Here is a 57,671-nt window from a genome sequence, read left to right on the forward strand (position 1 = left end):
GCCCCGCTGGCGCCGGCAACGCAGCCCACGGGGATTCTTGGACAGGCTCCTAGCCACTGGTTGGCTAACATGAAAGCACCGGGCGCCAACTCGAAGTTGCGCGCCCGGTGCGGGGTTCTGGTCGCGACGGCTCACTCGGGGGGCTGCGTCACCACTGCTCGCGCTCGTAGATGCCCATGGTCACAAGGTCGCAGCTCCGCGGCAGCGACAGGCCGTGTGCCGGGCGATCAGGGGTGGCGTCGTTCCGGCGCCGGCACTTCTTGCAGATGCGATGGCAGCGGTCGGTCCACATCCTCTTGCCGCAGCCCAGACAGGTCAGCCACTTCTTCACGGAATCCTGAGTCAGCATCACGCTCATTCGCGTTGCCCCCACTTTGCTGCGCTTGCGAAGGATTCTTACCAAAGGTCATCTCCCGCAAGAGCAATTTCCATGCCAGATCGCATCGCAGACTGTCCTGCACAGGGCGAATCTGGTGTAACTCGTTTGTTAGTAATGACTTCCAATCGAGAGGCCATGCGGCGTGGCCAGCGCGGCGGGGCGTGGCTCGTCGCGGCTTATGTTCCAGATGGTACACAACTGCCCCCATACTCCCACCGAATGGTCGGGAGGCCCCGCGAGGGCGCATTTGCGCTTGCAGCCGGAACACCCGCCGGTATAATCTAAGGGACAGCGACGAGTTAGGTGCCTTGCATCCCGCGGGGTCCATGCCTCGCGCCTTCCGCCGTCCCCGCGTAGCTTGGCTCCAGGAAGTTAGATGGCCGGCAAGGTCTGGGCAATCGCAAGCAATGCGTTCCGGGAGACCGTGCGTCAGCCGGTCTTCTGCGTGCTTCTGGGGATCGCGCTGGCCACGATCGCGCTCAGCCCCAGCTTCGCCATGTTCACGATCTTCGACGACGTGAAGCTCGTGAAGGACATGGGGCTCTCCACCATCCTCCTGGCCGGGCTGCTGCTGGCCGTGCTGTCGGCCTCCAATGTCGTCACCGAAGAGGTCCGCGGGAGGACGGCGCTGATGGTGGTGGCGCGCCCGGTGGGCCGCGGCGCCTTCGTGCTGGGCAAGTTCCTGGGCATCCTGGGCGCGCAGGCGGCGGCCGCCTACCTGCTGAGCCTGGTGCTCGTGCTCACGGTGCGGATCGGGGTGCCGGAGGCCGTATACACGAAGCTCGATACGCCGCTCATCTGGGGCGAGATGGCCGCGGTCCTTCTCACGCTCGGGGCCGCGACGGCGGCGAACTACTTCTTCGACCGCCCCTTTCCCTCGGCCGTGATCTTCGCGGCATTGGGCATCTTCAGCCTGCTGTTCTTCGGCTCGGCCTTCTTCGACAGGGAATTGAACCTGGTGCCTTACCTCGAGGCGATGGACATCGAGACCCTCAAGGCGTGCGTCACGCTCTTCCCGATGCTCGCGGTGCTCACGGCGGCCGCGGTGGCCTGCGCCACGCGTCTGACGCTGGTCGTCAGCATGTTCGTCTGTGTGGTGTTCTTCGCCGTGGGCACGCTGTCGGAGTACCTCTTCGAGCAGTTGGCAGCAGCCAGCCGCCTCGTGGCGGCTCTGCCCGCGGTCGTGCTCCCGAGCTTCCAGGTCTTCTGGATGGGCGATGCGCTGACGGCCGGGAGCCCCATCCCATGGGACTATATCGGCACGGCCATGGCCTACGGCGCGCTCTACTGCACGGCCCTGGTGTTTCTGGGAATGTCGCTCTTCGAAGCCCGAGAGATCCAGTGACAGGAACGACGTGAATGGTTGAGCAGACCGAGAGACAACTGCCCTTGCGGCGAGCCGAGACGGCGGCACTCGTGACCGTGGTCGTGCACGCCGCGGCCGGCGCTCTCGCGCTGGCGCTGGGCCGCCTGAGCGGGTCGTTTGCGGCCGAGGTCGAGGGCTGGCACCTGCTGGTCGGCGTGCTGGTGTGGCTGGGCGTGTTCACCCACCAGCGCCTGCGGCGCGGCGCCGCCGAGGAGGCCCTGGCCGCCGCCTCGATGGCCAAGGGCCGCCCGGGCGAGGCGGGCCCCTCGCTCTTCGAGGCCGAGGGGGCCGACCTCCTCACCGCACGGAACCGCCTGGCGCAGTTCGAGAAGTACTTCCTCCCGATCTTCTCGCTCATCGTGATCCTGGTGCTCGGAGCGGTGTCGTACGGCGCGCTCCGCCACCTCGCCGCCGCCGAGGGCGCCGCTGCGCCCACCGAGCCCCTGCGCAACTTCTGGGCGTTCGCCGGCATCGCCTTCATCACCTTCCTGCTCGCGCGCTATGCGGCGGGCCTCGCTACCCAGGTGCCTTGGCGGCCCCTGCGCGCCGGGGCCAACTTCACCATGTCGTCGGCCCTGGGCAGCTTCCTGGTGGCCGTGGCCTTCGTGTTCTGCTTCTTCGAGCTGCCGGTCGTCGAGCGCGGCGTGGCCTGGGCCATCCCGATCGCCCTGGCCGTGCTCGCCTTCGAGATGCTGATCCTTCTCGTCATGGGCTTGTACCGCCCCCGCGAGGCCCGCGAGGATGTGCGGCCCGCCCACGACAGCCGGCTCCTGGGCATGCTCACCACCTCCAGGGGCATCTTCCGCACCACCGCCGAGACGCTCGACTACCAGTTCGGCTTCAAGGTCTCGGAGACCTGGTTCTACCGGTTCATGGAGGGCGCGATCGGCCCGCTCATCCTGTTCCAGGCGGTCACGCTCGAGCTCCTGACCTGCTTCGTCATCGTGGACACGGGCGAGCAGGCGATTGTCGAGCGCTTCGGGGTCCCGCGCGCCGACCGGGTGGCCCTGGGTCCCGGCCTCCACGTCAAGTGGCCGTGGCCCATCGAGATCGCCTATCGCTACCCGACGGCCCGCGTCGAGACCCTGACCATCGGCGAGCAACTCCAGGAGGACGTGCCGGGCTTCGAGTGGACGAAGACGCACGCGAAGCAGCCGTTCAACCTGCTGGTAGCCACGCACCCCGAGACCGCCCTCAAGGGCGGGCCGACGGCCCCCGCCCCCGCGCCCGCGGCTCCGCCGAGGCCGGCCGAGCCGCGCGCCCGCGGCGCTCGCCCTGTGCCCGCCGTCAACCTGATCACGGGCACCGTCTACGTCTTCTACTATGTGGATGACTACTACGACTTCCTGTACAACCACGACCAACCCAAACGTACGCTGGAGGCCCTCTGCTATCGCGAGCTGGCCGCCTACTCGGCTAGCGCCGATTTCCTGGACTTCCTGGGCTACAAGCGCGGCGAGGCGGTGCGCCACCTCAAGGCCGCCATCCAGGCCGCGGCGGCCGAACGCAAGCTCGGAGTGAAGATCGTGGACGTGGCGCTCCAGGGCCTTCACCCCCCCATCGAGGTCGCAGGCGCCTTCGAGGAGGTCGTGGGCGCGCTCGAGGAGCGCGAGGCCAAGATCTGGAACGCCCGGGGCCATGCAAACAGCGTGGTGCCGCGCGCGGCTCGCGATGCCGCACGGCTGCTGGCCGACGCGCGCATCTACGCGGCAGACCGCCAGTACGTGGCACCCGCCGCCGAGAAGGAGTTCCTGATGCAACTCGAGGCCTCCCGGGTGGCGCCCAGCGTGTTCCGCCACAGGAAGCTGCTCAGCGCCCTCGAGGCCACGCTCGTCGAGGCCCGCAAGATCGTCAAGCCCGCATGGGTCAGCGTCAAAGAGGTCATCAACCTGAACCTCGAAGAGAAGACCGTGCCCGGAGCCGGCATGTCGCTGGACGTGGGCGCAACTGAAGGGGCAAGGCCGTGAAGACACGGGGCAAGATCACGATCCTGGTGGCCCTCCTGCTGGTGGCCACGCTGCTCATCTTCCTCATCTCGTTCCAGGTGCGCGTCAACGAGACCGCCATCGTCTACACCTTCCGCAGAGCCACGCGCACCCTCACCGAGCCCGGCCTCTACTGGAAACTCCCCTACCCCATCCAGACCGTCACCACCTACGACAAGCGCACCAGCATCTACGAGGGCAAGTTCCAGGAGTACCTCACCAAGGACCAGCACAACCTGATCGTCAACATCGCGGTCGGCTGGGCCATCGCCGACCCGCGCATGTTCGAGGACAAGGTGGGCAGCCGCGCCAAGGCCGAGGAGAAGCTCGGCGCGCTCGTGGGCGGCGCCGCCAACTCGATCATCAACAGCCACGACCTGGCCGACTTCGTTTCCACCGACCCCGACCACCAGTACGGCGCCGTCGAGGCCGCCATTCACCACGCCGTGCAGGACGAGGCCCTGGCCCAGTACGGCCTGAGCGTGCCGTTCCTCTGGATCACCCAGCTCGGCCTGCCGGAGGACGTCACGCGCCAGGTCTTCGAGCGGAACAAGGAGGAGCGCGGCAGCAAGGCCAAGGCCCTGCGTGCCGAGGGCGACAGCAAGGCCGAAACCATCCGCGCCGACGCCGACCGTCAGGCCAAGGAGATCCTCAGCAAAGCCGAGGCCGAGGCGCGCATCATCCGCGGCGAGGGCGACCGGATCGCGGCAAAGCACTACGAGGTCTTCAAGCAGGACCCCGAGCTGGCCAACTTCCTCAGCAGCCTCGAGGCCATCCGCAACCTCCGCAAGCGCACGACCTACATCCTCACCACCGACACACCGCCGTACAACCTCCTGAGCCCCGAGGTCAAGATCCCCGGCGCCACGCCGCCCGCCAAAGGCCTTGACGCGCCGCCCAAGGGCACTGAGAAGTAGGAGCCTGCCGTGGCCCATCACAACCACGACCACCCCCACGACCGGCAGACGGCGACCGAACGCGCGGCCCTCAGCGGCGACGTGGCCAGCCAGGCCCTCAACGAGGCCCTGCGCGTCAGCTTCCGGCTCCTCACGCTGGCCATGCTCCTCGTCGCCCTGCTGTTCCTCGGCTCCGGCATCTTCACCGTCAAGCAGCACGAGCGCGCCTTCATCCTGCGCTTCGGCAAGCCGGTGCTCCACCGCGACGCGGCCACGGGCATCGAAACGCCGGTGCTCGGCCCCGGCCTCCACTTCGCCTGGCCCTTCCTCGTGGATGAGGTCGTGCGGTTCCCCGTCCAGCGCGAGCTCGACCTCGCGGTCGGCAGCTTCTGGTATCTCGAAGCGCCGCAGCCCGGCAAGCCCGTGCCCGAGAGCATCGCCCCCGGCCAGGGCGGCTACAACCTCACCGGCGACGTGAACATCCTCCACTCCCGCTGGATCGTCACCTACACGGTGTCGGACCCCGTGAAATTCTGCGCCAACCTCGCCGACCCCGCCGAGCTGGCGTCGAACAGCCCCGGCAGCCGCGTGCGCAGCCTCCTCACCCATCTCACCGAGAGCGCCGTCATCCACACCATGGCCCGGTACCAGGTGGACGACGCCTACCGCGGCCGCCGCTCGCAGCTCCAGGCCGACGTGCGAAAGGCCCTGATGGCCCAGCTCAAGCCGCCCCACCCCGACTACGGCATCGAGATCAACAACGTCATCCTCGAGGTCGTCACCCCGCCCGTGCAGACCAAGAGGGCCTTCGACGACGTCACCATGGCGGGCGAGGAGAGCCGCAAGGCCGTCGAGGCGGCCAAGGGCTACTTCGACAAGACCATCACCGAAGCCGTGGGCAACGCGGACCGCCGCAGGAGCGAGGCCCTGGCCTACAAGACCCAGGTCGTGGCCGAAGCCGAGGCCGATGCCAGCTACATGAGCGACCTGCTGAAGCAGTACCCCAACGACCGCGGCATGCTCAGCCACTTCCTCTCCCAGCGCCTCATCGAGGTCACCCGCGAGGTGCTGGAGCGGGCCGAGGAGGTCTACGTCGTCCACACCAACGGCGAGGTGCGCCTCTGGCTCAGCCGCGAGCCCGAGGCGGTCCGCCAGATCATCAAGTGGCGTTCCGAAGAAGCGAAAGACCAGGACGAGAAACCACACTGATGGCCACACACGCGCACGCGCACGAGCACGGCGATTCGGTCTTCGACCACCGCCATGACTACTTCGACATCGGCCACCCCGACTCCGAAGGGGCCGAGCAACGGCAGTCCAAGGTCGCCTTCCGCCTCTTCGGCACCCTGCTCGGCGGCGCCCTGGTCGCCAACGCCTACCTGTGCGACTGGCTCCTGCCCGAGTCCCAGGGCGTCGGCGACCTCAGCGCCGTGATTGGCGCCCTTCTGCTCGCCGCCCCGCTCCTGTGGCATGCGGTGCATGACCTCACGCGCGGCGAGTTGCGCATGGACGAGTTGGCCGCCCTCGGCATCCTGGCCGCCATCAGCCTGGGCCAGTACCGCACAGCCGGGGTCGTGGCGTTCCTCCTCCTGATGTCCATGCTGATCCAGCAGCGCAGCGCCCTCGGCGCGCGCGCCGCCATCGAACACCTGCTGCGCCTCACCCCCGCCACGGCCCAGCTCCTCGACGAGTCCGGCAGCGAACGCACCGTGGAGGCCAGCGCGTTGCGCGCGGGCCAGCGCATCCGCGTGCGGCCCGGCGACAACATCGCGGCCGACGGCATCATTCGCTCGGGCCTCACCACCATCAACGAGGCCACCATCACCGGCGAGGCCCTTCCCGCTGACAAGCAGCCCGGCGACCAGGTCTTCGCCGGCACCAGCAACCTCACCGGCGTCATCGAGGTCGAAGTCACGCGCACAGGGGCCGACACCACCCTCGGCCACGTGCGCAAGCTCATCGCCGACGCCGAGCGCACCCGCATCCCGCTCATGCGCATCATTGACCAGCACAGCCAGTGGTACACGCCCACGATGCTCATGATCGTGGCCCTCATCTACTTCTTCACGCGCGACCCGAACCGCGCCATCTCGGCCCTGGTGCTCGTGTGCCCCTGCGCCTTCATCCTGGCCACGCCCACCGCCATGGTCGCCGGCCTTTCCGCCGCCGCGCGCCTCGGCATCCTCATCAAGAACGTGCAGGACCTCGAGACGGCCGGCCGCGTGAATGCGGTGGTCTTCGACAAGACGGGCACGCTGACCACAGGCGACCTCGTCGTCACCCGCCTCCAGCCGGCGCCCGGCGTCGAGCCGGAGGAACTCCTCCTCCTCGCCGCCAGCGTCGAGCACAACTCCAATCACCCCGTCGCCAGGGCCGTGGTGGCCGTGGCGCGCGAGGCGAAGCTCGCGCTGGCCGAGGCCACCGCCTTCGAGGAAGTGCCCGGTCGCGGCGTCCGCGGCAACGTTCGCGGCGCCTCGATCCTCGTCGGGCGCCAGACCTGGCTCGCAGAGCAGGGCGTGGACATGTCGCCCCTTGCCTCGCCGGACCTGCGCCCCCCCGATAACCTCAGCGTGCTCTTCGTCGCTCGCGCGGGACGCGCGATCGGCTGGGTCGGCCTCGAGGACACGCCGCGGCCCGAAGCCGTCCAGGCCTTCCACGACCTCCGACGCCAGGGCATCGCGCGTCTCCTGATCCTCACCGGCGACAAGCCGGCGGTCGCCAGCAAGGTCGCCGCCGAGCTCGGATGCACCGACTTCCAGGCCGAGTGCCTGCCCCAGGCCAAGCTCCAGACCGTGCGCCAGCTCCGCGAGAGCGGCTACTTCGTGGCCGTGGTGGGCGACGGCGTGAACGATGCCCCGGCCCTCGCCGCCGGCGACGTGAGCGTGGCCATGGGCGCCGCCGGCAGCGATGTGGCGATCAGTTCGGCCAACATCGCCCTCATGAGCAACGACCTGCGCCGCCTGCCCTTCCTCATCCGCCTGTCGGCCAAGACCCGCACCCTCGTGCTCCAGAACCTGGTCTTCGGCCTCGTCTTCATGATCGGCGGCCTGGCCTTCGCAGGCTACGGCTGGATGACCCCCATCCTCGCCGCCCTGCTGCACAACGTCAGCTCGTTCATCGTCATCTTCAACAGCGCCCGCCTCGTACGGATGGGCGAGGAGTTCACGCCACACACCGCCAACTCGTGAGCCCCAAGGTGCCCGCGGCGGCCAGGGGACGGAGCGCCCTCCGGCGTCTCCCGGCATCCTCTGGCGGTGAGGCGTGGATCACGCAGACACAGGGTTTCTGGAACAACCCCCTATGCCCTCCAGCGCGAGTGACAACGTCGTCCAGACCGCCAAGCTGACCAAAGTCTTCCGCGACTTCTGGCGCCGGCCCAAGGTGCGCGCCGTGGACCAGCTCGACTTCGAGGTCCGCCGCGGCGAGGTCTTCGGCCTCCTGGGCCCCAACGGCTCGGGCAAGAGCACCACGATCAAAATCCTGCTCGGGCTGCTCTTCCCCACCAGCGGCAGCGTGCGCATCCTGGGCCGGCCGCCCCGCGACGTGCGCGTGAAGGCCCGCCTCGGCTTCCTGCCCGAGGAATCGTACCTCTACCCGTACCTCAACGCGCCGGAGACGCTCGATTTCTTCGGGCGCCTGAGCGGTCTGTCGCGCCACGAACGGCGGCGGCGCGTGGGGGCACTCATCGAGATGGTCGGCCTCTCGACCGCCCGCAACCGCCCCCTGCGCGAGTACTCGAAGGGCATGGCCCGCCGCATCGGCCTCGCCCAGGCCCTGATCAACGACCCCGAGCTTCTGCTGCTCGACGAGCCTACCACCGGCCTCGACCCGATCGGCGCCCGCGAAGTCAAGGACCTCATCCTCGAGCTCAAGAGCCGCGGCAAGACCATTCTGCTGTGCAGCCATCTGCTCGCGCACGCCGAAGACGTGTGCGACCGCGTCGGCATCCTCTATGGCGGCCGGCTCTGCGTGGTGGGCCCCGTCGGCGACCTGCTTGCCCAGCAGCAGCTCACCCAGATCACCCTGCCGTCGCTGCCGCCGGCGGCATTCGACCGCGTGCGCGCGGTGCTCGACGAGGTGGCCGAGCCCGGCACCGTGACCGTGGGCCACCCGGTGGACCGCCTCGAGACCTACTTCCTGCGCGTCATCGAGGAGGCCCGCCAGGTGCGGCCCGAGACGGGCGGCGCCGGGGCCGGCCGCTTCGAGCCCAGCCTGTTCCGCAAGCTCGAGCCCGCATCCCCCGCCGAGGTCATCGAGCGGCTCACGCAGCCGGCGCCCGAGCCATCCCCCGCGCCCCCCGAGCCCGAGCCGGTACCCGCTGAGCCTGCGACCGCTGCCCCCAGCCGGGTCCTCGAGCGCCTCGTCGAGCCGCACGAGGCCCCCGCCCCCAGGCGGCCGGAGGCGCCGGAAGCCGTGGAGCCGCCAGCCGAGGCTGGTGCGCCGGAGCGGCGGTCGGTCATTGACCGCCTTGTGAAGAAACCCTCCCCAGGCCAGGAAGACCAGAAGCCGCCATCGCAATGAAGGCCGGAGCCCGCCACACAGTCGCCGCGCTGACATTCGTGGGGAGCCTGCTCGCCTACGTCGTCGCCACGGCCATCGCGCTCATCCTCGACCTGCCCACCATCGCGCGCATCGTGGGCATGGGCGCTACGGTGCTCGCCCTCGCCTCCGGCCTGTCGCTGCTCGCCGACCGCCACGTCTGGACCATCGCCCGCAACACGCTGGCGCAGGCCCTGCGCGTGAAGGTCGCCTTCGTGCTCCTGGCCACTTACCTCGTCCTCGTGCCCGCGCTGCCCTTCCTGATCAAGGGCGACGGCACGCTGCGCGGCCTGCTCCACGTGGTCATCGCCTACTCGCTGATCGCGGCGGGCGTGTTGCTCGGCGTCCTCACCCTCACGCTGGCCACCACCACGTTATGGACGGAGATCCGCGACAAACAGGTTTTCCTCCTCGAGGCCAAGCCGTTCCGCCGCTGGCAACTGCTGCTGGGCAAGTTCCTGGGCATCCTGCTCCTCAACGCCGTGCTCCTCGCCTTCATGGGCATCGTCACCTGGGCGAGCGTCCACCACCGCGTGGCGCAGGCCGAGCGGGCGGCCAGGGACATTCCGGCCTCGAGCGAGGTGGAGAGACGCCGCGCCGAGAAGCGCCTTCGCGACGCGAGGGAGCAGGTGCTCACGGCGCGCCGCTCGCTGCTGCCCGATCCGCCGCCCGAGAGCGACTTCGAGGACTTTGCGCGCGGGAACCTCGAGAGCCGCATGCGCCAGCTTCAGCGCAGCGACCGCATGCCCGAGGCCGCCAAGGCCGCGCCCGACGAGGCGATGCGCCGCGAGATCATCCGCCGCGAGGCCATGCGGCAGCTCGCCGAGGAGTTCCACAAGCTCGTCAACGCGGTGCCGCCCCTCTACGGCCGCCGGTGGCAATTCTCCGGGATTACGCTCCCGCGCTCCCGCGACCTCGGCCTCACCGTACGCTTCAAGTTCTTCAGTTCCGACCGCAAGTCGGAGGACCCCGACCACGTCCGCTGGGAGTTCGGCGTACTGAATCGCACGAAAGCCTATCGCTACGACGATGCGTTCATGCCCGATGAGATCCACGAGATCCAGGTCCCGGCGGATGCCGTGGACCGCGACGGCGTGCTCGAGGTGCGCTTCTACAACGTCGAGCCGCGCCGGCCCACTCTCGTCTTTTCGGAGGCCGACTCGATTCAGGCCCTGGTCCCCGTGGGCGGCTTCACGGGCAACCTGGTTCGCGGCCTGGCGATCATCCTCGTCGAGGTGCTCTTCATCGCCGTTCTCGGGCTGTTCTGCTCCACCTTCCTCAGCTTTCCTGTGTCCCCCATCGTCGCTCTCGCCATCCTGCTGCTGACGTTTCTCTCGGGCTCGCTGAACGCCGAGTTCGACAAGGGCTTCACCTTCGACCAGAACCAGACCTCGCCCGCGTCCCAGCTCGCCGAGAGGGCCACGCGGGCGCTCACCAAGGTGCTGCATACGGTGCTGCCGCCATTCCACAAGTACTCTCCCTCGGAACTGGTGAGCTCGGGCGAGGAGGTCTCGCTGGGCCTTGTGCTCGACGCCACGTGGAGCATCGCGCTCCTCTACGGCGGCGTCCTGATGCTGCTGGGAACCTTCATATTCGAGCGCCGCGAGATCGCGTTGGCGAGCCCATGAGACCCACGAGCGCCACGACCCTTCGCCGGTGGATGTTTGCGGGGGCGGCCCTGGCCTTCGCCATCGTCGCCAGCCAGGTGCAGTTGCATCTCCAGCGCCGGATGGAGCAGGCGGAGCTCCGCGGCTACGCGGGCGCCGCCAAGGTGCCGCCCGCCATCGAGTTCGCCACCAAGACGCTCGGGTGCTTCCGCGCCCTGGCCATCATCGGCCTCTGGGTGCGCTCGTCGGACCTTCAGGAGGCGGGCAAGTTCTTCGAACTCAACGACCTCTTCCGCATGATCAGCCAGCTCGAGCCGCGATTCCCGGGCGTCTGGGCCTACTGGGCATGGAACGTGGCCTACAACTGCTCGGTCAAATTCCCAGCCAGCCAGCCCGAGGAGCGTTGGCGCTGGATCAAGTTCGGCATCGAGATTCTCCGCGACGAAGGCATCCCCATCAACCCCAAGGCCCCCACCCTCTACCGCGAACTGGCCTGGATCTACAATCACAAGATCGGCGGCGACACCGACGATGCCCACATCTACTATAAGGTGCAGCTCGCCCTCGAAACCGAGCAGGCTCTCGGCAAGCCCCCGTATCTCGACCGCCTCAAGGCCATGGCGGCCGCCCCGCCGACCGAGCGCGAGCTGCTCAACGACCCCGCTGTGCGCGTCCTCGTGGACGCGCTGCGGGCCGCGGGCGTGAACCCGTTCAGCAAGCCGCTGGAGATCGCCAACAGGGCCGCCGAGCTGCCCGCGCCCGTCCTGGCCCTGCTCAACGACCCGGCTAACGCCGACGCCGCAGGCCGTCTCGAAGCCTACCTACGCGCCGCCAACCTCCGCGACCGCCTCAAGCTCGACACGGGGCGGATGATTCGCCTGATGGACTTCGGGCCGATCGACTGGCGCCTGCCCGACGCCCACTCGCTCTACTGGGCGGGCCGCAGTGTGGAGATCTTCGGCACCGACGCGTTCGCCGCCGCCAACTCCGACCGCATGCTCTTCCACTCGCTCAGCGAACTCTACCGCCGCGGCCGGCTGCGCTTCGAGGCCGGCAACGACGAAGAGCCCGACACCTGGGTCGCCGCGCCCAACTTCGGCTTCATCGAGTCGATCATCCGCCTTCACCAGGAGATCGTCGCCCGCCATGCCAAGAGCGACTGGGCCGAGCCCACGCGCGAGGGCTACCTCAACTTCCTCCGCGATGTCGTCGTCAACCTCTATGTCCACAACGACGTCAAGAACGCGGCGCGGTACTTCAAGATGCTCCTCGACCTCGGCGGCGAGACCCCGGTCCCGCTTCAGGAGTTCGTCTACAGCCGCTACACGAAGCTGCTGGAGGCCATGACCACCGAGCAGGCGCTCAACCTCATCCGCGGCTTCCTCTTCCGCTCGCTGATGTGGGCGTCCCTCGGCGACAACGACCAGGCCGCGGGCGAGGACAATCTGGCCCGGTACGTCTACAACAAGTACCGCGAAGAGCGGGTCAGCCCGCGCATCCGGGCGCAAATCCCGCCGCTGCGCACCCTCTGGCTCGACGCCTTGCGCGAGGCCCTGCGGTCCTTCCGCAGGTTCCAGGTGGACGAGCTCCGCCGCCTCTATCCCACGGACGTCAAGGCCATCGAGGACGAGTTCAAGAAGCTCGCCGAGGAAGAGGCGGCCAAGCGCGCCGCCCCCGAGGGCCCCCCCGCGCCCATCGCACCGAAGAAGTGAAACCGGGGGCGCACCCAACGGCCCCCTATCGGTCCGCCACGAGCCGAAGCGCGCCCAGGAGAAGGCTGCTGCCACCCGGGTCGGGGTTGGGCTGGAACTCGATCTTGCGCAGGCTCAGGGCCGGATCGTACGGCGCGCCGTTGCGAAGCAGCCTGGCGAAGGGGATGGCCAGCTCCTGCCACTCGGCGCCCACCGGGAAGACGCCGCTGTACGCCTCCCCGTCTGCGTGGTACGCTTTCACCTCGAGCCGGCACGGCTTCTCGCTGCGGATCTCGAGCGCGAGACCCGAATGCCCCGCGCAGCCCAGTCCTCCAAAGTAGACCCCCACGCCGACCCAGGCGATCGCGCCTTTGTGCTTGTAAGTGATCATGCGCGCCTTGCGACCGCCGCCTTCGACCGTCTCGCTGGCGAACTCCGAGCCCTCGTTCGAGTAGTGGTAAGACTCCCCCTTCGCGGCGAAGTCGTGGACGATCCCCCCGCGCGACCCCGCCGGGACACGGTTGGCCCCCTCGCGGGCCGCCCGCTCGGCTTCGGCTGCGGCGGCCAGCCAGGGCTTCGGCCCGGTCGGGTCGCCCCCCACGCCGTAGCGCTCCAGCACGGCCATCTGCGGCCGGTCGCGTCCGTCGCGTGGTTCGACGGACTGTGCGTACCTGCCCCACCACGGCCCGGCGGCCCAATAGGTGCCGCCGATGCCGTGCTCCCGCATCGCGGCGAGGAAGTTGTCGAGGACGACGAGCCAGCGGGGGTCGTCGTCGGGCACGCCGAACTCGCCGATGAAGCCGCGGGCGTGGCGCGCCTTGAGCCAATCGGCAAAGGGCTTCAGCCGCTCGACGCCGACCGTGGGCGTCGCGCCGCTCGCGTCATAGCTCTCCTTGTACGTGCCCGAGCTGTCGCGGTCGAAGTACTGGTGCGCCTCGTAGACCAGGTTGCCCTCGGGGTCGCGGATGGCCAGGTCTTTGTTGACCGCCTGCCACGAATGGGCGCCGCCCCAGCCGTCGCCGCAGACGAGGATCGTGTGCGTCCTGTCCACCGAGCGAATCGCATCCGCCCCTGCCTGGGCGGCCGCGGGCCACAGGCCGCCCGTATCGTGCGGCTCGTTCATCAGGCCGTAGCCGAAGATTGCCGCCTCGTCTCTGTAGCGGGTGGCGAGCTTCCGCCACAGGTCGGCGAATGCCTCGTTGGGGAGCTCCGTCGTGCCGATGAGCTTGCCGCGGTAGCGGGCGTAGTTATGCACGTCGAGCAGCAACTTGATGCCGTGCTTGCGGGCGTGCGCCACGACCCCGTCGAGCCGCGCCATCTCGGCCTCGTCCAGCGGCGCCAGCGGCTCGCGCTGAATCCGCTCCCACTTGAATGGCAGGCGCACCACAAGCAGCCCTTTGCCCTTGAGGTAGGCGAAGTGCCTCTCGCCCGGATACGTGTAGTCGCGATCCACCACGCCCGGCACCTTGCCGAACTCGGCGCCGGCCAGATTCACGCCAACCATTGCCGCCTCCGGCGGAACGCGCATCAGCCTCGCCTTCGGGGCAGAGGCCGTCGGTGTCGGCGTTTCCCTCGATGTACAGCCAACCGCACACAGAGCCACCACAGCCGGCAACCAGACGCGCGAAGTCATAGGCGACTGCTCTCCTCATGCCATGTCTTGATCATAGCGGCCCGGACCCTCCGCCGCAACCGCAGCCACTCTTGACAAAGCATCGGCCATGAGCTACAAGGGCACGCGACGCAACGGGGTTCCCGGGCCATCTAAACGAAGGAGAAGATTCCTTGGCTATCAAGGTCGCCTTCATCGGCGCAGGCAGCATCGGCTTCACGCGGGGCCTGTTCCGCGACATCCTGAGCGTCCCAGAGCTTCAGGACACGCAGTTCGCCTTCCACGACATCAACCAGCGCAATCTCGACATGGTCGTGGCCCTGTGCGAGAAGGAGTTGAAGGCGGCCAGGCTGCCCGCCACGATCACGGCCACGCTCGACCGCCGCCGCGCGGTGGCCGATGCCGACTACGTGCTCAACGTCGTCCGCGTGGGCGGCCTCGACGCCTTCAAGCTCGATATTGACATCCCGCTCAAGTACGGCGTGGACCAGTGCGTGGGCGACACCCTGGCCCCCGGCGGCATCATGTACGGCCAGCGCAACATCCCGTGCATTCTGGACTTCTGCCGCGACATGCGCGAGGTGGCCAAGCCCGACGTTCTGTTCCTCAACTACGCCAACCCCAACGCAATGAACACCTGGGCCGCCATCGAGTATGGCAAGGTGAACACCGTGGGCCTCTGCCACGGCGTCATCGGCGGCCACCACCAGATCGCCCAGGTGCTCGGGGCCAAGAGCGCCAAGGAAGTGGACATCATCTGCGCCGGCATCAACCACCAGACCTGGTACATTCAGATCATCTACCAGGGGCGCAAGATCACGAGCGAGGAACTGCTTAGGGCGTTCGAGAAACACCCCGTCTACTCGAAGACCGAGAAGGTGCGCATTGACGTCCTCCGCCGCTTCGGGTACTACTCCACCGAATCCAACGGCCACCTCTCCGAATACGTGCCGTGGTACCGCAAGCGCCCCGCCGAGATCAAGCGCTGGATTGACCTGTCGAGCTGGATCAACGGCGAGACGGGCGGCTACCTGCGCGTGTGCACCGAGGGGCGCAACTGGTTCAAGACCGAGTTCCCCAACTGGCTCAAGGCCGACCCCAAGCCCATCTCGCCCGAGACCCGCGGCCACGAGCACGGCTCCTACATCATCGAAGGGCTGGAGACAGGCCGCCTCTACCGCGGCCACTTCAACGTCCGCAACAACGGCACCATCTCGAACCTGCCCGACGACTGCATCGTCGAGGTACCCGGCTACGTGGACCGCAACGGCATCAACATCCCGCGCGTGGGCGACCTGCCGCTCGCGTGCGCCGCCACGCTCATGGCCAGCATCAACGTCCAGCGCATGGCCGTCAAGGCCGCCGTCGAGGGGAACGTGACGCTGCTCAAACAGGCCATGCTCCACGACCCGCTGACCGCGGCGTGCCTGAACCCGCCCGAGATCTGGCAGATGACCGATGAGATGCTCGTCGCACAGGCCCAATGGCTGCCGCAGTACAAAGGCGAGATCGCGAAGGCCAGGAAGCGCCTCGCCCGCGAGAAGCCCCTCGGCACCCGAAAGTGGAAAGGCGCCGCCCGCCTCCACACCAAGTCCGTCGCGGAGATGAAGGCCGAGCGACGCAAGAGAGCACGGAGCAAGTAGCGAGCGAGCATGCCGCGTGCGCTCCGACTGCTCCCTCAGCAGCTTGCCTGGCACCGGACCCGAATCACCAGGCCTCGTGGCCTTCAACGCTGGACCCTGTGCGGGCTGCCAGGCGCCGGGACGCCCCGGTCGCCCGATGGAGGCGCATCGTGAGCCATCCGGGTCGGTATCTCGCCACACTTGCGTTTGTCGGATTCGCCACTGTGTCAGTTCCAGGTGCCGCCGGGTCGCTAGGCCTTGCGCAGAACCCGATTCTCTGGACAGATCTCCCTGACCTCGCGATCATGCGCGTCGGCGCCAACTACTACATGAGCAGCACCACGATGCACATGAGTCCCGGCCTGCCGATCATGAAATCAAGTGACCTGGTGAACTGGGAACTGGTTGGCTATGCCTACGACACGCTCGCAGACAACGACGCCCTGACCCTCACGAACGGCAGAAACGCCTACGGCGCCGGGTCCTGGGCCAGCAGTCTCCGCTACCACGGCGGGGTCTTCTATGCAACCACCTTCTCGAGTACGACCGGCAGGACTCATGTCTACACGACGAAGGACATCGAGAAGGGCCCGTGGAAGGAGACGTCGTTCCCCCCCTCGCTGCACGATCACTCGCTGTTCTTCGATGACGACGGCCGCGTATACATGGTGCACGGCAGTGGTGACATTCGTCTCACCGAGCTCTGTGCCGATGCTTCGGGGGTCAAGCCCGGCGGCCTCAGCCAGGTGATCATCAGGAACGCCAGTCGCGTGGCCGGCGAAAGGGTTGGCCTGCCCGCCGAGGGCTCCCAACTCCACAAGATCGGCGGCAAGTACTACCTGATGAACATCACTTGGCCTCGCAACGACGTCCGCACGCAGATCATCCACCGGGCCGACCGGATCACGGGTCCGTACGAGGGCAGGGTGATTCTCAGAGACCGCGGCATCGCGCAGGGGGGACTTGTTGATACAGCGGACGGCCGGTGGTATGCGCTGTTGTTCGAGGACCACGGCGCCGTCGGCCGCATCCCCCATCTTGTTCCGGTGAGGTGGGAGGACGGCTGGCCTGTCTTAGGCGTGGATGGCAAAGTGCCAGCGACCCTCGACATCCCTGCCGGCAAGGGGGGCCTCGCCAACATCGTGGCCTCCGACGAATTCGACCGCCGCCCCGGCGACCGCGCGCTCCCGCTGGCCTGGCAATGGAACCACAACCCCGACAATCGGCACTGGTCGCTCACCCATCGCCCAGGCTGGCTGCGGCTGACCACAGGCAGAGTCGACCCCGACATCACCAGCGCCAGGAACACCCTCACGCAGAGGACCTTCGGTCCGCAGTGTTCGGGCACCGTGGCGCTGGATGTGAGCCGTATGAGGGACGGCGACCTCGCTGGCCTCAGCGTGTTCCAGCGGAAGTATGGATTCGTCGCCGTCAAGACGGTTGGCGCCGCCAGGTCCGTTGTCATGGTGAGCGCCGAAACGGGTGTTCCCCTGGAGGCGGAATCCGTTCCCTTGAGGCAGGAAGTCGTCTTCCTCAGAGCGGACTGCGATTACAGGAACCGCGCCGACAGAGCCTCCTTCTACTACAGCCTCGACGGCAGACGCTGGACTGCCATTGGGGGCCCGCTGAAGATGTCCTACACACTCCCACACTTCATGGGCTACCGCTTCGCGTTGTTCAATCTCGCAACCAAGGTGGCAGGCGGTTCCGTGGACTTCGACTACTTTCGCGTGAGCGATCGGATCACGGACGGGAACTGAGGGATTCAGATTCACTCCCCCGTCCCTCACCGCGGTGGAAGGAACATGCGAGGGATGCGCCTGCTCGCCGAGAGGTGAGCAAGTATGGCGCTTGGGCGATCCGGGCGGGTTTACGGCCTTTCCGCCCATACTTGCTCAATTCCCTCCCCCTCCAGGTTGAGCAAGTATGGCGCCCGGGCGATCCGGGACCTTCGGTGGCCGTCCCTGCCCATCTGCGCCACTCCCGCCCTCACCACTACTCCGGCCGCGAACCCGTCTGCATCCTTCCGTGTAGCGACAAGCGTCTCGCTTGCCGAAAACCATCGCAAGCGGGACGCTTGCGGCTACGCTTGAGGCCCTGGCCGACGTAGCCTGGTCCCGGCGGCCACTCCAGGATGGCTCGCTGCCGGAGTAGGATGTGATACGGGCAGGGAACGGGCAGGGCCTGAATGCCTCTATGGCGCGGCTGGCCGAGTCTGGGACCCGTACTCGGCGCGCCAGGCGGGCCACAGCGCTGCTCCTGCGAGGCTCCGCCCGACAGCGTACCGAGCAGACGGGAGGGTTGGGAGTGCAGCACCCCCTCCCCTCGTCAGCGCGCGGCCACGAGCCTCTTGACGGCAGCGACGACGGACGCGGGGTCAATGCCCTGCTCGGCATAGAGGTCATCGGGCGTGCCCGAGCTGGCGTAGCGGCGCACGCCGAGCATCTCGAGCTTGCATGCGATGCCGCTGAGGGCCAGGGTCTCGGCCACCGAGGCGCCGAGGCCAGTCCAGACGTTGTGGTCCTCGCAGGTCACGAGGACGCCCGTCCTCGCGGCGGCCTTGATGGCCTCCACATCGGGGTCCTTGGGGCAGCTCATGGCCAGGAGGCCCACGCTCAGGCCCGCGGCGTTGAGCTCGGCCACGGCCTTCTGGCAATAGCCCACCATCGTGCCCATCGCGATCACCACGGCGTCGGTGCCCTCCGCGATGACATCGGCCTTTCCTGGTTGGAAGGTGTAGTCGCCGGCGTAGAAGGGCCGGCCCTTCGCGTCGGTGACGATGGGGAGCTTGGAGCGGCCCATGGCGACGGCGAAGTTGCCCGGCTGCTGCGAGATGTAGCGCACCACGCGGTCGGTCTGGTTGCCGTCGGCGGGCACGATGATCTGGAAGCCGAACAGGTTGCGCATGGCGCCCACGTAGTCGAGGCACTGGTGGGTCTTGCCGTCCTCGCCCACGTCGAGGCCGCAGTGGGTGCACACGAGCTTGAGGTTGGTCTCGTTGATGTCGTTGAGCCGGTGCTGATTATAGGTTTCGTCGAAGCCGAAGACCCCGAAGTCGGAGAAGTAGGTGAGCACGCCGCTGACCGACAGGGCGCCGGCGATGGTGGCGGCGTTGTGCTCCTGCACGCCGACCTGGAGGAAGTTGTTGGGCAGGGCCTTCTGGAAGTCGCCCGTGCGCACGGAGGGCAGCAGATCGCAGTCCACGCAGGCCATCGGCACCTTCTGGCCGTTGAGCTTGGCGAGGTCGCCGAGGGCGTTGCCCCAGGCCGAGCGGTTGTCAATGGGCGCCGTGTAAGTGCGGGGCGTGCCGGGGTCTATGGGGGCGGGGGCGTGGGCGAGGTGAATGGTCGAGCGCATGCCCGGGCCGGCCTTGCGCATCGCGGCGTAGCGCTCCAGGTCGTTCTCGACGCCCAGCACCTTCAGGGCGTCCTCGAACATGTCCTTGGGCAGCGCGGCGCCGTGGTACTTCTCCTTGTGCTCGATGGCGGGCACGCCCTTGCCCATCACGGTCGTGCACAGGATGGCCACGGGGTTCGCCGTGTCGAGCACCGCCTCGCGCGTCGCCTGGTAGATGGCCTGGTAGTCGTGGCCGTCCACCTCGATCACCCGCCAGCCGTCGGCGAGGATCGTCGCCTTGATGTTCACGGGCATGATGTCCGAGGTCTTTCCGCTGATCTGGAGGCCGTTGAGGTCGAGCAGGACGGTGAGGTTGGACAGGTTGTACTTTCGGGCGAAGCGGCGGGCCTCGGCCACCTGGCCCTTGGCGTGCTCGCCGTCGCTCATCATGGCGAACACGTGGTAGTTGCGCCCCGTGAGGCGCGCGGCCATGGCCATGCCGGCCGCGGCCGACAGGCCCTGGCCCAGGTTGCCGCTCGACCATTCGCACCCGGGGATCGAGCGCTCGACGTGTCCCTCGAAGATGCTGCCGCTCTGGCGGAAGTGCGCCACGGCCTCGTCAATCGGGAAGAAGCCCAGGCGCCCCAGCGTCGCATACACGCCGGGCGACGTGTGGCCGTGGCTCACGACGATCCGGTCGCGGTCGGGGTCCAGCGGGTTCCTCGGGTCAACGTTGGCCAGCGACCACACGACCAGATAGAAGTCAATGGATGACATGGAGCCGCCCGGGTGGCCGCAGGCGGCCAGCTCCGTCATCTTCAGGATATCGCCGCGGCACAGGCGGCCGAGTTCCTTGAGGCGTGCGAGTTGTTCGGGGGTCAAAGCAGGCGCCGCGAATCTGTTTCCGGCCATGGACTCCTCCGTGGATGGTGCAGAGGCGTTCGCAACTCATCCCGACGAAGTCATCATTATAGGCATTTGGCCTGATGCTTCAACTCTCGGCCTCTGTGCGGACTCACGGCCAGGCTTGCTGCCCGCAGGCAACCTGAGTCAGCGGGATTTGCCGTTCTTGACGGTATGGCACCGCGCAGACACGGACGACGCCTGGGAGCCTGTCCAAGAATCCGCGTGAGGCTGCGACGCCGCCGACTCTGGCCGCACGCAAGGAGCGAGGAGGAGGCGATGCAACGGAGCGCATCGCGGACGATGAGCGACACAGCGGGCGGCCTGAAGTCGCGGCGTCCCTTCGGGTTGCGGCGTCAGCGGGCCGGCTGCCACGTTGCGGCTCCTCAGCGATGCATTCCAGGGCATCGCCTGCGTCGCCGCGCCTCGCATCCAGCCCGCTGACGCCGGCAACGCAGCCCACGGGGATACTTGGACAGGCTCCTAGCCACCCTGCTTGCGGCTGCGCCGCCGGCGGGCGAGGAGAGCGAGGCCGCCGAGGCCGAGGAGGGTGAGGGTGGCCGGCTCCGGGATCGCGCCCTGCTGCTGGACAGGGGAAAGGAGGAAGGCGAGCGGATCGCTGGGCGAGGGCTCCCCACTGCCGGCGATGTACTCGCCAGAAGGACTAATCGTCCACTGCAAGAAGTCCCACCCGTTGGCGGCCAGGCCGCCGTCCACCAGCGAGCCGAGGTCGTGCAGGCCGCCGGCGACGGTGAAGTAGAAGGGCCGCAAGCCGAGGTCGGTGTCCAGTGCGTCGAAGAGTTGGTACTGGCCCAGCACCAGCCCGTTGTCGCCGAGCCACGTGACCTCGCTGTAGGCGTACCCGTCCGAGCGGGTGGAGAGGTCGAAGGGGTAGGTGGTGTCGGTTCCCGGGTCGTACATCCAGGCGCTGTAGCCGAGCGGGGTCTCGCCTCCGTTGTAGCGGGTGGCCTGGCCTGCGACCTGGCCGAGCGCGTTCAGAAGCAGGTTCCCCTCGTCTTCTCCGCCTATGCCCGCCCCGCTGCTGTAGCGGAATCCGTCGGCGCGCGTGCGCATGGGGTCGGCGAGGCCGACATTGAGGGTGGCCGTGCCGTTGTAGAGCCAGGCGGACTGCCCCAGGTAGCCGGTGCCCGCGGCGTCGAAGCGGATCGCCGTGCCGGCGACCCAGCCGGCGTCGTTCAGGGCATGGGGGTAGCTGGAGCGGTACTCGTTGACGGCGGTGTGCTCGGGGTCGGTGAGGCCCACGTTGAGGGTGGTCGTACCGTTGTAGAGCCAGGCGGTCTCGCCCAGGTCGTTGCCGGCGGCGTCGTACCGGTACGCCACGCCCACGACTCGGCCCGCGGCGTTCAGGCCAGCGACCCAGCTCTCGCGGTACCCATCGGCCGCGCGGGTGTGCTCAGGGTCGGTGGGGCCCACGTTCAGGGTCGTCGTGCCGTTGTAGAGCCAGGTGCTCCAGCCGTTGTAGTTGCCGGCGCCGTCGTAGCGTTCCGCCTGGCCCGCGACCTGGCCCGCAGCGTTCAGGAAGTACACGTCAGCATAGCGGCGGTTATCGGTGACGCGTGTGTGCTCAAGGTCGGTGGGGCCGACATTGAAGGTGGTCGTGCCGTTGTAGAGCCAGATGCTCGAGCCATTGTAGTTGCCCGCGCCGTCATAGCGGGCTGACCAACCCGCGGCCTGGCCCGCGGCGTTCATGTTGTTCGCCCAACTCGAGCGGTAGCCATCGGTCACGCGCGTGTGCTCGGGGTCGGTGAGGCCGATATTGAGGGTCGTGGTGCCGTTGTAGAGCCAGGTGCTCGCGCCCAGGTCGTTGCCGGCGCCATCGTAGCGGAACGCACTGCCCACGACCTGGCCCGCGTCATTGAGGTAGTTCGGCCAACTGATGCGGGTGCCATCGGTCGCGCGCGTGTGCTCTGGGTCAGTGAGGCCGATGTTGAGGGTCGTCGTGCCGTTGTAGAGCCAGGCGCTCGCGCCGTTGTGGTTGCCTGCGCTGTCGTAGCGGTCCGCCCAGCCCGCGACCTGGCCCGCGGCGTTCAGGCCGATGGCCCAACTGTGGCGGTACTCATTGGTCACGCGGGTGTGCTCGGGGTCGGTGAGGCCCACGTTTTGCGTCGTCGTGCCGTTGTAAAGCCAGGCGCTCACGCCGACGTCGTTGCCCGCGGCGTCGTAACGGTTTGCCCCGCCCACCACCTGGCCCGCAGCGTTGAGGCCTGTGACCCAACTGTAGCGGTAGGCGTTCGTGCCCGTGTGCTCGGCGTCGGTGAGGCCGACGTTGAGGAGGGCAGAGCCGTCGTAGAACCAGGCTGTCTGGCCCAAAGGGCCTTCGGGTGGGACGTAGCGCGTCTGGCTGCCCGCGACCTGGCCCGAAGCATTAACGTACCGGGGGAAGCTCTCGCGGGTGCCTCCAGGGCCCGTGTGCTCGGCGTCTTTGAAACCGAGGGAGGTGATGCTGAAGATGGGGGCGGCTGGCGCGCGGCCCGCCCCCCCGAGCAAGATTGCGCCCGCCACGCCGATGGCGAAGCAGAGGGAGAGTCGCCCGAATCGCCCGTTGACTGTGCCGCCCATGGTTCGGTCCCCTGGTGCCCCCATGCTGTTGCAGAATCGCGGGTTTGCCCATCGCCCACCGAAGCCGGCTCCCCGGCGATGGCGCACGACCAGGATTCAAGCGCTTTCTCCCCGCGCTGTCAAGTGCACTTCAATTCTCGCGAGGCGGTTGCGATGTCACCTTGGGCCTTCGCCAGCAGCAGGACCTGAGGGCCTCACGAAGGTATTGGAATCTTCGGGACGGAACTTGAAAGAAGGGGGTCTTCGGGGTTTGCTGATCCTGCCTCGACTGGCCGGTGCAGGGCGTGGGCATGCCCTCTCCCTGCGGACCTGGCGGTTCCTGGGGAGGGCCCTGCCGAGGGGCTGGCGGGCGCAGCCTGCGCATGCTGTATCAACCCTGTGAGGGGGGAAGTGATACAGCATGGATAGAAGGACGAGGATTGGCGATTCTCGCGGTTCCGGCCATACCTGCTCATCTGGGGGATGAGCAAGCATGTGAGCGGGAATGCCCGGAGGGCGTAAGGCGTTGGGGTATAGAGGGTTATGGGACGGTCCTCACTGGCGCCACATCTCCCGTCGCGCGCTCCCCAACGGGGCCGCGTCAGGATGGTCAAACCGTGGCGAGTCCGACATCTGAAGCCTCAGGCAAGCGGTCCGCCCGCAGGAACGTCCGACATCGCAACCGCCTGAGTTTTCGCCCAGCAAGAGCTGAGGCGAAGCGCCGCAGAGGCGTGGGATGCAGCCCGGGGGCCTGGAATACTCACCTGGGCAGGCGGTAGATATGGACGCCCAGCGGGGCAAAGGTGTCGGTGAAGGAGCCGGCGCTGGCCTTGAGCGTGCGGTTCTCGTCAACGACTGTCACCTCGCCCCCTGCGGGCAGGCCCTCGACTTTGATGGTGGCTTTGGCCTCCCTCAGGCGCTCGTCGTAGTTGACGGTGAAGAGGTAGAGGCCATCGGGGCCTTCTTTGGCCAGGAGGTCGAGCTTCACGTCGCCCTCGGCCGCAATGGAGGCGGCCTGCTTCGGCGCGGCGCCGAGGATGGCGGGCGCGAGCCGCGTGATCTGTTCGTTGATCTCGCGGATCGCCTTGCGGTTCTCGTCGGGCACACCGAACTGGCTGTAAGAGGGCTTCCAGATGTGGGTGAAGTAGCCAATGGCTGTGGCCCCGCGGGTGATGGACATCCACACCTCGGCGCGGATGTGGGTGGGCGTGACCTCCTTCTGGTTCTCGAGGGCGCCTGTCCATTGTCCTCCCCTGCCCGTCTCGATCCAGGCATACACGGGCTTGTCGCCGGCCATCTTCACCAGCAGGTCGGTCGCCTCCTGAACGAGGTGGATCCACTCGGGCTTGTTCCAGCCGTAGATGGGGTAGATGTCGTAGCCCACGACGTCGGCGGCCTTCACGTACTCGGGATACGCCCGCCGCAGGTCATCGGGAATGCGTTTGAAGAAGGGATGGAAGTTGCCCGTGAGGGTCATGAAGACCGGCCGCGTGGGGTCGGCGGCCTTCATCGCGTTGTACTTTGCGAGCGTCTCGGCGGGGGTGGCGCGCGGCACGGTGCGCGGCGGCGACAGGAGGACGTTTCTCCCCGCCTTGTCGAAGCCCTCGATCTCGCCGAGCGAGCCCCACTCCTGATCGCCGGGGTAGGTGGACACCACCTTGAGGGTAAGTTCCTTGAAGGTGGCAGGCTTGGCAAGCGCGAACTTCTGCTCGCCCTTCTTGTTCTCGACCGTAGCCTTGAGGATTTCGGCGCCATCGCCCTCGAAGACGACCTCCTTCATCACGGCCAGGCCCTTCGAGATGGTGGGCCAGACCGCCAGGGCCTCGACGGTGATCGGCGCCTTGAGCTTGATCGCGATGACGGCACCCTGAAGCGGGTCGAGCACCGACCAGCTCGTCCTGTCGCCGTCGAGGACCTTCCACAGCGGCGTACGGTTGTTGATCTTCAGGTGCTTCGCGGGCACGACCTCGGCGTCGCTCGCCTGGTGGGTGAGGTCGGGCTCGTCGTCGTGGATGTAGCCGAGCAGCGCGGGGTGGCCTTTGAGCTTCGGCTCAAACGGCATCACGCCGTAGAGGCCGGCCGCGGCCACAAGCGGCAGGTAGCCCGTCACGTCCTGCGTGCCGGACGACTTGGGCCAGTAGCCGGCCACCGTGTTCATCGCGCATTCGGCGACCAGCGGGAAGTTCCGCGCGTCCTGGAGCCACGCCATCAGTGGAAAGAATGGCTTGCCGTTGACCAGGAACGCTCGGCCCGGGCCGATGGCGACCTTCTCGATGGGCGGCAGCTTGGCCTCGCCCGCCGATGCGAGAGCAGGGACAAGCACGAGTGCGACCGCAAGGCATCTGGCCACGGCGGTTCCTCCTGAGAAGCGCGCAGTTGACAAGCGCGGAACAACTTGCCAGCATTATAGCCCGGGAGGCCCATGGGAGAAAGCAAGGAGCGCAGAATGCGGCAGCCTGTGGCGTGTCTCGGGCTCTGGCTCTCGACCCTCGCAGCGGGGATCGCGGGCGAACCAGGTGTGACGCCCATCCTCGACGACGGCAGCTACTATCGCTACTTCATCGCCTGGCGAACGGAGTTCCTGCGAAAGAGCGACGGTTCCCTCGAGCCGATTGACGACAAGGGGAAAGGCCCCGCGCCCGTCGTGGCCTCGGACCTGCCGCCTGCGAACTGGGCGGCGCCGGATTTCGACGATTCGGCCTGGGCGCGGCGGCGCGGCCCGCTCAAGGCTGCCGCCACCGAGATGTCCCTCATTTGCCTTCGCTCGCGCTTCGAGGTGAGCGACCCCGCCAAAGTCGGCGACCTGTGCGTCTCCGCCGTTTTCACCGCCGGCGGCGTGCTGTACGTCAATGGCGTCGAGGTGGCGCGCGTGGGCCTGCCTCAGGGCGCGACCCTGGATGCCGAGGCCGAAGACCTGCCCAAAGAGGCGTATCTCGACCCCGACGGCAACCTCTACCGCATCGGTTGGGGCGACGAGAAGAAGTTCGAGGAGCGCCAGAAGGCGCGGCTGCGCGCCTTCGACGCCGTGAAGATTCCCCCTGCCGCGCTGCGCAAGGGCGTCAACGTCATCGCCCTCGAGATCCACCGCGCGCCCGCGAGCGAGCTGCTGCTCACGGCCAAGCCGCTGCGCTGGCGCGAGGAGGCCTGGCGCGGGCGCAGCTACTACTGGTGGAGCCGCCTCGGCCTCGAGGGCGTCAAGGTGACGGCGACAGGCGAGGGCGTCGTGCCCAACGTGGGCCGCCCGCCGAAGCTCCAGGTGTGGAACCACCCGCTGATCGAGCGCCCGATGATGAGCGATTGGGGCGACCCGTGCGAAGCCTTGCGTCCCGTGCGCTTCGCCGGGCAGCGCGGCGCCGTGCTGTCGCAGGCTCTCTGCGTCGGCTCCCCGACGGCCATCAAGGGACTCAAGGTGGCGGCGGAGGCGACGCTGCCTGGCACGGTCATCGAGGTGGCCTATCTCCAGGCCGACGGCGACGTGCGCGGCTCGTTCGGCAGCCTGGTCGCCGAACCTCCCGAGGGCAGTGCGGTGCAACCCGTATGGCTGCGTCTGCGTGTGCCGGCCGACGCCAAGCCCGGCGACTACACAGGGAAGGTGACCGTCGCCTGCGAGGGCGCCGCTCCCGTCATTGTGCCCGTCGAGATGACGGTCTATGGCTGGACAATGCCTGCGCCCCGGGACTTCACAGCGCACGTCGGCCTCATCCAGTCGCCCGACACGCTGGCGCTGCACTACGGCGTCGAAATGTGGTCGGAGGCGCACTGGAAGCTCATCGAGCGCTCGTTCCAGCTTCTCGGCGAAGTGGGCAACAAGGTGGTCTTCATCCCCGCCATCCGCCGCACGCACTTCGGCAACGAGCACGGCATGGTGCGTTGGGCGAAGGCCGACGGCGGCCACAAGCTCGACTTCTCACTCGTCGAGAAATACCTCGACCTGGCGCTCAAGCACCAAGGCAAGCCCCAGGTCGCGTGCCTCTACTGCTGGGAGCCGTACACGGGCGGCAAGTACCTCGACCACGCGGCGAAAGGCAGCGGCAAGGGCATGTGTTACACCGTGCTCGACCCGAAGACGGGCCAGCTCGAAGAGGCCGAAGGGCCAAGATGGGGCGAGCCCGCCGTCCGCGAGTTCTGGAAGCCCGTGATGGACGGGTTCCGCGACCTGCTCGCCAGGCGCGGCATCGAGGGGGCGATGATGCTCGGACTCGCCGGCGACACCCGCCCCACGCGGGAGGCGGGCGAGGACCTCCTGGCCGTCGCTCCGAACGCCAAGTGGGTCGTCCACTCCCACGCCACGGCCGACAGCCTCTGGGGAATGCCCGTGGGCTACCTGTGCGACGTGTGGGGCGCCCCCCAGGCCCCCGACCCACCCAAACGGCTCTACGGCTGGCAGAACCCCTTCCTGCGGGCCACGTTCCCCCGGGCCGGCAGCAACACGGTCGGCTCGATGCATCCGGACGCACCGCTCGCCATGTGGTACCTGTCGCTTGAGGCCATGCAGGCAGCCGGCATCCACGGCTTCGGGCGCGTGGGGGCCGATTTCTGGCCCGTCGTGCCAGGCCCCGAGAACCGCAAGAAGACCATTCTCGGCCGATTCCCCGAGAGCGGCTGGGGGCAGCTCAGCATGACCGAGAGCGCCCCCTGGACCCTCGCCCCGGGCAAGGACGGCGCTTTGCCGACGCTTCGCTTCGAGATGCTTCGCATGGCGCAGCAGCAGACGGAGGCACGCATCTTCATCGAGAGGGCACTCGCCGATGGCGCGAAGCGGGCCAAGCTGGGCGATGTCGCGGCACGGGTTGAGAGACTGCTGGATGACCGCACCCGCGCCCTCAACTACGCTCGTTCGCGCGGCTGGGACTACTTTGCCAGCTCGGGCTGGCAGGCCCGCGAGGAGGCCCTCTACGCCGCCGCGAGCGAAGTCGCCGCAAAGCTCGAGGGAGCACGCTAGTAACGTCTGCATGAGTGATGCGAAGATAGGAGGGGCGTCATTTCGGGCGTAGCGCAGTCGGGGAGTCTCTTTTCTCTGGCGGCACAGGAGAGATGCCCCGCCTTAGCTCGGCATGACCGCCCTTTGCACTATTCATGCAGAAGGCTGTAGGCTGCGTACCGGATCCAGTTGGCAGTTCGAGCGACATGGGTTATACTGTAATGGCGGCGCGGGAAGGTGCTGATATGAGACGGCCATGACCCTGAACTTCAAGACGACGGTGGTGCTTCTGCTCATCGTGGCGGGGGGGTACTACGCGTACTCCTTGTACTTCCCTGGTGTGGATACTGGGGACGTCGCGAAGCTGTTGCGCAGCCACCGCCGAGCCGAACCCGGGGCGCAGACGGTGCTCAAGCACCGGATCATGACGACGTATGACTCGAAGAGGGACTACGCGATCATCTTTCGCGCCCTGGACAGCCCCAGCCCGGCCACGCAGGCCCTGGCAGTCGAGATTCTCACCGAGAAGGTGGAGCGCCGGGCCCTCCCCAAGCTGCTGGAGATGCTGAACGATCCGACACGGGCGGAGTTCGTCCTGGAGACGGTCGCAGCCGCCATGGGCACGCTGGATGTACGCGAGGCGGTGCCACGCCTCGTCGAACTCACCGACACGTCGGAGCCTCCAGCCGTGCGCTCGGCGGCGCACAATGCCCTGGTGAGAATGACCGGGGCGGGCGCTCAGGTGAAGTTCGGGCCCAACTCTCGCGAGCAGTGGACCTTGTGGCTCCGCACCCAACAATCTGGCGGGACACGCTGACCTGAAACAGCCGCGGCCGGCTACTGGCGTTGCGCAGTGCCGGGAGTGGGGCTCGCCTCCTCCGGCAGAGCAGGAGTCTCGGCGATCACTTGCTCCTTGATCAGCGTCAGCCCGAATAGCGTCTTCTCCTTCAGCACCTCGCCGTTGTCTGACACCCACGCTTGCGCCTTCAGGTAGCCCGACCGAATCTCCACCACGTGCGTATCCCAGGAGCGGCCGGCCCATTGCAGCGGTTCCCGGCCCACCACCTCCAGTTCCACCTCCGTGGGCTCCAGCGTCAGGGGGTTCAGCACGATCACCGACCAGCGCAGCCCCACGCGAAGCGGCGGCAGGGCCAAGAGGGGCGACAGCCCCGTCGCCACCAGGCCCCCGCGAGGCAGGGGCAGCTTGTGCACCTGCTCACCCTCGCCCTGGACCGCCGCGCGCAACACCAGGTCCCCGTCCACCACCTCGCCGCGGCACTCCGCGTCAATCACGGGCGAATGCAGCACCATGGAGAACCGCTCCAGCGCGTATCCCTTGTCCACCACGACCACCATGTCCAGAGCGAAAGCCGACAGCTTCTCCAGGAATCCCGGCACGGGCGCCCGCAGCCGGGTGGCATTGCTGATGCGGTACTTCCCGTCCTCGGAATAGAGGAACACCGTCTCGGTGTACCCCATCTTTTCTCGAACGCCCGGCAGGTAGATTGCCATGCGGTTCTGGTAGTTCTGCCGATCCGCCGTCAGCACCGAGCGATAGGTGCCTGGGATGGACTCGGGCTTGACCTCAAGCAGCCACCGCCGGACAAGGGAGGTCGTCATGACCGCCCAGAACCCGATCACCGCCACCACCACGAGCCGATGGAGCATCTTCCCGGCTCCTGCTACCCCGCGGGGGGACATGATGCCGCGTCACCTGGCCCGGTCGTCTGCCCTGGCTGCATGTCGCCGTAGGACTGGCTCAGAATGTCCTCGGGAGCCACTCCCAGTTCGGCCAGAAGCCGCCGGAGGAGAGCGTGGGCCGCGGCGTCGGACTCGACCCCATCCATAACGGCCTCAAGCTCGATGAACGTGCCCAGTCCCTCCACCTCGTCCAGGTGAACCCGCACGTTCTCCAGCATGTAGAGCGCACGTTCCTTCTGCACGTGCGCGCAGGAGCCGTGACGGGCCTCGAGCTCTCGGAGCGTCTCCTCTGCGTCGGGCACGGACAGCAGCTCATAGTGGCTGTCGCGGATTCCGGCCACGTCGGCGCGCCGATAGCGCACCAGGGTCGCCTCCCCGGGCTGCTCGATGCGGAGTTTCAGCCGCCCGTCAGGCACGGCGAAGTAGACGTCGGTTTGACGACGCGTCCACACGTGAAGCGCTCCTGCACGCCGGCAGATCGCCTCCGCGCGCGCCAGATCGCGGCACCTGGCTTTGACCTCGATGTTCCTCTTCATACCGCCATCTTACGCCTGCCCATGAGCGGCGTCAAGGGAGGCACCCAACTTGATCGGCTGCTGCCCCATGAGTATCATGGGGCGGTTCAAACGTGTCCGGGCAGTATCCAGCACGCTGGAGGAAGCGCATGGTTCGCGAGTTGACAGTGCTGCCCAGCTTCGACCCGAAGATCGTCGAGCTTGGCCAGATTCCTGTGTACCAATACAACCGCACGCTCGAGCAGGAACTTGCCGACGGGCGGCTGACCGAGCGCGATGCCAGGCAGTTCCTCGAGTTCATGATGACGATCCGCGCCTTCGAGGAGATGATCGTCGCGGCGCGCAACCAGGCCTATGAGCCGCTCAAGGGCATCGCGTTCGAGTATCGCGGCCCCACCCACCTCTCGATAGGCCAGGAGGCCACCAGCGTGGGCGGGTGCGCCGCCCTCCGCCTCACCGACTACATTACCAGCACCCACCGCGGGCACGGCGACGGCATCGCCAAGGGCTGCTTCGCCGTCTACCAGCGCGACCCCGCCACGCTGCGCAAGGTGCTGGGTCTCTCGGAGGCCGAGAAGCTCAGCGAGGAGGCCCTGCGCGAGAGGGCCATGGAGCACCACCTCTTCCGCACGGCTGCCGAGCTGTTCGGGCGCGACGCCGGCTACTGCCGGGGCCGCGGGGGCGGGATGCACATCGCCGATTTCAGCGTCGGCCACCTGGGCGCCAATGCCATCGTCGGCGGCAGCATCGGCATCGCGGCAGGGGCGGGAATGTCGGCACGCTATCGCCACAGCGGCCAGGTGTGCCTCTGCTTCGCGGGCGACGGCGCCTACTGCAACGGCATTTCCTTCGAAGCCCTCAACATCGCCTCGATGGGACAGTTCACCAACGAGCTGGCGTCGCACCCCTTTGGCGTCCCCACCATCTTCGCCATCGTCAACAACCAGTACGCCATGACCGGCCAGGTAGACGGCGAGGTAACAGGGGTGGACCACATGGCCCGCCGCGGCGCGGCCTTCCGGCCGGACAACCTGCACGCCGAGGTGATCAACGGCATGGACGTTCTGGCCGTCCTCGACGGCGTGCGCCGCGCCGCCGAACTCGCCCAGGAGGGCAAGGGCCCCGTCATCCGCGAGCTAGTGACCTATCGCTACCACGGCCACTCGCTGAGCGACCCTCGCATCGAGTACCGCTCGAAAGAGGAGGAGGCCGCCTGGCGGCAGGTGGACCCCATCGCCCGCCTCTCCGGCCAGCTTGTCGAAGCCAAGGTGTGCACCCAGGACGAGATCGAGGCGCTCCAGAGGAAGGTGGATGAGCGGCAGGGCCGCGCCGCGCGCCGCGCGGCAGAGGCCCCTGAGCCGAAGGCCGAGGACGTGCTCGTATTCATGTACAGCAGCGGCACGTCGGACACGGTTCCCGCCGCGGCCAAGGAGCCCCGCCAACTCACCACGCCTGAGCCTCTCCCGCGCAAGGGCGGCAAACTGAGCTTCAAGGATGCCATCAAGGAGGCCCTCATCGAGGAGATGGTGCGCGACAACCGCGTGATCTTCTACGGCGAGGACGTGGCCGACTACGGCGGCGCCTTCAAAGTCACCAAGGGGCTGATTGACATCTTCGGGCGTGATCGCGTGTTCAACACCTCCATCTCCGAGGCTGCGATCATCGGCACCGCGGTCGGTGCGGCCATGACGGGCCTCCGCCCCGTGGTGGAGCTGATGTATTCGGACTTCGAGTACCAGGCGGGCGACCAGATCTACAACCAGGCGGCCAAGTGGTCGTACATGTCGGGGGGCTCCCTGTCGGTGCCCCTCGTCATCCGCTCGTCGGTGGGCGCGGGCAAGGGCTATGGAGGCCAGCATTCGCAGAGCCTCGAATCGCATTCCACGCACACGCCCGGCATCAAGGTGGTCTTCCCCAGCACGCCGTACGACGCGAAGGGCCTGCTCAAGACGGCCATCCGCGATGACAATCCCGTGATGTTCTGCGAGAGCCAAGCCCTCTACAACGATCTGGGCGAGGTGCCGGCCGAGGACTACACAATCCCCTTCGGCCGGGCGGCCGTCCGCCGCGAGGGCTCCGACCTCACCATTGTGGTCTGGGGCAAGGTGGCGTCCGACGTCCTCGAGGCCGCCCGAGTCCTCGAAGCCGAGCACAGCATCGCTGTCGAGGTCATTGATCCCCGCACCCTCATCCCGTTCGACATCGAGACCGTGTTGCGCTCGGTGCGCAAGACCGGCCGAGCCATCGTGGCCTCACAGGCCTGCCGCACCGGCAGCTACACGGGCGAGATCGCCGCGCAGATTCAGGAGCTGGCCTTCGACTACCTCGACGCCCCGGTCGGCAGGATTGGCGCCCTGGATGGGGTGTCGCCGCAATCCTACGTCCTCGAGCAGGCTTTCCTGCCAAGCGTAGCCACCATCATCGAGACCGCGCGCAAACTGGTCGGGCGGTGAGCAGCGGAAAGGGACTTCCCGGATGGCCGACAGCCCTTCGACCTATCATCGGGCGCTGCCGCTCACGACCGGGCAACTTGAGGCGCTCTGCCCCGCCAGCGTCTTCCGCCAGGCGGCGCGGTACGCCAAGAGCGCGCACATGGTGGACCGGCTGCGAATCGGCGAGGCCCTCTACGCGCGGTTCCACGGCACCCGAGGCATCTACTCGACTCGCATCGCCGTGGCCGAGCGCGACCTCAAGTTCGAATGCACGTGTCCGCTGGCCAACCCCCGCCAGCCCTGCAAACACGCCATCGCGCTGGGCCTGGGCTGGCTCGAGAGCCCTGGCAGCTTTCACGACCTGGACCTCACGCTGGCACGCCTGGCCCACGCGCGCAAGGCTGAAATCCTCACGCTGTTGCGCCAGGCCGCCCAGCAGTTGCCAGAGCTCGTTCCCCTGCTCGACCGGCGCCGCCCCTCGTAACCGTCATTCCATTCCGCAGACCGCCTCAGCCGCCCACCGAAGCTCCAGCCGCACGACGCGGCGGTTCATCGCGTCAGCGACGTAGAGGCGCCCTCTCTGCACCTGCCCCGCGCTCACGGCCATCGGCCAGCCGAGCGGCACGTCGGGCTCGGGCACGGGGCTCTGTGGGCCGGCGGAGTCGGGGTTGCCGTAGTAGCCGAAACGCAGGATCTCATTCCCCGCGTTGTCCACCACCGCCACATAGTAGTCCAGAGCGTTGGGGATGTAGAGGCGCCCCCACGGGTCGAGGTCGAAGCGGCCCTCCTTGCACACGCAGCCGCCTTCCACCTGCGGCGCCAGGATGGGATAGGCGGCAAGAGCGCCCTTCACATAGTCCCCCACCTGACTCCCCGCCCAGGCCATGCCCTGGCCCTCCGCCTCTTCGCCCTGCGCGAGCTTCACGTAGCCGCCACCTTCGGGGCCGAACTTGACAATGGCGCCCTTGGTGCGCCGCTTGTCAGCGGCCGCGGGAGAGCCCGCCGGGGCGCCGTGGAGGCCAACATAGATGTTGCCCGCTGCATCCACGCACAGCCCGCCGCCTTGGGGGTCCGTCGGCCCCACCAAACCATCGGCGGGGCCGGAGTGCTTCTCGGCCTGCCCATTCGCGTCCCACACGCTGACATGGTACTTGCACCAGTCGAACATGTGATGGACGTAGATTCGGCCGCTCGGGGCGACCCAGAGGCCCTTGTTCGACCACCCGTGGCCGTAGCGGCCATAGACGTCTTTGCCTGTAGTGGTCAGCGTGGTCGTGTTCTTGCCTGTGGCGGCGAACGGCACAGGCTTGAACTCGCAGTCGAAGCGGGTCACGAGTTCGTGCCAGCCCTGCTGGCCATAGACGTAGAGGCGGCCGTCGGGGCCGAAGGCCAACTCCATCCCCTTGAGCGGGAAGGGCCTCTTCTCGCCCGTGAGGCCGTCGCAGCGGGTGAGGCCGCTCCAGCCGTCGCTCACCACGATGTCGTCGGAGAAGGGGTCGGCCCACACCTTGACCACGGCCTCGGGCATCAGAACCTCCTCGCCGCCCAGCTTGCCGGTGACGACGAACGCCGTCCCACGGTCCTCGATGCGGGTGACGCCCTCCGTCTTCATCCCGCGCCCTTCGGGATGAATGGCCTCCTGGCACACGTTGCTGAGCCAGATAACGGCGGGGTCCTGCGAGGCATCCACGGCCATCGCAGGAGCGTTCAGGCAGCCGAGCGTCAACTCGGCGAGCACCTTGCCGTCCTTCCACCCCGAGAGCTTGAGCAGCTTGACCTCGTTGACGGCCTTGTAGCCGTTGACGATTCTCCGTGTGGTGACGTAGACCCCCGGCCCCTTGGGGCTGAGAGCCACCAGGTCGGGCCACTCGACAGGCGTAGAGCCGAGCAGCTTGCCGGCAGGGTCGTACACGGCGAGGCGCTGGTTCACCCGGTCGCACACGTAGATGCGCCCCTCCCTGTCGGCGGCGAGTCCGTGCAAGGCGCTGAGGCCGTTCTTGCGGCCCCAGTTGGTGTAGTGATACCAGCCGTTCTTCTCCTTCGCCCAGAAGTTATCGGCAGGCACGTCAATCGCAATGAAGGGGGAGCGTTCGCCGGTCGCTGGGTCCACCTTGAAGACCTGTCCGTCAGCGATCTTGCGGCTCTCGTGATACCAGCCGGCGAGATAGAGGCTCCTGCCGTCAGGCGCGGCGGCCCAGCAGATCGGCCCCTGGGCGGGCGGCGCAGGCGTCTTCGTGTCGCCCCAGGCGATGCACGCGCCGTCGGCCGCGCGAATGCGGCACAACTCGCCGCGGCCGTTCGTGAGCCACAGCACCCCGCTCTGCACGCGACTCCCGATGAAGCCGCCGATGGCCTCGGGGTGAATCCACGGCAGGAGTGCGTTGTGCTGCGGGGGACTGAGCTTCCCGTCGCGAAGCGCCGGCTTGCCAAAGCCTTCGACCTCCCCTGCCTTCAGGTTGGCGGGATAGGGGAAGATCGTTCGCAGGTACTTGCCCGTGCGGTCGAACACCTTGATGGTGAAGATGTTTCCCCCATAGCCGCCGCCCGTGGCCACGTAGACCTCGCCCTGGTCGTCGGTCGCAAGGCCGTAGACCTTGCTCGCGATGGCCTCGGGGCCGCCGATGATGCCGGAGAACACCGCCTGCGCGCCGAGGCGGACATAAGCTTTGAAAGGCGCGCCCTTGGCCGGCTGGCCGAGGTCATCGGAACCATCCCACTCGAGGCTCTGCGTCAGCCCGGGCCTCAGGGGCGGCGGCGGCGCGTTCTGGCCGCCGAGCGCCCCGGCGGCCAGATGCCGCACGACGTTGCTCTGGACATCGAGGATGCTCACCTCGGCATCCGTCGGCGCGTTGACCGCAAACTCGACGAGCCGTTTCGCCCCGTCCGTGCGCACGGTCGGCTTCTGCGCGAAGTCGGGCTTCACCTCGCCGGCCAATGCCGTGCCGACAAGCAACGCACACGTTGCCGCAAGGGTGGTTCTCATGCCACTTCGCTCCAGGCTCCTGGGTTACCCTCGCCGTGCGCCGTATCGTATTCCGTCCTGCGGCCCTGTCAAGGCTTGATTTGCCTCCCCCCTTCGGCTAAGCTGGCGCTCAGTCGCCGGCACACCCATAGATTTCCCTGTGGAAGGAGACCCCTGATGCGTGCGATGGCTCTTGCCGCGTTGGTATTCGTCGGCCTGGTGAGCGGAACCGTTCGAGCCGCGGAGGCCGAGGGGAAGCTCAAGGTGCTCGTCGTGTGGGGCGGCCACGGCTTCAACCAGCCCGCCTTCTGGCAGATGTTCAAGGACAACCCCGACATCGCCTACACCGAGGCCAAGCACGAGAAGACCTCCGAGGTCTACGACCGCGACGACCTGCTCACCTACAATGCCATCGTGCTCTACGACTTCTGGCAGAACATCACGGACGACCAGAAGAAGAGGTTCGAATCCCTGCTCGACAAGGGCGTAGGTCTCGTCGTCCTCCACCACGCCCTGGCCACCTACCAGGACTGGCCTGTGTTCGAGAAGACGGTCGGCGGCAAGTTCCTCCTCCGCGACGAGGAGCGCAACGGCATCAAGGTGCCCAAGTCGGGCACCGGCGGCGGCGAGATCGCCCTGCACGTGTGCTCGAAGGACCACCCGATCACGAAGGGGATGGACGACTTCAAACTCCAGGACGAGTACTACAACAAGTGCCTCGTGAGCAAGGACGTGACGCTGCTCCTCACCACCGACTGCCCGGGGAATCAGAGGGAAGTGGCCTGGTGCCACGAACAGGGCAAGTCGCGCGTCGTCTACATCATGAGCGGCCACGACCAGAAGGTCTATAACGACGCCAACTACCGCCGGCTCCTGGCCAACGCGATCCAGTGGGCCGCCCGAAAGCTCTGAGCAGAGATTGGCGGTTGATCTCCTGCTCCTCTTCCGGGATAATCCGAGGTGGCGTTGTGGCCCGAGGGGCACGCTTCGGCCATCCCTGAACCTAGGAGGAATCGCATGCGGCGTACGGCGCTGGTCTGTCTGGGGCTCATTGCGGGCGCTTCTGCCCTGGCGGCCGACTGGCCCCGCTGGCGTGGGCCCAAGAACGACGGCATCTGCACCGAGACCGGCCTCCTCAAGGAATGGCCCGCCGAGGGCCCTAAGCTGCTCTGGACCGCCACCGGCGTGGGCAAGGGCTTCTCCAGCATGTCCATTGTCGCCGGCAAGCTCTACACCATGGGCGACCTCAAGACCGAGGAGGGCGAACGCCAGCACGTCATCGCCCTCGACCTCGCGTCGCAGAAGATCATCTGGACCGCGCTCGTCGGCCCGCCGCACGGCGACGGCTCACGTTGCACACCCACCTTCGACGAGGGGCTCCTCTACGCCGTCGGCACCGATGGCGACCTGGTGTGTGTGCAGGCCGCGGACGGCAAGGTGGTCTGGAGGAAGAACTTCAGCAAGGACTTCGGCGGGCGCATGATGTCGGGCTGGAAGTACAGCGAGTCGCCGCTCGTGGATGGCGACAAGCTCCTATGCACGCCCGGCAGCGACCAGGCGGCTATCGTGGCGCTGAACAAGAAGACCGGCGAGACGATCTGGAAGTGCGCCTCGCCCAAGCCCGTGGGCGGCGCCGGCTATGCCTCGATTGTCGTGTCGGAAGGCGCCGGGGTGCGCCAGTACATCACCCTTTTCGGCCGCGGCGCCCTGAGCGCCAGGGCCGACGACGGCAAGTGCCTCTGGCACTACCCCCGCATCGGCAACGGCACCGCCAACATTCCCACGCCCGTGGCGGATGGCGACTACGTGTTCGTCTCCACCGCCTACGGCACCGGAGCGGCCCTGCTCAAGCTCTCGCCGGCCGACGGCGGCGTGAAGGCTGAGGAGGTCTACTTCCTCGACGCCAAGACGTTCCAGAACCACCACGGCGGCTTCGTGAAGGTGGGCGACTACATCTACGGCGGCAGCGGCCACAATGCCGGCAAGCCCACTTGCCTTGAAATGAAGACGGGCAGAGTCGTGTGGCAGGAGGACCAGCCGGGCGGCGGCTCGGGGGCCGTGCTCTATGCCGACGGCAACCTGATCATCCGTTATCAGGGCAAGGAGGTGTGCCTCATCGGCGCCACGCCCGAAGGCTACAAGCTCAAGGGCAAGTTCACGCCCCCCGGCCAGCCCGGCATGGGCGGCCCCGCCTGGGCGCACCCCGTCATCAGCGACGGCAAGCTCTATCTCCGCCACGCCAACTACGTCTTCTGCTACGACATCAAGGGGAACTGAGCGAGGCGACGCCCCGTTATCGCTGCCCGCCGACAGCCACGAACCCACCCGAAGGTTCCAACGCCTTCGGGTGGGTTTCGCTTTGGCCTCTGAGCGGTCACACGGCTGGTGCCGTGCCGCCATGACGCGGGCGGTGCCACGCTACCTGCCAACGCAGAACACGCTCTTCTGGCCGACAAGGAACAGGCACCCGCCCGCCACAGCCGGCGAAGGATGGCTTCCGTCGCCCAGGTCGTTGGTGGCGAGAACTCTGAACTCCGGGCCGGCCTGGACGACGTAGCTCTTGCCCGCGTTGGCGAAGAAAAGGCGGCCCTCCGGGTCGGCGATGGGGCTCGCCCAGCCGGAGGAAATGCCCTCCAGCCGCTGTGTGTAGACCTCCTTGCCCGTCGCCGCCTCCCAGCACCGCAGCGTGCCCTGGTCGTAGAGCCGGTAGACGTGGCCTCCGACGATGATCGGCGAACTGAGCCCGCCGCCCGAAGCGACCTTCCACTTGACGTGCGTCGCCGTCACGTCGCCCTCGCCTGTGGGGTCCACGGCAGCGCCTGGGCCGCCGCGCCCGTTGTCGAAGTAGACGATCCCCGCGCCATAGGCCGGGGACGATGTCTCCCCTGCCCCAGCGCACCACCAGAGGGTCTTGCCCGTGGCGGGGTCGAGGCTCCGCAAGGCGTCGGGCAGGCGCCCGAGACCGCCGGCGAGGACGAGCATCTGCGGCTTGCCCTTCACCTCGATGAGCGTGGGCGTGCTGTGGCCGAAGCCCATCGTGGGCTGCTTCGCCTCCCACTTCACCTCGCCCGTCGCCTTGTCGTAGGCCGACACCCGCGAGTTCTGCGGCACGGTCTCATAGGCGAAGATCAGCGTGTCCTCGTAGAGAATCGGGCTGCTGCCCACCGTGACGTCGAAGTCACCCGGCACGAGTTCCCGGCGCCACACGATCTTGCCTTCGTAGTCGAGGGCGGCGAGCACCTTGGATCCGAAGGCGGCATAGACGAGCTTGCCGTCGGTGCAAGGCGTAGGCGCGGCATAGCCGCCGCCGGGGCCGCTGCGAAAGTCGTTCCGCAGCCAGGGGCCGGGCGGCACCTGCGTGTCCCAGAGCAGCTTGCCGTCGCTCGTGTCGTAGCACAGCACGTGATGCTCGGGCATCATCTTGCCGTCCGGCTTGCCCTCCCCCGGCCACCGCACGGTGGAGATGAACAGGCGATTGCCCCAGACAATGGGGCTGGCATGCCCCTGGCCGACGAGCGGCGACTTCCAGCGCACATTCTCATTCTTCGGCCCGCCCCAGGTGAGGGGCAGGCTGGCTTCCTTCGTATAGCCCAGCCCCGTCGGCCCGCGGAACTGCGGCCAGTTCTCCTCCCGTGCCCAGGCGAGCCTGGCGGCCACAGCGGCCAGGCACAGCGTTGCTGCGGCTGTTAGTCGGTGGCATGCCACGTTGGGTCCTCCTTCGCAGTTGCTCGGATCAACCTCTGGCAAGCGCCAGGTCCAGCGCCAGCAGTTCGCGGGTGAGTTCGTCGTGGGCGTTGGCGTAGGGGAGGCTGGCGCAGATGAAGGGGACCATGTCGGCGGCGTAGCCGCCGCGGGCCGCGGCAGTACGGTCGGGCGCATAGCCCACGCTGTCGTTGACGAAACTGCACACCAGCGTGGGCTTGCCCTGCGCGGCGGCCACCACGTCGTTCTTGATGGCCTGGAAGGTTTCGAAGCCGGAGCCGAGAATGGCGAGGGACCCGATGCGCATCCCCGCGACCTCGGTGGGGTCAGCCAATGGCTGGTTGGCCGCCGCCTTGGCGAGCAGTCGCCGCAGGGCCGTGACGTAGACCATGGCGATCCGGACCTCGTGCGGGGCGTCCGTGGCGTCGAGCTTGTGGAGCTTGGGCTCGCATTCGGCGAGGAGTTCGCGCAGCTTCTCAACGCCCCACGGCTTGCGGCTGAATGTGACTTTGCGGCGGGCCGACGAAATGCGATCAACGCCGAGGGGCTTCGCCGCCGCGATGCCGTTGCGAACCGCGTTGGCGTAGCGGCCGGCGATGATGTCGAGAGCAAGAAGCGAGTCGGTCTCGGGCTTGTGGCAGACGCAGGTGTTGACATCGCCCTGGGCGCCCTGAAGGAAGAGACCGACGGCGCCGGGGTGCTCGCGCTCGATGAGATTGGTGGCCACGCCGGCGTAGTCGCCGTGGATGTAGCGCGTGGCCTCGCAGCACACGACGGGGTGGCAGCCGAAGTAGCTGACGAAGCCGAGGATGCCGTCTCCTTGTGGGCGGGGCGTCTCTGCCCCGCGGGGCGCGGAGGCCCCGCCCACAGCGCCGAGGCCCCGCCCACGCCTGGTGGCGACGAGCACGTGGCAGGTGGTGTCGGTGAGTTCGGGCTTGGCGGGGCGCCAGTCGTCGCGGAGCACCACGTCGAGGGGCTGAGCGTCCTTGTCGTATTCGCGGTTGCAGCCGATGCCGTGGCAGGGCACTTCGGCGTGGGCGAGTTCGGCCTCCTCGAGGCGTTCGAGGGCATGAAGGCAGGCGGTGGCAATTCGTGACGGAAGGGTCTCGACGTAGGGCGGGTCGGGCTCTCCCCAGCCGATGTACGGGCCGGTGCAGGGGCCGCTGTGAGTGTGGGACGAACAGAGGAGCACGGCGTCGGGGGCAAGGCCGGCACGTTCGCCGAGGATCGTGCGCACGCGCTCGGTGATGGGCAGTGCCGTGCCGATGAGGTCGAGGGCAACAAGGACTTGGCGGAGGCCGCCGAGTTCCAGCGCCATGGCCCGCGCCCACAAGTGGTCGCGGACCTCGATGCTCTTGCGGCAGCGGAACGGCCCGAAGCCGCACAGTTCCACGCCCACCCGCGGCGTGATGTCGTTCTTCGCAAAGCCGATGCGCATCGCGGGGCCTCCTGGGGTTCGCTGACAGAACCAACACGACTGGGAACATACCTGCCCTGTGAGCAGGTGTCAACTGGGACTGATGCGCCTCATAGGGCCGACGTGGTGCATGGAATGGACGCGATGGAAATCGTGGACGCGCGCAAGGAGCGAGTCCACAGTGTCCATCGGGTGCATTATGCCCAGTCGAGGGAGCGCGCGATGACCATAGCTCGCCTTGGGCTTCTGGTCGTGCCGCGGCACGTTCCCTTGTCACTGGTTGGGCACGAGCTTGACGACGAAGGCTTGGCCAGAAAACCGTCGTTCATGCCCCTCAGCTCGCGTTGAACCGCCGCGTCGGTCGTCGGAAAGTCGGGCGATGCAGTGACGCCGGAGAGGAGGAAGGAGCCATCGGCCAAGAGGAGCGGGCGGTGCTCGGCGCGGTTGCCGCTCGGAGGCCCGAGGCGCTGGCCCGTCAAGCCAAGATCGTCCACCAGAACGCCCGGCACCTGCGCCTGCACTGCCTCAAGGGCATCGGGCACGTGAGCGGTGCCGCCCCAGCCTAGGACCTTCTGGTAGCGCGTAGAGGAGTCCACGGTCACGGTAGCTGCCGTCGCGACGAGGCACCCACCGCACAGAGCAAGCCAGCTCAAGGCAGGCCGCATGGCTTCTCCTCTCAAGGCCTTCCGCTGGCGGTCGCAGCGGCCTGATAGAGTCGGCGCGAACGGGCCTGCCAGCCGAGATGGTACTGCTCCATGCTGTAGATGACCGAGTTCCCGACGAAGAAGGTCGTCTCGCTGAAGTGGTCGGCGAGCACCTGCTTCAGGCGCGTGTTGGCCGCCTTGGGGAATTGCAGACGGTCCAGTGCTTGCTCGATGGCGATGCGGGCCTCGGCCTCCTGGATGCCCTCGAGGAGCGCTTCGAACCGGGCGCTGGATTCGGCCCCCGCCTCGCCCGGCCAGAGGAGGAAGAGGACTGGAACACCCGTGATCCAGCGTGGCGGCTCCATCGCCTCATAGTGGATGCCGGCCCATTCGTCGGCGCCGACCCACGCGAAGCCGTTCCGCCCCATCGCCAGCGCGCGGTCCACCATCGCCCGGTAGGCAAAGGGGTGCGAGGTGGTGTGCAAGGCGAACGACGTGCCGCCGACGCGCGGGCTGGCCAGATGGATGCAGGGGCTGCGCCAACCCTGGTCGTCGCGGAAGTTCCGCCAGCCGCCCTGGTAGCGGATGTCGGTGATCAGCTTGTAGAAGCGGTCGTTGAGGCAGTACTTTGCGTTGTACATGATCTCGTGGCCATAGGCGGTCCAGAAGACCTCTGGCGCAGCGGCGGCAAGAATGTCCTTGAGCTGTGGGTCAGCCTCAGCCTCGAGGGGTGCGCCCCAATACATGCTCTTGTCGAGCCCGCGGGCCTTCATGTGGGCGACGAGCGAGCGGGCGAATGCCTCCCACATCGGGCGGTCCACAGGCGCGAGAGCGGCCTCACCCGTCGCCTCGTCGAGCACGCACACCTGCGCGGGCGCATCAGGGTTGATCTGGCTTTTCATCCCCTGCATCACGACGAACTGAATGACCCGAGGCGGCCCGCAGTGCTTGACGGCCAGGTCCAGATAGCGGTCGAGAATGGCGTAGTCGAACGCAATCTGGCCGCCCTTGCGCTTCCAGCGGACCATCGAGTCCGAGCGGTTGCCGAACTCGGTGCGCGCGATGACGGGCACGTTGAGCCAGGCGTTGCCGATGCGCGCGAGCTGGCGGAAGCTAGCATCAAGGAGCCTGAAGTGTTCGTCGGACCAGAGCTTCACCCTATATTGCTTCGCCACTCCGTAGGGGTTCTGCATGCAGGCGACGAAGGTCTTGAAGTCCCTGGGGTCGGGCAGTCGCCACGGCAGGACCTCGGCCTCGACAGGCAGACTCGCCGGCTCCATCCCATTCGCCGTCACCTCGACAGCGCCGCGGTAGGTGCCCGGCACCGCATCCGCTGGCACGCGCAGCGAGAGCCAGATGGGGCGCGCTGCATTGGCAGGGAGCACGACGGAAGCATCGGGAATGAGGTGGTCGAAGAGCCAGGGGCCGTCGTCCTGCATCTTCGCGTAGGCCGCGAGCTGCGCCGCATCGGGAAACGAGGCGCCGAGCCCCCGCTCATCGCCCAGTTTCCTCAAGCTCCAGGCGGACACCGGAAAAGGGGCCATGTGCGTGGCACGGATGGCGGAGGCGGGGAGCTTGGCGCCGCCCTCGATGGCGAGGTCGGTCACCCGCGCCCGAAGATCGGTGAGCGGGGCCGCGCTGCGGATCACCACTTGAGCGGAGTACGTGCCGTTTCGCGCGGCCACAAAACGCACGGTGCCCGGCGTCTCACCGGGCGGCAGGAAGTCGCTGGAGAGCGTCCGGTGGTGCATGTCCTCGGCCCACACCTGGACATGCCCAGGGCGATCAGAGGCGGGTCTTGCCTCATGTGGGGCAGCGCGAAGCTCGAGGCTGATGAGGCGGCCGTGCGGCCACGGGCGCTGTGGCCCGCCCCAGTTTGGCTGGATCGGGTTCATGAGGACCACGGGATGGAAGCAGCTTGCGCGAACCTCGACGGCGAGGACGTTGAGACCTCTGCGCAGTGCAACCGCGGGGACAGCGATCGGCCCGAGCGAGCGCTGAGACAGTTCGGCGCCCTTCGGGCCGTAGGCCTCGGGCGGGTAGTCGTCGCCCGGGGTGTCGGGCGCCAGTTCGCCCTTGGGCAGATGGCCGCGGGCGACCTCGTAGCCGTTGACGAACACGCGGACCCCGCCGCTGTAGGCCAACCGAAGGGTAAGGGCCTCAGGCTCCGTGAGGGCGAATCGCGTGCGGTAGCAGGCCACGAGGAGCCGCAGGTCCACGCTCTCGTCGTACTGGCCGAGGTTGATCATCGTGAGTTCGGGCGCCGGGCCGCCCTGGAAGGGCCGACGGTCGCGGACCCACCCGCCATCATCGAAGTCGGCCGCCATCCAGTCCGCAGGCGGCGGAGGCGTGGGAACGGGGTCGTTCGAGCGGAACCCGCCGCCGCCCATGCTCAACACCGCGTGGTCGCGCCAGTCCACCACGGCAGGGTCTATGCCCTTGGCCTTGAGCGCCCTTTCGGTGTCGGCCTTGAGCCTGGCAGCGAGGCGCGGCTCGATCGGCTTGCCTGCCTGAGCCTTCAGGGGGACCGGCGAGATGCGGTTGAGGCCGAACTGGTAGTACCGCCGCCAGTAGCACGTCTCGTCGAGCACAAGCAGGGAGCTCTCGCCGCCGAACGCTTGAGCAAGGAGCAGACCACAGCCGAGAACTAGCCGCCGCACATGGTTCTCCTGTCATTGGCTTGGCACGAGCTTGACGATGAAGGCGTCGCCACTGCCGGCGTGGGTCTTCTGGACGGCATTCGGGGTCACGGGGAAGTCGGGCGACGAAGTGTTGCCGACGAGGTAGACCTCGCCCTTGGAGCCAAGGGCAAGGCTGCGAATCAGGTCGCCCCCGCTCCCGCCGAAGTAGGTGGCGTAAAGCAGTCTTGAGCCATCGGGGCTCACAATGGCCAGCACCCCGTCGCCCTCCCCTGCTTCCTCGGGGCCGCGGAAGGTGGGCTGCACAGCATCCGGGGTCACGGGGAAGTCGCGCGAGGTGGTCGTTCCAACGACGTAGAGGTTGCCGTCGGCATCCTGTGTCGGCATGAGGAAGAACTCACCCCCAGTTCCTCCGAGGAGGGTGGAGAAGATGAAGCGTCGTCCGTCGGGCGAGAGCTTGGCCAGGAAGCCGTCGTTCCTACCCCTCAGCTCGCGTTGAACCGCCGCGTTCGTCGTCGGGAAGTCGGGCGATGCGGTGACGCCGGAGAGGAGGAAGGAGCCATCGGCCAAGAGGAGCGGGCAGTGCTCGGCGAACTCGTTACCGCGGCCTCCGAGATAGGTGGCGTGGAGGATGCGGGAGGCGTCGGGCGAGAGCTTGGCCAGGTAGCAGTCGAACTCCCCGCCGAGCTTGGGCTGGGGCGCGCCGGCCGTCACGGGGAAGTCATCGGACCTCGTGTGGCCCGCGACGTAAAGGTTCCCAGCGGCGTCGAGGCGGATGCCCATGATGGCGTCGTCCTCGCCGCTGCCGCCGAGGAGGGTGGCGAAGACGAGGCCGGAGCCGTCGGGTTTGAGCCTCACGATGGCGGAGTCGCGCGGCCCGCTCCGTTTCGGCTGCACGACGCCCCGGGTCGTGGGGAAATCGGGCGAGTTGCTGGTGCCGACGACGTAGACCGTGTCGTCCGGCCCGACAGCCAGGCCGCCGCGTGGGAAGTCGTCGCCCGAGCCGCCCACATAGGTGCACCAGAGGAGCTTCTTGAGGTCGGGCGAGAGCTTGGCCACGAGCATGTCGGACGGCCCGCCGCCGAACGTGGGCTGGAAGCAGCCCGAGGTGGTCGGCGCATCGGGCGAGCGGGTGGCGCTCGTGATGACCACGTTGCCCTTCGAGTCGATGCCCATGCCGTAGACGTTGCGCTCCTGCTTCGAGCCGCCGAAGTAAGTGGCGGCGAGCACCTTCGAGCCGTCGGGGCTGAGGCGGAGAAGGAAGCAGTCGCCGCCATAGATGCCGCCGTGGCCGAGGGCAGGGTCGTCGCCCGCGTAGGCCGGCTGCACAACGCCCTCCGTGGTCGGAAGGCCGGGTGAGCACACCTGTGCACCCACGAGCACGGAGCCGTCGGGACACGGGATTACCTCGCGCGCCTGGTCCCAACCGCTGCCGCCGAAGTAGGTGGCGTACTCCAGTTTGAACCTGGGCTGGGCGGCGGAGGCCGCCCCACACGAGAGGCACAGGAAGAGCACGAGTGTTCGCGACATGGCTCACTCCTTGTGTGAAGCGAGGGCTGTGGCCACCTCGCCGGCCGCGTCGAAGAGGCGTCGGCTGCGCTCTTGCCAGCCGAAGGGCGCGATGTCCTGGCAGCGCAGGCGCCAGAGGCGCATCAGGTTGGTTCGCACGTCGAGGAGTTGCTGACAGCTACGAGCGAGGTCGGCGGGCAGGGGTTGGTGCTTGTTCAACAAGGCTTTCTCGATGAAGACTCGGGCCTCGGCCTCCTGGTTGCCCTCGCGGGCGCACTCGAGGCGAATGGTCGTCACAGGGCCATCGGGGCCCGGGGCGAAGAGGTCGGTGCAGCTCCGCCCGAGGCCGGTCTCGTCGGCGTGCGAATGGAAGTAACGGTTGAAGAGCGTGCCGCCGCTGCCGCCCACAATGCCCCAGTCAGGCTTGCCGTCGCCGAGGAGTTGCGCGCCGATGTGCCAGTAGTCGCCGCCGACGCGGCCGTTGCCGGCCCGGCCATAGACCAGCGTGCTCTCCATCCACATACGGAATGACCAGGGCGGCGGGAAGCCGATCAGCAGCAGGGCCGAGCCGCTGCGGTTGAAGTTGAGGATAACCTGGTTCGGGTCGTACTGCCAGCCATAGAGGCGCCGCACGGCGGGGTCGGGGATGTCGCCGCCGTAGACCACCGAGTTCCAGCGGACGGGCACGGTGGCCTTGGTCGCCGGGTCGTAGACGTAGGCTCGCTGGGGCTGGTGCGACTCGGCGAGCCAGCCGGCCTCGGGCAGAATGCGGCGGAACATGGCCGCCGTGGGCGGGTCAGGCCCCATGTCGCCAGCGATCCCGAGTACGACCCGGTCGCCCAGCCCTTTGGCCTTCAGCCGTTCGTGAAGCGCGACGAGCAGGGGGCGCCAGGCGGCCTCGCACTCGGGCGTGCCGTACTGGGGGAGCTTGACGCTCTCGCGCCTGCCCGTGGCGGGGTCAATGACTGTGACGCGGGCGCCATAGAAGGAGGCGTAATCGCGCGGCCCCTTCCACGTGCGGTTCGACGCCTCGTAGCCCCAGGCGTTCAGCGAGACGAATCGCAAGCGGCCGTGGGTCTTGAGCGCCGCGTCGAGATAGCGGTCGAACCGGCTGAAGTCGTAGCGATACGAGCCGTCGGGCTGCTTGAGCCAGGGCACGAGCGATTCGGGGTTGCCCATTTGGGATTCGGCGAGCAAGGGGATGAGGAGGCCAATGTTGCCCATCTCGCCCATCAGCGCCAGGCTCTTCTCGATGAGCCGCCAATGCGCGTCGGACCAGGGCTCGACCTTGTAGTATCGAGCCAGGGTGTCGGGCGACTGATAGATGTGGAGGAGCGTCGCATAGTCCTTCACGTCGGGAAGGGTCCAGTCGCACACATGTAGTTCGAGGGTGCCGGCGAAGGCCCGGCCTTGCGCTTCGATGGCCAGTTCGCCGGTGTAGCGGCCGGCAGGAGCGCCCTTAGGCACCCTGGCCGATACCCAGATGGCCACGGCCGTGGCGTTGGCTGGCGGGGCGTCGAGAAGCATGTCGAAACGGGTGCCGCCCTCGGCGCCGGCATCGCGCTTCCAACGGGGCGGCGTGACGGGCATGCCCATCTGGCGCAGCGCGTCGGGCCAGAAGGGGTTGGGCACGCCGTAGCGCACGCGGATCGCCTCGGCGGGGATGAGGCCGCTGCCGCTTACCTGCTTGAGAGCCGCGGCCCTGGCCGAGAGGCCCCTCAGCGGCTCGTCGCTGGCCACGATGGCCTGGCCGGCGAAGGTGCCGTTGCGGGCGCCCACGATGCGCACCTTGCCTCGGCTCTCGTTGGCCGCCGACAGCGCGGGCTCGAAGAGCGTGCGCGTCGTGTCCACGGTCCACACCTGGATGCCGCCCGGTCCGGTCCTTGTGGCTCCATCCTGAGCGTCCAGGCGGAGTTCGAGGCGGCCCAGGCCCACCGTGGCGGCGATGGCGTCGGGCTGCCGCATGCACTGGGGCGGGTAGGTGCCGCGGTGCATCTCGATGGCGAGCACGTTCGCGCCGTTGCGCAGGGGGCCGAGCGGGATCGCGACGGGACCGAATGCCCGCTCGCGCAGCGCCCACTGCGGGCACCGGAGGTCGTTGGTGTCGAGGGGTCGGGGGCGGCCCTTCTCCAGGCTGTCGCGGTAGAAGAAGGCTTCGGGCGGGTATGCCTCAGCGGGGGTGCCGGGGCGCAGATTGCCCTCTGGCAGGTGCGCGCGGGCGACTTCGACGCCGTTGAGGTAGGCCACGAAGCCGCCGCGGCAGCTCAGCGCGAGCGTGAGCCTGCGCACCTTCGTGCGGTCGGCCACGGCGAAGCGGCCGCGCAGGCACACCAGGCCCACGGCGGGCAGAAACGGGTCCGTGCCGCGGAGGCGCGTGCTGATTCCCTCCTGGCTCATCTCGCCGATGAGCTTGAGGTCTTTCACGCCGTGCTCGAACTCCTGGCCGGGGGCGAGGAGCCAGTCGTCATCGTCGAAGTCGGGTGCGGCCCAGTTCGATGGCGGCGCCTCGGGGAACATCGCGGCCAGGCTGTCGGGTCTGGGTGCCTGGGCACCCTCGTCCGCGAACACAGGTGGGAACGTGGTGTAGTGCTTGCGCCAGTAGTGGCGCTGGGTAAGGAGGGCTTCGCCGCCGCTCAGCGGCTCGGCTCCAGAGACGGGAGGGCCGCCGAGCGCCGACACCAGAAGAGCCATGAGCACTACGAGGGGGGGGCGCACAAGGAGCGAAGGCCCCCCAGACATGGTCATTCCGAGTGGTGTCTTGCGAAGTCGAGGAATCTGCCGTCTGCTGGAGCCGAGAAGAGTCGCCTCGCCTTCGTTCGGCATGCGCAACCCCATTGCTGCGTCCACCGTGCGCCAGGGCATCATGAGAGTTACTGCTCCGGGAAGTTCAGGGGGTTCAGCGGGTCGGTGCCTGCCTTCTTCTCCTCTTCGTTCGAGTAGCCGTCGCCATCGGCGTCCGGGTCGGCGTTGTCGCCGATGCCGTCGCCATCGGTGTCGCGCCACTCCTTCGGGTCGCGGGGGAAGGCGTCCCAGGGCACGGCCGAGGCGTTCGGCACCCCGTCGCCGTCCCAGTCGAGTTCCTCGTTGTCGGGCACGCCGTTCTTGTTCAAGTCGTCCGCCTTGCCGTCGCCGTCAATGTCGGCGTCGAGGTTGTCGCCGATGCGGTCACCATCCACGTCGGCCTGCTCCTCACGCTCGAGGGGGAAGGCATCTTTGGCATCGGGCGCGCCGTCGTTATCGTCGTCATCGTCCTGATCGTTGGGCTGGCCGTCGCCGTCGCTGTCGGGCGGGGCGCCCTCGGTGACAAGGAGGGCGATGTCCACACTGAAGGGCGGTGCGACGAAGGTCTGCGTGCCGGCGGGGGCGTCGAGGCGGGCGAGGATGGCGGCGTCGGTGGGGCTGTACCAGTAGGCTTTGGCGGCCTGAGGCACGTCTACGGTGACTTGGAGGTCTTTGACCTCGCCGCGGTCGTGGTCCCACGTGTGGTGACGGGGCTGGCCGGCGGGCGTCTGTGCGCATTGGGCGCAGGCGCCGTGGTGGAGGTAGACGCCGGCGCGCCGGTCGGAGCGGAGGCCGTACGCCCGCACATCCTTGGCCTGCAACCCGGCCAGGTGGACGGGCATCGGCCTCACGCCGGCATCCAGGCAGTGGGCGAAGTCCTGGAGGGCCTTGGTGTACTGCCGCTCTTCGGGGCCGATCCAGATGTTCATGTGGTGGCCGTCCTTGGCGTAGGACGTTTCCCAGAAGATGAAGGAGACTTGGTTGAAGAAGGCGCTCCAGAGTCGGACGCGCATGCGGCGGGCGGAGCCTGGGTCCCACACGCCGCCGATGCCCTGGGGGATGAGTTCGGGTTTGCCGCCGCCGTTGCCCTGCTCGCCGTAGACGACGGGCTTGCCGTGCCGTTTGTGGTTCCTGGCGTTGCCGGCCGATGCCTGGTCGGAGGCGAGTTCGTCTTCGCGGCCGTACCAGTGGGGGGCCGAGATGTCAATGCCGGCCAGATCGGGTCGCTCCCAGCTCGTGGCCAGGGGCTTGCCGTAGGGGTCAATGGACTTCAGGTAGGGGATGGTGATGGCGTACCAGCCGTCGGCGGCTTTCTGCTCGTTGAGGAGTTCCCAGAAGTCCACGTAGGCGCCCCAGCGGTCCACCGAGTACTTGATGAGGGCTTTGACTTTGGCCATGCCCACGGCGTCGTCGGGCTGGTCATTGAAGACGCGGGCAAAGCCGAAGATGCCATAGAAATTGCGGATGCCATACTTCATCGTGAGCTGGAGCATCTCGTCCACCATCGCCGCCTGTTCCCAGCGGATGCGGGCGGGGGTGGCGGCTTTGGGGTCGTAGTGGATGTCGAAGACGGGGATGGAGAAGTTGTGGGGCGAGAAGCGCCAGAGGTTGAAGCCGGCGCGAGCGTGGCGGCCGAAGTAGACGTCGCCGTTTTGCGGATTCATCGAGGGGCCGCGGGCAAACATCGCTCCAGGCGGCGGGGCGGGGCGCTCGCCGCCATGTGTGTCGAGGCGGAAGGGACCCTCCATGGACTTCTGGTCCATCGCTGATCCGTTGTGGTTGCCATCGAAGACGCCGTCCTGGGTGCCGATGGGCCAGAAGGGGCTGCCGTCTTCGTAGATGAAGGTGAAGGGGTTCGCGGGGTTGATGCGCACCCAGCCCTTGGGCGGGATGCGGGGTTTGACGACCTTGAAGGCTCCCTTGCCCTCCGTGCTCTGGCCCTGGGCATTGCGGAAGACCCATTCGTAGGACCACTCGCCCACCTCGCTCGGGGCGTAGCGGGCCTTCCAGGTGTCGGCGGGGTCGCAGGGCCAGACGGCGTCGGATCGCTCGCGGCCCTTGGCATCCTTGAACTGGTGGATGACCGGCTTCTGGGGCTTCGAGGAGCCGTAGAAGAAGCCACCGACCTTGGGCTTCTTGCCGCTGGGCGACGTGAGGGCCACGTCAATCGTCACGTCCCAGTTCGGGTCGGTATACCTGCCCTCATGCTGGAAGGTCAGCTCAATGACCTGGTAAGGCATGAGGCGCGGGGTGTTCTGGGTGACCTTCACCTCGAGGGCCCAGGCGGGCGCGAGCCCGCCGAAAGCCAACGCCAATGCCACCGGCCATCGCATCAGTGTCGCCTCCGTCACTTGAGGAAATCGGGCAGGTAGCTATCGCCGGAGTCCTTGGGCTGGAGCTTCTTGCGCTGCTCCTCGCGCTGGCGGCGCTCGGCCTCGCGGAGTGCGCGGTAGGAGCCGCGCGTGAGGCGATCCTCGTTGCCCGGCCCGGCGATGACGACGATGGAGCTCTCGGCCATCAGGTGCTTCTGCTTGGCATTGATGTGGTAGCAGCGGCTCTGGCACAGGCCGCAGCCGTTGCACTTGTCGGCGAGCACGACGGGCGCGGAGAAGCCGCTGCCTTCGACCGGCTGGCCGTCGTCGCCGATCTCGACGTGGACGCGGACGAACTCGATGGCGTCGTAGCCGGCGGCCTTGCACTCGTCGAAGCACATCTGGCAGGCCTCGGTGCCGAGGTGCGGCAGGCAGGTGGCCTCGTTGACGATGGCCAGGCCGATGCGGGCGGCGCGCTTCTCGTCGAGCGGCAGGGCGCGAATCGCGCCCGTGGGGCACACCTGGCCGCAGTTGTTGCACTTCGGCTCGCAGCCGACCCAGTCGGGCACCACCTGCGGCGTCCACAGGCTCTCAAGGCCGTGCTCGAAGCCCATCGGCTGAAGGACGTTGAACGGACAGGCCTTGAGGCACTGGCCGCAGCGGACGCACAGGCGCAGGAAGTCGGGCTCGGGCACGCTGCCCGGCGGGCGCAGCGGCGGGTGGTCGGGCGGCGCGCCGCGGAGCTGGCGAATCCCGACCGCTGCGGCCAGACCCGCCCCCAAGCCCATCGCGAAGCCGCGGCGCGAAACAGGGCCGTCGCTGGCGCCGGATGTGCGACGCGCGAGGCGCCGCCAGCCGAACTCGATGGCGTTGACGGGACACACCTTGCCACAGGTCTGGCAGAAAGTGCAGTCGAGGGCGCGGGTGGTGAAATCGGGCCTGATGGCGTCGAAGGAACATGCCCGCGCACACTTGCCGCATTGGATGCACGCCGGCGTCACCTTGCGCTCGGTCAGCCGGAGGACGTTCGCCACGGAGAAGACTGCGCCACTGGGACACAGGTACCGGCACCAGAAGCGGGCGGCGAGCAGGCCCAGCGCGATCGTGAGCACGAACAGCCCGATGGAGAGGTAGTGCCCCGCGTGCATCGGCGGGATGAGGTACCAGCCCTTCGCCAGACCGAGTTGCACGGGGGCGGCCAGATACATCATCCCGCGCGTGAACACGGGGATGGCGGCGACGAAGCCCGACAGCAGCACGCCGCACGCCGCGGCGGCGAGGAGGCCGCCGAGCACATAGTACCGCAGATGCACCCACCAGCCGCGGCGCCGCGCTTCCCCCACCTTCTCGTCCCTGCGCTCTGCGTGGGAGCGTGTCTGCCGACGCTCTGCGTCGCGGGCACGGAGGGCCGCGGAGCGGCCGAAGAGGCGTCCCCAGGCGGAGCGCAGGGATGAGAGCGCGACATGGAACAGGTCGAGGAGGGTGCCGAAGGGGCAAACATAAGCGCAGAAGCCGCGCGGGATGACCAGGCACACGGCCAGCAGTGCGGCCGCCCAGGCGAGCGACCAGACCCAGGCTCGCGCCGCAATGGCCGTCGAGACGCTCACGAGCGGGTCGAGTGCGAGGAATGCCTCGGCCTCGACCATCTCGCGCGCGGCCCGCGCCTCCGCGTGGTGGCGCACGTCATAGGGCCAGCAGACGGAGAAGAAGAGGGCGAGGAAGAGGAGGAAGCAAGCAGATTGAATCGGCCGGCGGAGTCTGCCAATGGCGCGGAGCAGGAACAAGAGAGAGCCCTCGACTTTGCTTGGCTCCGCTCGGGATCACGAAGGCCGACTGGGCCGCGTCCCCTCAGTACCGCCCCACAAGGAAGGGCGTGCAGTTCTGGTGGCACAGCCCCTAGGCTGTGGACGAAGCGGGGCGTGCGCCCAGGCGGCGTTCATGAGCAGGCGTTCATTTCATCGCCCCGGCGAGGGCCTTCGCGGTGGCGTTCACGATGGCCTCGGAGGTGATGGTGGCGCAGGTGACGGCGTCAATCCCCTTGACGCTCTGCTTGGCGACGATCTGCTCGGGGACGGCGACGAGCGAGCTGTAGTATTGCTTGTCTTCGAAGCGGCTGACTCGGACCGATTCGATGCGGCCGGCGGCGACGGTGACGGTGACCTCGAGCGGCCCGGCGTAGGAGATGCTGGTCGCGCGGTAGGCGCCGTCGGGGATGCGCTTGAGGTCCAGGGCATCGTAGACCTTGATGGCGTCTATGTTGGCCTGGGCGCGGTTGCGGAGGCGCTCGATCTGGCCCTTGCGCTGGCCGATGGGCTGGATTTCGAGGACCTTCTGGTAGCGGGCGACGGCGTCGGAGTAGCGGCCGTGGAGGCGGCAGACGTCCCCGGCGGCGAGGTGGCCTTCGGCCACCCAGCTCTGGTCGCCGCGCTCGTCGGGCCGCGCCATGGCGGCGGCGAGTCGGAGGGCCTTCTCAGGCTCGCCCATTTCGGACCAGAGCTTGACGATGCCGGCCGACACATAGCCGTCCACCTCGCGCATCTTGGCCACGGCCATGGCCTTGCTACCGAGGCGCCAGTAGCATTCGGCCAGGCGCACCGTGTTGAACACGCTGAGCTTCTGGCGGGCGGCCACCTTCTCCCACCAGAAGGCGGCCCGCGCCCAGTCCTGCATCAGGTTGAAGTAGCTGTTGGCCAACGCCTCCATGGTGCGCGTGAGCACGGGGGGATTGTCTTTGTGCACGGTGAGGAGGTGGTGGAGGAAGCGGATGCCGCTCTTCCAGCGGCTGGGGTTCTCGTTGATGGTGCTCCAGAGGTATTGCCCGATGTTCTTCGAGGGGTTCCAGGGGCCTTGGGGCTTCTCGGGCCACGAGAGGTCGAGGCTCTGGGGATAGTCGAGGGGCGTGGCCTCGTACCAGTCGGGCGGCGTAGCGCCCGCCTTACGGATGAGCGCAGCCACCTCGGCTTGCGAACGTGCGCCGGCCTTGGGGCTGGGCTCCGACTTGGCCTCCGGCTCGGGGTCCGATGCCACCGGGGTCTTGGCGGCCTGCGGGGTCTCCTCGTCGTCGGGCGCCTCGCCGTGCTCAGGAGGCTGGGCCTTTGTGGCGGCCTTCGATTCGGCGCCGGGCTTCTCATTCAGCACGATGCGCCGGCCGCCGATGGTGACGGCGTGGACGCGCGAGACGGGGAACCGCATCTTCGTCTCGGCCCCGCCCATCGTCACGTTGAAGGTGATGGAGTCTTTGGACTCCTCGACCACGCTGCCGCGGATCCGCTGGCCGTTGAGGAGTTCGACCTCGTCGGCGAGCGCAAGGCCCGACATCAGCAGCGAACCCGCAAGAAGCACTGCCATCACGTAGACCCGCATGCTCGGTTTCTCCAAGGCCCTGGGTCGCAATTCAAGCACGAAGGGGCGCTGGCCGTCAAGCGCGAAGGCCGACGGAGCGACCCGGCCATCCCACGAAGGGGCTGGCGTCACTCGCCCTGTATCTTGCGCAGCACCTCGACGAGACGGACGACCTTGCCCTCCTGGTGGGCGATGCCGGCCGCCACGCGGTCGCCTGCGCGCACGGTGCCCAGGGCCTCCGCGAGAGCGGGGGGCAGCCCGTCGCGGTTCACCGACACGGTGAGCAGCTTGCCGGCGAGGCCCTCGGGATTCCTGGCGGTGTTGGACTGCCAGACTCTCGTGACCTTGTCGGCGCGGAGGACCAGGACGCCTTCGCCCTTGCCGACCACCACGCCCTCGATCATCCCGCGGAAGCCTGCCACGTCGTCGGCCGTGGCCGGGCCGGCGGCTTCGGTGCGGGTTTCGGGCTTCGGCTCGTCGCGGCGCTCGCCGTCGCGGGCGACCTTCTTCTCGCGCCAGAACGCCTCGTCGTCGCCGTCGCGTCGCACGGGCTTCTCGCGGCGTTCGCCCTCGCCGTCGGGCGCGACCTTCTTCTCACGTCTCTCGCCGTCGCCCTCGGGGGCGGTCTTCTTCTCGCGCCAGCCGCCGTCGCCCTCGCCTTCGGTGCGAACCTTTTTCTCGCGCCAGCCGCCTTCGCCCTCGCCCGAGCGCTTGTCGCGCTTGGGCTGATCGGGCGCGTCGAGCACGCGGTACCTCTTCACCACGAGGCCCGGCTCGATGCCGTCCTCGCCCGGCGTCGCCTCGCCCACGAGGCGCACGCGGCGGCCGTTCGCCTCGTCCACCAGCTTCGCGCCGTCGGCCTCCTTGAGGATGCGGTAGACGGTGACCTTCTCGCGCACGCCCTCGTCGGTCTCCTTGCGTTCGACGACTTTGAGGATGCCGGCGCAGTCGCGGTCGGGCGTGGCCTTCACCCAGCCCTCGAGTTCGCGCAGCCGACCGCTCTCGGCCTCGACCTTCTTGACGCGGGCGTGGCCTTCGCCTTCGCTCTCGCGGACGGGTTCGACCTTCTTGACGCGCGCATGGCCTTCGCCCTCGCCCTCGCCCTCCGGCGCGATCCTCTTCTCACGATGGTGGCCTTCGCCCTCGCCTTCGCGGACGGGTTCGACCTTCTTGACGCGCGCATGGCCTTCGCCTTCGCCCTCGCCCTCGCCCTCGGAGCGAGCCGGCTTGTCGCGCTCGCCCTCGCCGCCTTCGGTTTCGGCCTTGCGAAGGAGCTCCATTACGGAGAGGCGGAAGCCCTGGATGTCGAATGCCTCGACGATGATCTGGTCGCCCTGTCGGAGCGACTTGAGGGTTTCGAGGTGCTTCTCGAGCATGCGGTTCTCGGGCACGACGACCTCGATCGTCTTGCCAACGGCCTGTTCGGGGTGTCGGGCCGTGCTCTGGGGCCAGGTGGCGGCCACTTTGTCAATCTTCAGCAGGAACTCGCGTGTGACCTTGCTGGTGATGGTGCCGACGAGGATGCCCTTGAAGCCTTTGAGTTCGGGGGGCAGGGTCGGGCGCTCGGCGTCGCCGCCGGCGAACACCTGGCTCATGCCGGGGCCCAGCACCGCCACGTCGCCGAAGTGGCAGGCCACCATCCCCGTCACCACCATCACCGTCACCACGGCCGACTTCTTCAGCGTCCCCATGTCGCGTTCTCCTTTCTGCGATTCGGGGTATTCGACGCTGGTGAGAAACTCGGTGCCTTTGACCTCGATGGAGCCGATGGGCGTGAGGAGCGTGAAGCGCCCCCTGCCCGGGTCAATGCGGGAGATGGCGCGGCCGCGCTGGAGCTCGATGGCCTCGTGGCGCGGCTGGCCGCGCACGACGGCCTGGGCGTTGGGGTCGAGGGCCACGCGGCAGTAGCCGCCGAGGGCGAGTTCGGCGCCGCCGGCTTCGGCGACGATGCGCTGGCCCCGCGAGAGCGCGGCGGAGCCGGTGCGGAGGGTGTCACCGTCGCCGAGGCGGAATGCGCCCGTGGCGATGAGCGAGTGTGCGCGCCCGCGGCTCGCCTGCCAGACGCCGTGGGCGGCATAGAGCGCGCCGAGGAGGACGGCGGCGGCCGCGGCCCAGCGCAGCCCTCGGCCTCGGCGGGCCGGGCGGCGCTGGATGGCGTGGGCTTTGGCGCGCAGGGTGGCCTTGGCGAGGAGACGCTCGCGGCTGTGGGCCAGGGCGTCGGCCTGGCGGCCTGCCAGGCGCTGGCGGAGCTGGCCCTCGAAGCACACGGCGGCCGCGGCCTCCTGGCGCCGGGCCGGGTCGGCGAGGGCGGCGGCCAGGGCGCGGGCTTCGGCCTCCGAGAGCGGCTCGCCCTCCAGCGCGCGGTCGAGGAGATCGTGCCAGTGGCTGCTCATGGCGCCAGTTCCCCGGCCAGTTGGCCCTCGACGCATCGCTTGAGGGCTTGGCGGATGCGGAAGAGCTGGACCCGTACGGTGGCGGCGTTCCGGGAGAGCTGCTCGGCGATCTGGGTGACCCGCAGGCCGTGCTCGTAGCGGCGGGCCACGAGGTCGCGGTCCTCGGGCGATAGGGTGCCGAGGCAGTGGTCGAGGGCGGCGTGAAGCTCGCGGCTGGCGGCGCGCGAGAGTGCGTCGTCGGCCTCCTCGGCCAGGAGAGCGAGGCGGTCGGCGGCGTCCTGCGTCAGCTTCTGATGCTCGCGCCACCAGGTCTTCACCAGGTTACGCACGGTGCCGCGGAGCCAGGCGCCGGGGTCGCCGGTGAACTCGCGCCCCTCTTCCAGGCGGTCGAAGGCGATGAGGAATGCCTCGTGCACGATGTCCTCGGCCTCGGGGGCGCCGCGGGTGAGGAAGCGCGCGTAGCGCCACGCGCCTTCGTAGTGGCGGTCCACCAGGGCTTCGAAGCGGTGGCGCAGGCGGCTGATGGCGAGTCTCCTGGTATGTGCGGCCAGCTTCCTTCATAGGGTACTGTGGCGCGGGAATCAAATGTTTCACGGTTCTCCGCCTGCGGCGCCGGCATGTTGCTGCTTGGCAACATGCCACCCATACTTGCTCATTCCTGTGAGGGTGGAATTGAGCAAGTATGGGTGGAACGCCCCCGGAGGCCGCCGGATCGCCAAAGCGCCATACTTGCTCACCTGGGGGGATGAGCAAGTATGGGGGACGGGGTGTCTGATTTGTCGGACTCGTTGGACGTGTCGGACTGGTCGGACGCATCGGACTTGTCGGGTTCGCCGGCTTCGGGGGCTAATTGGCCTTGCACGAGATGGGCGGGCTGACATGAATAGAGTCGCTGCCCCGCACGAGGGCGGAGAGACCGAGGGTGAAGGGGAGAAGGAGGAGTGGCGATGAAGCAACGGGTTCTTTCGCGCCGCGGCTGGCTGGCGCGGGCCGGGGCGGGCGCGGCAGCCTTGGCCGTGGTGAACCGCTCCGCCCTCGGCGGCGAGGGGCGCCGGGCGCCCAGCGATGTGCTCACCCGCGCCACCATCGGCATCGGCGGCGCGCTGGCGGGCACCGTGCGCCCCAACGAGCCGGGGAAGCCCCCCTTCATGCTCGCGGTGTGCGATGTGAATGAGTCTCGCTTGCAGGCAGCACTCAACAAGGCGGGCTCGCCGTGCGAGGGCTATGTGGACTTCCGCCGGGTGCTGGACCGCCAGGATATTGACGTGGTCTACATCGGCACGCCGCCGCACTGGCACGCGCTGATCTCGATCATGGCGATGCAGGCGGGGAAGGACGTGTTGTGCGAGAAGCCGATGACGCGGTTCATCGCGGAGGGCCGGGCCGTGGCGGAGACGGCCCGCCGCTACGGCCGGCTCTTCCAGATCGGCACCTACGGGCGCTTCGGCGTCGGGGGCAACGACCGCACCTACAAGGTCATGGCCAGCGGCGCGATCAAGGAGAACGGCCCGGTCGTGCGCTTCACGCGCCCCCAGTACGACTGGAAGGTGAAGATGTGGAGCGGCCGCACGCATCTCGAGCCGCAGCCCGTGCCGAAGGGGTTCCACTACGACCTGTGGCTCGGCCCCTCCCCTTCCAAGCCCTACCACCCGCACCGCGTGCACGGGAGCTTCCGCGGCTACTGGGACTACGATGGCGGCGGCCTGGCCGACATGGGCGAGCACTACCTCGACGGGCCGCAGTGTCGCTACGCGAAGGACCACACCAGCCCGGTCGAGATCGAGGCTTCGGCCCCCCGGCCCCAGCACGACGAGGCCGTGCAGATGTGGGGCTGGGTGACGCTGAAGTACGCCGACGGCACCACGTTCATCCTCGAGAGCGGCGAGTGGGGCGAGCCGTGCCCGCT

36 protein-coding genes (1 of these 36 running past the window's edge) are annotated in these 57,671 nt (G+C 68.0%); 18 read left to right on the forward strand and 18 right to left on the reverse strand.

Annotated features, from left to right (window positions below):
* Nucleotides 1–148: 148 nt before the first annotated feature.
* Entirely contained in the window at nucleotides 149–358 is a 210-nt protein-coding gene (locus PLE19_07945; protein ID HPD14865.1) for a hypothetical protein, read from the reverse strand.
* A gap of 397 nt (nucleotides 359–755) precedes the next feature.
* Here PLE19_07945 and PLE19_07950 point away from each other — a divergent pair, with 397 nt between their 5' ends.
* The 8 genes from PLE19_07950 to PLE19_07985 all read left to right on the forward strand — a co-directional run bounded on the left by PLE19_07950 (nucleotide 756) and on the right by PLE19_07985 (nucleotide 12,484).
* A complete protein-coding gene (locus PLE19_07950; protein ID HPD14866.1) occupies nucleotides 756–1,724 on the forward strand; it encodes a hypothetical protein in 969 nt (322 codons plus the stop codon).
* Between the two features lie 14 nt (nucleotides 1,725–1,738).
* Nucleotides 1,739–3,712 (forward strand): SPFH domain-containing protein, encoded by a 1,974-nt coding sequence (locus PLE19_07955; GenBank protein ID HPD14867.1) that lies wholly within the window; start codon nucleotides 1,739–1,741, stop codon nucleotides 3,710–3,712.
* The gene (locus PLE19_07960; GenBank protein HPD14868.1) at nucleotides 3,709–4,647 is read left to right on the forward strand and encodes a protease modulator HflC; all 939 of its coding nucleotides are present in this window, start codon (nucleotides 3,709–3,711) and stop codon (nucleotides 4,645–4,647) included. Before PLE19_07955 ends, PLE19_07960 begins: the two co-directional genes overlap by 4 nt.
* Nucleotides 4,648–4,656: 9 nt before the next feature.
* Nucleotides 4,657–5,835 (forward strand): protease modulator HflK, encoded by a 1,179-nt coding sequence (locus PLE19_07965; GenBank protein ID HPD14869.1) that lies wholly within the window; start codon nucleotides 4,657–4,659, stop codon nucleotides 5,833–5,835.
* Nucleotides 5,835–7,814, forward strand: coding sequence for a cation-translocating P-type ATPase (locus tag PLE19_07970; protein HPD14870.1), 1,980 nt, complete (start codon nucleotides 5,835–5,837; stop codon nucleotides 7,812–7,814). Before PLE19_07965 ends, PLE19_07970 begins: the two co-directional genes overlap by 1 nt.
* A gap of 112 nt (nucleotides 7,815–7,926) precedes the next feature.
* Nucleotides 7,927–9,147, forward strand: coding sequence for an ABC transporter ATP-binding protein (locus PLE19_07975; GenBank protein ID HPD14871.1), 1,221 nt, complete (start codon nucleotides 7,927–7,929; stop codon nucleotides 9,145–9,147).
* Nucleotides 9,144–10,793 (forward strand): hypothetical protein, encoded by a 1,650-nt coding sequence (locus PLE19_07980; GenBank protein ID HPD14872.1) that lies wholly within the window; start codon nucleotides 9,144–9,146, stop codon nucleotides 10,791–10,793. Before PLE19_07975 ends, PLE19_07980 begins: the two co-directional genes overlap by 4 nt.
* Nucleotides 10,790–12,484, forward strand: coding sequence for a hypothetical protein (locus tag PLE19_07985; GenBank protein HPD14873.1), 1,695 nt, complete (start codon nucleotides 10,790–10,792; stop codon nucleotides 12,482–12,484). The genes PLE19_07980 and PLE19_07985 overlap by 4 nt, the downstream gene beginning before the upstream one ends.
* 25 nt (nucleotides 12,485–12,509) lie before the next feature.
* Here PLE19_07985 and PLE19_07990 read toward each other — a convergent pair whose 3' ends face one another.
* A complete protein-coding gene (locus PLE19_07990) occupies nucleotides 12,510–13,967 on the reverse strand; it encodes a glycoside hydrolase family 5 protein (protein ID HPD14874.1) in 1,458 nt (485 codons plus the stop codon).
* A gap of 281 nt (nucleotides 13,968–14,248) precedes the next feature.
* Here PLE19_07990 and PLE19_07995 point away from each other — a divergent pair, with 281 nt between their 5' ends.
* Both PLE19_07995 and PLE19_08000 read left to right on the forward strand, forming a co-directional pair.
* Nucleotides 14,249–15,718 (forward strand): alpha-glucosidase/alpha-galactosidase, encoded by a 1,470-nt coding sequence (locus tag PLE19_07995; GenBank protein ID HPD14875.1) that lies wholly within the window; start codon nucleotides 14,249–14,251, stop codon nucleotides 15,716–15,718.
* A gap of 203 nt (nucleotides 15,719–15,921) precedes the next feature.
* Nucleotides 15,922–17,457, forward strand: a complete 1,536-nt coding sequence (locus PLE19_08000) for a glycoside hydrolase 43 family protein (protein HPD14876.1) — start codon at nucleotides 15,922–15,924, stop codon at nucleotides 17,455–17,457.
* A gap of 568 nt (nucleotides 17,458–18,025) precedes the next feature.
* Here PLE19_08000 and PLE19_08005 read toward each other — a convergent pair.
* From PLE19_08005 to PLE19_08015, 3 genes are all read right to left on the reverse strand, one after another.
* The gene (locus PLE19_08005; GenBank protein ID HPD14877.1) at nucleotides 18,026–19,945 is read right to left on the reverse strand and encodes a transketolase; all 1,920 of its coding nucleotides are present in this window, start codon (nucleotides 19,943–19,945) and stop codon (nucleotides 18,026–18,028) included.
* A gap of 474 nt (nucleotides 19,946–20,419) precedes the next feature.
* On the reverse strand, nucleotides 20,420–22,516 hold the full coding sequence (locus PLE19_08010) for a PEP-CTERM sorting domain-containing protein (protein ID HPD14878.1): 2,097 nt from the start codon (nucleotides 22,514–22,516) through the stop codon (nucleotides 20,420–20,422).
* A 739-nt stretch (nucleotides 22,517–23,255) separates the two neighbouring features.
* Nucleotides 23,256–24,845 carry a hypothetical protein gene (locus PLE19_08015; protein HPD14879.1) on the reverse strand — a complete coding sequence of 530 codons (1,590 nt, stop codon included), beginning with the start codon at nucleotides 24,843–24,845 and terminating at the stop codon, nucleotides 23,256–23,258.
* Nucleotides 24,846–24,941: 96 nt separating this feature from the next.
* Between PLE19_08015 and PLE19_08020 the strand changes: the two genes are divergently transcribed.
* Together PLE19_08020 and PLE19_08025 are read left to right on the forward strand one after the other, a co-directional pair.
* Nucleotides 24,942–27,437, forward strand: coding sequence for a hypothetical protein (locus tag PLE19_08020; protein HPD14880.1), 2,496 nt, complete (start codon nucleotides 24,942–24,944; stop codon nucleotides 27,435–27,437).
* Nucleotides 27,438–27,672: 235 nt separating this feature from the next.
* Nucleotides 27,673–28,233 carry a HEAT repeat domain-containing protein gene (locus PLE19_08025; protein HPD14881.1) on the forward strand — a complete coding sequence of 187 codons (561 nt, stop codon included), beginning with the start codon at nucleotides 27,673–27,675 and terminating at the stop codon, nucleotides 28,231–28,233.
* A 20-nt stretch (nucleotides 28,234–28,253) separates the two neighbouring features.
* Here the strand turns inward: PLE19_08025 and PLE19_08030 are convergent, their stop codons facing one another.
* Both PLE19_08030 and cyaB read right to left on the reverse strand, forming a co-directional pair.
* Entirely contained in the window at nucleotides 28,254–29,084 is an 831-nt protein-coding gene (locus PLE19_08030; protein ID HPD14882.1) for a hypothetical protein, read from the reverse strand.
* Between the two features lie 14 nt (nucleotides 29,085–29,098).
* Nucleotides 29,099–29,653 carry a class IV adenylate cyclase gene (gene cyaB, locus PLE19_08035; GenBank protein ID HPD14883.1) on the reverse strand — a complete coding sequence of 185 codons (555 nt, stop codon included), beginning with the start codon at nucleotides 29,651–29,653 and terminating at the stop codon, nucleotides 29,099–29,101.
* Between the two features lie 128 nt (nucleotides 29,654–29,781).
* Here cyaB and PLE19_08040 point away from each other — a divergent pair, with 128 nt between their 5' ends.
* A complete protein-coding gene (locus PLE19_08040) occupies nucleotides 29,782–32,085 on the forward strand; it encodes a dehydrogenase E1 component subunit alpha/beta (GenBank protein HPD14884.1) in 2,304 nt (767 codons plus the stop codon).
* A 22-nt stretch (nucleotides 32,086–32,107) separates the two neighbouring features.
* Nucleotides 32,108–32,548 (forward strand): hypothetical protein, encoded by a 441-nt coding sequence (locus tag PLE19_08045; protein ID HPD14885.1) that lies wholly within the window; start codon nucleotides 32,108–32,110, stop codon nucleotides 32,546–32,548.
* A gap of 3 nt (nucleotides 32,549–32,551) precedes the next feature.
* Here the strand turns inward: PLE19_08045 and PLE19_08050 are convergent, their stop codons facing one another.
* Complete coding sequence (locus tag PLE19_08050; protein HPD14886.1) at nucleotides 32,552–35,047, reverse strand: hypothetical protein; 2,496 nt, start codon at nucleotides 35,045–35,047, stop codon at nucleotides 32,552–32,554.
* Between the two features lie 156 nt (nucleotides 35,048–35,203).
* On the opposite strand from PLE19_08050, the gene PLE19_08055 reads away from it, so the two are divergent.
* Both PLE19_08055 and PLE19_08060 read left to right on the forward strand, forming a co-directional pair.
* The gene (locus PLE19_08055) at nucleotides 35,204–35,938 is read left to right on the forward strand and encodes a ThuA domain-containing protein (protein HPD14887.1); all 735 of its coding nucleotides are present in this window, start codon (nucleotides 35,204–35,206) and stop codon (nucleotides 35,936–35,938) included.
* Between the two features lie 105 nt (nucleotides 35,939–36,043).
* Nucleotides 36,044–37,303: a PQQ-like beta-propeller repeat protein gene (locus tag PLE19_08060; GenBank protein ID HPD14888.1), complete on the forward strand. Its 1,260-nt coding sequence runs from the start codon at nucleotides 36,044–36,046 to the stop codon at nucleotides 37,301–37,303.
* Nucleotides 37,304–37,444: 141 nt separating this feature from the next.
* Here PLE19_08060 and PLE19_08065 read toward each other — a convergent pair whose 3' ends face one another.
* Both PLE19_08065 and PLE19_08070 read right to left on the reverse strand, forming a co-directional pair.
* Nucleotides 37,445–38,731, reverse strand: coding sequence for a PQQ-like beta-propeller repeat protein (locus PLE19_08065; GenBank protein HPD14889.1), 1,287 nt, complete (start codon nucleotides 38,729–38,731; stop codon nucleotides 37,445–37,447).
* 28 nt (nucleotides 38,732–38,759) lie between these two features.
* Nucleotides 38,760–40,166 (reverse strand): hypothetical protein, encoded by a 1,407-nt coding sequence (locus PLE19_08070; protein HPD14890.1) that lies wholly within the window; start codon nucleotides 40,164–40,166, stop codon nucleotides 38,760–38,762.
* Between the two features lie 410 nt (nucleotides 40,167–40,576).
* On the opposite strand from PLE19_08070, the gene PLE19_08075 reads away from it, so the two are divergent.
* A complete protein-coding gene (locus PLE19_08075; protein HPD14891.1) occupies nucleotides 40,577–40,711 on the forward strand; it encodes a hypothetical protein in 135 nt (44 codons plus the stop codon).
* A gap of 110 nt (nucleotides 40,712–40,821) precedes the next feature.
* Here the strand turns inward: PLE19_08075 and PLE19_08080 are convergent, their stop codons facing one another.
* From PLE19_08080 to PLE19_08115, 8 genes are all read right to left on the reverse strand, one after another.
* Nucleotides 40,822–43,449 carry a hypothetical protein gene (locus PLE19_08080; protein HPD14892.1) on the reverse strand — a complete coding sequence of 876 codons (2,628 nt, stop codon included), beginning with the start codon at nucleotides 43,447–43,449 and terminating at the stop codon, nucleotides 40,822–40,824.
* 12 nt (nucleotides 43,450–43,461) lie between these two features.
* Nucleotides 43,462–44,958, reverse strand: coding sequence for a hypothetical protein (locus PLE19_08085; protein ID HPD14893.1), 1,497 nt, complete (start codon nucleotides 44,956–44,958; stop codon nucleotides 43,462–43,464).
* A 3-nt stretch (nucleotides 44,959–44,961) separates the two neighbouring features.
* Nucleotides 44,962–47,628 carry a hypothetical protein gene (locus PLE19_08090; protein ID HPD14894.1) on the reverse strand — a complete coding sequence of 889 codons (2,667 nt, stop codon included), beginning with the start codon at nucleotides 47,626–47,628 and terminating at the stop codon, nucleotides 44,962–44,964.
* Between the two features lie 179 nt (nucleotides 47,629–47,807).
* On the reverse strand, nucleotides 47,808–50,051 hold the full coding sequence (locus PLE19_08095) for a DUF5060 domain-containing protein (protein HPD14895.1): 2,244 nt from the start codon (nucleotides 50,049–50,051) through the stop codon (nucleotides 47,808–47,810).
* 14 nt (nucleotides 50,052–50,065) lie between these two features.
* On the reverse strand, nucleotides 50,066–51,814 hold the full coding sequence (locus PLE19_08100) for a 4Fe-4S binding protein (protein ID HPD14896.1): 1,749 nt from the start codon (nucleotides 51,812–51,814) through the stop codon (nucleotides 50,066–50,068).
* 166 nt (nucleotides 51,815–51,980) lie between these two features.
* Nucleotides 51,981–53,393, reverse strand: coding sequence for an FMN-binding protein (locus tag PLE19_08105; protein HPD14897.1), 1,413 nt, complete (start codon nucleotides 53,391–53,393; stop codon nucleotides 51,981–51,983).
* Nucleotides 53,394–53,500: 107 nt separating this feature from the next.
* Nucleotides 53,501–55,765, reverse strand: coding sequence for a FecR domain-containing protein (locus tag PLE19_08110; protein ID HPD14898.1), 2,265 nt, complete (start codon nucleotides 55,763–55,765; stop codon nucleotides 53,501–53,503).
* Nucleotides 55,762–56,259, reverse strand: coding sequence for a sigma-70 family RNA polymerase sigma factor (locus tag PLE19_08115; GenBank protein ID HPD14899.1), 498 nt, complete (start codon nucleotides 56,257–56,259; stop codon nucleotides 55,762–55,764). Before PLE19_08115 ends, PLE19_08110 begins: the two co-directional genes overlap by 4 nt.
* 453 nt (nucleotides 56,260–56,712) lie before the next feature.
* On the opposite strand from PLE19_08115, the gene PLE19_08120 reads away from it, so the two are divergent.
* Nucleotides 56,713–57,671 carry the 5' portion of a Gfo/Idh/MocA family oxidoreductase gene (locus PLE19_08120; GenBank protein ID HPD14900.1) on the forward strand. It continues 307 nt past the right edge of the window, so only the first 959 of its 1,266 coding nucleotides appear in the window; the start codon lies at nucleotides 56,713–56,715; its stop codon lies off the right edge, out of view.

It is taken from the genome of Planctomycetota bacterium, assembly GCA_035384565.1.
GTDB lineage: Bacteria > Planctomycetota > PUPC01 > DSUN01 > DSUN01 > DAOOIT01.

Coding starts and splice junctions, on each gene's coding strand:
- PLE19_07945 (HPD14865.1), bottom strand. CDS start 358: ATGAGCGTGATGCTGACTCAGGATTCCGTGAAGAAGTGGCTGACCTGT.
- PLE19_07950 (HPD14866.1), top strand. CDS start 756: ATGGCCGGCAAGGTCTGGGCAATCGCAAGCAATGCGTTCCGGGAGACC.
- PLE19_07955 (HPD14867.1), top strand. CDS start 1,739: ATGGTTGAGCAGACCGAGAGACAACTGCCCTTGCGGCGAGCCGAGACG.
- PLE19_07970 (HPD14870.1), top strand. CDS start 5,835: ATGGCCACACACGCGCACGCGCACGAGCACGGCGATTCGGTCTTCGAC.
- PLE19_07975 (HPD14871.1), top strand. CDS start 7,927: ATGCCCTCCAGCGCGAGTGACAACGTCGTCCAGACCGCCAAGCTGACC.
- PLE19_07980 (HPD14872.1), top strand. CDS start 9,144: ATGAAGGCCGGAGCCCGCCACACAGTCGCCGCGCTGACATTCGTGGGG.
- PLE19_07985 (HPD14873.1), top strand. CDS start 10,790: ATGAGACCCACGAGCGCCACGACCCTTCGCCGGTGGATGTTTGCGGGG.
- PLE19_07990 (HPD14874.1), bottom strand. CDS start 13,967: ATGGTTGGCGTGAATCTGGCCGGCGCCGAGTTCGGCAAGGTGCCGGGC.
- PLE19_08005 (HPD14877.1), bottom strand. CDS start 19,945: ATGGCCGGAAACAGATTCGCGGCGCCTGCTTTGACCCCCGAACAACTC.
- PLE19_08010 (HPD14878.1), bottom strand. CDS start 22,516: ATGGGCGGCACAGTCAACGGGCGATTCGGGCGACTCTCCCTCTGCTTC.
- PLE19_08020 (HPD14880.1), top strand. CDS start 24,942: ATGCGGCAGCCTGTGGCGTGTCTCGGGCTCTGGCTCTCGACCCTCGCA.
- PLE19_08025 (HPD14881.1), top strand. CDS start 27,673: ATGACCCTGAACTTCAAGACGACGGTGGTGCTTCTGCTCATCGTGGCG.
- PLE19_08030 (HPD14882.1), bottom strand. CDS start 29,084: ATGCTCCATCGGCTCGTGGTGGTGGCGGTGATCGGGTTCTGGGCGGTC.
- cyaB (HPD14883.1), bottom strand. CDS start 29,653: ATGAAGAGGAACATCGAGGTCAAAGCCAGGTGCCGCGATCTGGCGCGC.
- PLE19_08040 (HPD14884.1), top strand. CDS start 29,782: ATGGTTCGCGAGTTGACAGTGCTGCCCAGCTTCGACCCGAAGATCGTC.
- PLE19_08045 (HPD14885.1), top strand. CDS start 32,108: ATGGCCGACAGCCCTTCGACCTATCATCGGGCGCTGCCGCTCACGACC.
- PLE19_08050 (HPD14886.1), bottom strand. CDS start 35,047: ATGAGAACCACCCTTGCGGCAACGTGTGCGTTGCTTGTCGGCACGGCA.
- PLE19_08055 (HPD14887.1), top strand. CDS start 35,204: ATGCGTGCGATGGCTCTTGCCGCGTTGGTATTCGTCGGCCTGGTGAGC.
- PLE19_08060 (HPD14888.1), top strand. CDS start 36,044: ATGCGGCGTACGGCGCTGGTCTGTCTGGGGCTCATTGCGGGCGCTTCT.
- PLE19_08070 (HPD14890.1), bottom strand. CDS start 40,166: ATGCGCATCGGCTTTGCGAAGAACGACATCACGCCGCGGGTGGGCGTG.
- PLE19_08085 (HPD14893.1), bottom strand. CDS start 44,958: ATGTCGCGAACACTCGTGCTCTTCCTGTGCCTCTCGTGTGGGGCGGCC.
- PLE19_08090 (HPD14894.1), bottom strand. CDS start 47,628: ATGGCTCTTCTGGTGTCGGCGCTCGGCGGCCCTCCCGTCTCTGGAGCC.
- PLE19_08095 (HPD14895.1), bottom strand. CDS start 50,051: ATGCGATGGCCGGTGGCATTGGCGTTGGCTTTCGGCGGGCTCGCGCCC.
- PLE19_08105 (HPD14897.1), bottom strand. CDS start 53,393: ATGCGGGTCTACGTGATGGCAGTGCTTCTTGCGGGTTCGCTGCTGATG.
- PLE19_08110 (HPD14898.1), bottom strand. CDS start 55,765: ATGAGCAGCCACTGGCACGATCTCCTCGACCGCGCGCTGGAGGGCGAG.